Below are 56,152 nucleotides of genomic sequence, written 5' to 3'. Positions count from 1 at the left end.
TCGCGCCGCCCTGGCCCGGGCCGGCCGTCGCGGCGACCAGCTCGGGTATGTCGAGGCCCACGGCACCGGCACGCTGCTGGGCGATCCGGTGGAAGTGGCGGCGCTGCAGCAGGCCCTGGGGCCGGTCGCGGCCAACAGCTGCGCCCTGAGTTCGGTAAAGAGCCAGCTCGGTCACCTGGGCGCCGCGGCGGGCGCGGTGGGGCTGATTCGCGCCGCGCTGGCGGTGTATCACGGCGTGGTGCCGGCGAACCTGGGGTTCAGGCGGATCAATCCGCAGATCGACCTGGCTGCCACGCCGTTTTATATCCCCGGCAGCGCGCACCCCTGGCCCCACGGGCAACCTCGTGTCGCGGGGGTCAGCAGCTTTGGCATCGGTGGCACCAATGCCCATGTGGTGGTCGCCGAACCGCCCGAGCAGATGGCCGCGGCGGTCGAGCCGGGTGCTACTCGCGCCTGCCTGCTGCTCTCGGCCCACAGCCGCAGCGCGCTGGAACGGGACCTGGAGGCCACGGCCGCTTACCTGGAGCGGCATCCGCAGCGCTACGCCGAGGTCCTGGCGCACCTGCAGCGCGCGCGCCGGCCGCTGCCCTGGCGGTTTGCCGCGCAGTGCCCAAGCGCCGCGGCGGCGCCGGCACTGCTGCGCGACGCCTCGTTAAGGCCGGACCAGGCCAGCCCGGCGCACGGCCAGCGTCTGGCGGCCAGCGGTCTTGCCGACGTGGCCTTGCTCGAGGCCTGGCGCGCGGGGGTGTGCCTCGATTGGCCCGCTGAACCCGCCTGCGCACCCGCGCCCTGGGACTTTCCGCCCTCGGCCTTCGACCTGGAGCCCTTCGACTTTCAGCCGGCCGCGCCCCCTGTGGTCGAGCCGGCGCAGGGCGAACGCCAGCCGCCGGCCGACTGGTTGTATCAGCGCCAGTGGAGTCGCTACCGTCGGCTAGACGAGGAACCCAGCGGCCAGCGGCGCGATACCCTGGTGGTCTGCGGCGACGAAGAACTGCAAGCCGACTGCCTGGCCAACCTGAGCCTGGTCTACCGGCGGGTGGTGCAACTGCGGGTCGGTGCGGCCTACCGTTGCCTGAACCCGCACCACTACGAATTCGACCCCCTGGATCGCCAGGGCCTGCAACGTCTGCTCGAACTGCTCGAACCCTCGGCGCAGCAGGGCCTGGACTGGTTGCATAGCCTGCCGCTGTCGGTCCGCGGCGAGGTCAGCCCGGCGAGCATGGCGCATGCCCAATGGGCCTGCCTGGATAGCCTGAGCACCTTGCTGCAGGCCTGGGGGCAGCAATCGCGGCAGGCGCCACTGCGCCTGTGGCTGTTGTCGTACCAGGCCTGCCCGGTGGACGGCGAGGTGCAACGGCCGGAACTGGGCGCCTTGGCCGGCGTCAACGAGGTGGTGCCCCAGGAGTACCGGGTGCGATGTCATTGGCTGGATTTGCCGAGCCCCGCGTGGCAGCCCCAGGCCGCACGCCTGGCCGCCGTGTTCGGCGCCCCGGAGAACACGCCGCGGCGCCTGGCGTTGCGTGGCGACTACCTCTGGCAGCCGCAGTTGCTGCCCTATCGCGCGCCGCCCCCTTCCAGTGCCACGGCACTGCTGCCGGCACAGGGGGTGTTCCTGGTGCTGGGCGGCAGCGGCGGCATTGGCGCCAGTCTCTGTTTGGCCCTGTTGCAAGCCCCGGGGCGGCGGGTACTGCTGTTGTCGCGGCGCGCTGAGCTGCCCGCCAGCTTGCAGCCGTACCGGGAACGGGTCGAGGTGATCGCCGCCGACCTGGCCGACCTGCAAGGCTGGCCCGAGGTGTTGGCGGGATTGTCGCGCCAGTACCCGCGTCTGGAGGGGGTCATTCATGCCGCGGGCGTCGGCGCCGGCGGCCTGATCCAGGGCCGCGACGGGCCCGCATTGGCCCGGGCCATGGGCGCGAAGACCCTTGGCATGCTGGCCCTGGAAAGCCTGATCGCGCGCTTGCAGCCGCGCTTCGTGTTCTATTGCTCGTCGATGGCTTCGATCTTCGGAGGCGCCGGGCAGCTGGACTATGCGGCCGCCAATGGCGTACTGGACGGCTTCGCCCATTACCGCGCCGCGGACGCGCCCGGTTGCATCCGCATGGGCGTCAATTGGGATATCTGGCGCGACGTCGGCATGGCCACCACGGCCCTGGCCACGGACGCCGCGCATCAGGCGCACCTGGCCCTGGGCTTGTCGGTCGAGGAGGGCGTGCAGATCTTCCGGCAGGCGCTGCAGGTCCAGCTGCCGCAACTGCTGGTATCGACCACCCCGATCGAGACGGCCCGGCAGTTCTACCCGAGCCGGCAGGGACGGCTGGCCAGTCCGCTGGCAACCGATACCGCGTTGCGCGAGCAGCTGCAGGACTGCCTGTGCCAATGGTTGGGCCTGGAGCGGCTCGATCCGGCGGCGTCCCTGTACGCGCTGGGCGCGGACTCCCTGACCCTGCTGGACCTGATCGACGAACTGGCGGGGCGCCACGGCATCAGCCTGCAACTGTCGCAGTTCAGCCACAAGGTCAGCCTGGAAGAAGTCCTCGTCCTGGCCGAACAAGCCACGGCGGTACCCCCTGTCGAAGCCGAGCCGGAATGGGACAGCAGCGTGCGGCTGGACCTGTGGACCCCGGGCCGCGGACCGGCCCTGGTGTGCCTGCTCCATCCGGTCGGCGGCGACGTCCAGGCCTACCGCGCGCTGGCCAGCGCCTTGCCGCCCCACGTACGGCTCTGCGTGATCGCCGACCCGGGGTTGGCCAACCCCGGCTTGCCGCCGATCGGCCTGGCCGAGCGCGCGGCGCTCTACCTGCGCGCGCTGGAGCGCGCCTATCCGCGTCAGGCTCATGACTGGCACCTGGTCGGCTGGTCGTTCGGCGCCTGGGTGGCACAGGCCATGGGTGGCGTGGTGCAGGCCGGCGGCCAGGTGCCGCCGCCGCTGTACCTGATCGACCCGCCCGCACCGGACGCCGGGGTGGCACTGGCGCGGTTCGCCGACCGCGATATCGAGGAGGTGTTCTTGCGTGAACTGACCCAGCACTGGCCGGATGCGGCGAGTCCCGGCGCGCGCAATCGCATACCGGCGGAACTGCAGGATTACGTGCGTCGCCTGCTGCAGTGTTGCCGACGCAATATCGCCAGCATGGCGGATTTCCAGCTGACACCGCTGGAGCAGGGCAGCAGCCATGTGTTTGTCGCAACGCACGCGCTGCGCGACCGCGCGGAAGCGGATCTGCGCCAGCACTGGCAGGCGCTGTTGCCACCAAGGATGGGTTGGCAACGCCTGGAGACCGATCACTACGGCATAGTCGAGGGCCCCTGGGCCGAGTCGATCGCCCGGGTGATCGCCGATGGCGCCGGCCGCACCGGGCAAGGAGCCGTCCATGAGCGTTAATGCCAGCAACCCTGTGCAGGCGCTCGCGCTTTACGCCCAGGCCCTGGCGGCCGGTCGCCTGATCCAGGGCCACTGGCAGGCCCGCGACGGGGCGGGAGCGCCGCTGAGCTGCCTGCTCGGGGTGCTTGGCCCGCAGGTCGAGCGGCCAGCCGCCTGCCCTCCAGGCGTCATGCCGCTGTGGCTGGCGCAGCTGAGTAGCCTGCTGTTCGATGCGCTGCCAGCGGAGGAGGCCGGGGCCTGGGGCCTGCAGCTGTATGGCCAGCTCAAGTGTCTGGATGCCCAGCTGCCGTTTGCCGTGATCGACCATTGGCAAGCGCACACGGTGGCGCCCTTGTTGCTCGAGGCCAGCGCCCGTCGCGGCGGCGATCCGCAGCGCCACCGCCGCGTGCAGGCCCTGCACCGGCGCGCCTTGCTCGGGCTGCGGCCGGGTCGCGCGGAGTGGCGGGCGGCCCTGGGCGCGGCCTTGCCGGAGGTCTACGACCTGGCCTTCGCCCGCTCGCAGGCGTATGCGCGGGCCCATGCCAGCGCGCTGGCGTATGCCAACGCGGCAGCCAACGGAGCGATGATCGCCGAGCATTTCGGTACGGCCCAGGCCTATGCCGACTATTACGCCGAGCTGGCAAGCACGGCCAGCGCCGCCAGCAGTACCTCGGCCAACGCCCGGGCGAACGCCGAGCTGGCGGCCGAGGCCTACGCCCGTGGCGACGCGCAGTGTTATGCCGAGACCTACGCCCATGCCGGGGCCCGCGCGGTGGCCCTGGCCTTTGCCCAGGGCGGCGAAGGCCAGGACAAGCGGCTGCACAGGGCCTACCAGCGCCTGGCCAGTGGACTGCTGGACAGCCTTGGGCGGGTCGACGGCGGCGTTTTCAACAGTGCCCATCAGGGAGAGTCAGCAAGATGACGGATATGACGGATGCAACGGAGTATTTCGAGGTGGTGCTCAACGAGGAGGCACAGTACTCGCTGTGGCCCGCCCGCAAGGCATTGCCGCCCGGCTGGGCAACGGTGGGCAAGCGGGGCGACCAGGCCAGCTGCCTGGCGTATATCCAGCGCCAGTGGACCGATATGCGCCCGCGCTCGTTGCGCGAGCAGGACGCGCCCGGCGCTGGCGAGCCACGTCAGTGAACGTTTGGCTTACTGGTCGGGTTCAGCCCCGCGATGAATAAAGGCGATCGGTACATGGTCGGTCAACCACACGCCATTGTCGGCCTGGTAAAAGGCCAATCCGGCCTGCTGCATGGCCAACGCATCGATTTTCAGCAGCACCACCTGACCATAGCGTCGCCCAACCGCAATGGCCGTCGCGGCATCCTCGGACAGGTGGACATGGTGGCGAGAGCCCGGGACCAGGCCCTGTTGTTCGATCGACGGCAGAAAGCGGGTCGCGGTGCCATGGTAGAGGCACGCCGGCGGCGTTTTCGGTACGTACTGCAGGCTGACGGTGGCAGTGGAATGCCCCTGCACCGCACGGATCTGCAGTCCGTCGTCGGACAGGCTGAAGCGTTTTTTATCGTTGCCTTGGACCACTGCCTCGATCTGCCGCCGGTCCAGTACCCGGCCGACACCAGCGGCTCCGGCGATCAGCGCATCGATCGACCCCCAGCCTTCGCTGTCGAGCGTCAGACCAATGCTGTGCGGCTCGTGACGCAGTATGTAGCTGAGGAATTTGCTGGTTTCAGTCAAGCCTTTGTCGCTCATACGGGACCTGTGGGAGCTGAAGCGGGAAAAAAGGGCGCGCCTGCGCGCACGCGGCGTCGAGGCGCGGGAGTATCGCGCGCCGCCGCGGCCACTGTCGATCTGAACAGGCCGCCTTGGGCCAGGGCGCAGCAGCGAAATCGAAAGGCGGTCGTAGACCGTCACCTCTGGACTATCAACTAGGAAAAGTCACGCCATGGACCACTTTGCCCTCGACGCCATCGAACGGATCGCGGCGGCGCCCCGAGCGCCCTATGAAACGATCGAGGTGGCCCGCCTGACGCCGGTGATCGGCGCCGAGATCAGCGGCCTCGACCTCGCCCAACCGCTGTTGGGCCAGCAGCTGGCGGAGGTGCGTCGGGCCTTTCTGGAAAACCATGTGCTGGTGTTTCGCGACCAGGTGCTGGACGTCGATCAGCACAAGGCATTCGCCCGGCTGTTTGGCCCTTTGCGGGCCTTGCCGCTGGAAGACATCGACGGCGACGACCCGGAGCTGGTGGTGATCAAGGCGAACCGCCATTCGAAGTTCGTCGCCGGCGAAACCTGGCATACCGACGGCACGGCCGATGTCGCACCGTCGTTGGGCTCGATGCTCTACCTCAAGCAGACCCCGGAAATCGGCTGCGGCGGCGACACCCTGTTCGCCAATATGCACCTGGCCTATGAAATGCTCTCGCCGCCCATGCGGGGCTTTCTGGAGGAACTCAGCGCCATCCATGACGGGGCGATTCCCTGGCAAGGCTACGAGGCACCGCCCGGGCTGCCCAAGACCGAGCACCCGCTGGTGATCCGCCATCCGCAAACGGGGCGCAAGGCGCTGTTCGTCAACTCGGGATTCACCGCGTTTATTCCGCAGTTGTCGCGCAGCGAAAGCCAGGCGCTGCTCGACCTGCTGTTCGACCAGGTGGCGCGCGAACCCATACTAAGTTGCAGGGTTCGCTGGACGCCCAACTGCCTGGTGTTCTGGGATAACCGCTGTACCCAGCACCATGCCATCTGGGACTATTTCCCCTATTCCCGTTATGGCGAGCGGGTGACCATCCTTGGCGATCGACCGCTGGCAGCCAACGAGGGCCTGCGTTTGGGCTGACCACCGGCACCGAACCCGTAGATACCGTCTTGTTCATCACCTGTACGGAGCTAGGTGGATAAGAAAATCGTTATCCACCTTACGGGGCTATGGGGCTGCGGGCCAAGCACGGTGGGCTGTCGCTGGACCGCGCGCCGAGACCAGCCTACGTCTACGCCACACCACAGCTTTTCATTGGTCGCTACCCTCAGGCCAGTCAGGTTTTTTCAGGGTTCAGAGCCCGTGTTCAACCAGCGCCTGCAGCAGCAATTGGCCAAAGGCCAGGTTGCCGTGCAGGGGGTCGTCCGCCTCGCAGAATTCAGGGCGTTGCAGGCCGGCGGCGTCGGTGGTGGCGGCCCGTATATCGATGACCTCCACCCCCAACGCGGTCAGGCGGCGCAGCAGGCATTCCTGGGCAGCCATAAACACCTGAGCATCCGACAGGCTGGGCACCCGTTGTGGCGGCAACACCACCCAGACCCGCAGGCCCAGGGCCAGCAGCCGCTCGTAGAACGCCAAGGCCTCCTGGGCCATGGCCGCGATCAGCCCATCGAACAGTCGGCTGCCAAGGAAGTCCGGGTCGAACTGCCCGCCGCGCACCCGGTAGCATTCCCAGTTTTCCGTGGTGGCGTAAAAGTGCAGGCTCAAGCCGAGGGTGGATACCAGGGGGATCTGCAACTGGGCCAGTCGGTTGACTCCCAGCTCATGGAGAAAGCCGCTCAGCAGCCCATTCATCTCGCCATCGCGCAACACCAGGCCGCCCTCGGTCAGGTCGAAGAAGGGGCCACTAAAGTCCCGCCCGGCGCCGAGCGGACCGCCGCTGAACGGCAAGCCCTGGGTCCGGGCCGCCGCCCCGATCGGGCCGGCGTGGGAGTCGCCGAGTAACAGGAATCTAGGGCTTGGCGTAGTAGTCGAGTACGGCGTCTTCACAAATCAGCTCCTCGCTGGAGAGGGCGTGGCGGCCCTGGGCCCTGGTGTGGGTTGGCGCAGCCTGGCTGGCCGGCTGCAGCGCCGCGAAAAAATGCCGCATAACCAAGGCCACGCCCGCCGGCAGTACCTCGCGCTGGTTGTCGGCGAAAAAGGCGCCCTTAAAGGGCGGCGCGCTGATGATCTCGTAGGACGGGAAATAGTCGACCTGCTCGTGTTCATCGCACAACTGGCCGGCCACGGCGCGCAACACTGACTTCGAATAGGTGGTTGCGCTCAGTACATGCTGGCCGCTGGCGGTGGCCGTCAGGGGCACGGGCGACACCGTCAGCAGCAGCCGCAGGCGTGGATTGACCTCCCGCAGCAAGGCGATGACCGCGCTCAGCTCGCCGTGTGTTTCAGCAAAGGTGAAGTTGCGAAAACGATGCGCCTGGGGGTCGAAGCGGCCCTTGAGGGTGCCGGGGCAGACCGGGTAGAGCAGTGCGGTCGCGCGGTTTTCCCAGGCCTCGGTCAGGCCCAGGGTGAAGACCAACAGCTTGGCCTCGGCCACCGCGCCGCGAATGGCCGCCAGCGTGACCTGGCGTGCCTGCAGCAGGTGCTCGGCGCTGGCATAGCCCTCGGGTTCCACGGTCGGCCGCCAGGGGTCGAAGAAGCGCCCGTCCTGGTGCCAGAGCTCGTCCGGCAGCGGGCTTCGTCCGAAGGCCCAGCACAACCATTGATGCAACATCGCCGGGGTGTAGATATTGCCCGTGCGAAAGGAGAAGACCCCGTAATGGTGCGCCTGGTGCTGCTCCGGCGGCAGCGTCGCGGGAGCCGGTTCCGCGTCCAGCCAGTGCATGCCGCGCGCCACCAGCGCGCGACTCATATGCTGGGCGAAGCAGGAGCCGGCGGTGATGATCGCGTCGGTGCGGCCGATCGCGAATTTTGGCAACCACAATTCGTCGATGCCCTGGACATCGCGGTCGGCGATTGCCGAGCGCCAGAACGAACGCGGCGCCAGCCACTGGTAGGGGTGCATAGTCGATCCTTGAGACTGCCGATCCAAGCCGCTCATCCTAGACCGGGAGTGGGCCCTGCGCTACCGCGCCTCGCGCGCGCAGAGGGTGAAGATCAGGTGTTGCCACTGGCCATAGAGCACCTGCAGGCGTTGCCCATTGGGGAACAGGTCATTCAGGCCAGGGCCAGTTTGGAAGTGCAATTGGTTGTAGGTGGCACCGACGCACTGCACCTCGTCGAAGTCGATAAAACGCTGCGCCTCAGGGTACAGGGCCTTGTAAATCGCCTCCTTGGCGGAAAACAGCAGGGTAAAGGCCAGCGGGTCGCCGCGCTGGCGGCCCAGGCAGGCGAGTTCGGCGTCGCTGGCGATCTGCCGCGCCAGGGCACCCAGGTCGTCGCCCGGCGTCAGGGTCTCGACGTCGATGCCCAGGCCGATAAAGTCCGTACGCTTGGCCACCGCGCACAGGGCATAACCCTGGACATGGGAAATGCTGCCGACCCGTCCGACTGGCCACTGGGGCGCGCGACCGGGCCCTATCGTGATGCTCGGCTGGGTGCCATCCAGCGCCCGGCAGGCCAACGCCGCGCAATAGCGACCGGCGAGGAACTCCGCCTGGCGCTTGGGCACGGCCTGGCGCAAGGCGTCGGGCAGCAGCAGGGGGTCCAGGCCGTCGGCTGCGAACTGCTGGAGCGGCTGCTCGCCGTGCTCGAACCGGCAGGCCTGAATGCGGATACCGGGCCGTGCCAGGACAGCCGGGTAGGGGGCGACGCGACAGGACAGGCTCATGCTTTTGGCTGGCAGGCGTGCAGGACGCGGTAGCCGAGCAGGCCGATGGGCAGGCAGGCGGCGGCCATCAGGGCGAACAGCAGCGCGCCGCCGAAACGCTCGATCGCCAGGGCGCCGAGCAAGGGGGCCAAGGCGGCACCGAGGCCCGAGAGCATGGAGATGCCGATAAAGCTGCCGCGCATGCCGGCCGGGGCGAGTTGGTCGCTGAGGGTGGCGAACAGCGGCATGACGATGATCTCGGCCAGGGTGGAAAAACCGATCGCCAGCAACCACAACCCCCACCAGGCGGCGAAGTTGCTGGCGATGATGCCATGGCCCACCATCAGGCAGGCGAGCGCCAGGCCATAGGCGAGCTTTTCGTCGAGGGCGATCAGCCAGCGCATCAGGAACAGGTGCACCACCAGCACCACCGCGGTATTGGTGAAGCTGATCAGGGCGATGATGCGGTTGATGTCTTCCACCTGGAGGCTCAACAGGTAGAAGGTCAGTGGCTCGTCGTTCTGGGCATAGATAAACACCAGGAAAAAATTGGCCACCAGGATCGCCAGAAACAGCTTGCTGGCCAGGATCGCCCGCAGGATCTGGCGCAGGGGCGGCTTGCCGCCGGCCGCTGACTCGGCGGCGGAATGCGGGCGAGGGACCGGAGCCGCCGCGATGCTGGCCGCCAGCAGCAGGTAGCCACAGGCCGCGAGCGGGAACACCAGGTCGCTTTCGCGGTTGGCGAACCACATGCCCGCCAGCGGTCCCAGGGCCACGGCCAGGTTCACCAGGTAATAACGCACATGGAAGAGGAAACTGCGTTCCTCGGCGGTTGTCGCCCCGTCGCCGAGGGCCACGCGCACCAGCGGTTCAAGGATACTGTGGGCGACCGACACGCCGATAATGGCGATAAAATAACTCCGTTGCCCCGGGAACAGCCCCATCAGCAGGAAACAGCCGATGGCCAGGGCGCAGCCACCGAGCATCAGGTGTTTGCCGTTGAATCTGTCACCCAGTACACCGCACAACGGCGCCAGGGCGATGGCGATCAGGGCGCCCAACGCCAGCTGCGCGCCGATCTCGCTGATCGGGGTGCCGAACCGGCGGTTCATCGCCACCGCGACGAAGGGCCAGACCATCGACGCCGCCATCCGCGAGAGGCAGATGCCCAACAACAGGTAACGGGTGCTGCCGGGCAGCGCCAGCACCAGGGACCAGGTGCTGGGGGTGGCGCGCAGTTCCATCGGGTTCATGCAGTCGTCCTTGAGGTGAACACCGGCCCTAAGGTACCGGTACCCGGCAGTGCATGCCAGCGTCGGCCGTCCGCAGGTGCCCGAGCTGACCTGGGTCAAGGTGCGTTAGCGCCAATGCGTCATCCTTGGGTAGCCGACACGTCCTGCTCCGGCCAAGGGGTATTCCACCATGCAGATCCTCGACAAGCGCAAGGCGCTGGGCATCACGCCTTTGCTGCGCCTGAGTTTCCGGCCGTTCTTTTTACTGGGCGCCTTGCTGGCCGCGCTGGCCATTCCCCTGTGGGTACTGGCGCTGCAGGGCGACGCCGGGTTCCGCGCGCCGCTGGGTGGCTGGCTGGCCTGGCATCGGCATGAGCTGGTGTTTGGCTTTGCCGGTGCGATCATCGCCGGCTTTCTGCTGACCGCGGTGCAGACCTGGACCGGCCGGCCGGGCATTTCCGGTACGCCCCTGGCGCTGCTGGTACTGGTCTGGCTGGTCGCCCGGCTGGCCTGGTGGCTGGACGCGAACCTGTTGCTGCTGGCCAACCTGGGGTTTCTGCTGGGGATGACCGGGGTCATGGCGCGTTCGCTGTGGGCGGTGCGCCAGCGGCGCAATTATCCGATCCTGCTGGCCCTGCTGCTGATCCTCGCCGCCGACCTGCTGACCCTGCTCGGCGTGCGCCAGGACGACGGTAACTGGCAGCGCCAGGGCGTCTGGGCCGGGGTCTGGATGGTGGCGGCGATGATGGGCCTGATCGGTGGCCGAGTGATTCCCTTTTTCACCCAGCGTGGCCTTGGCCGCGAGGCGGCGGTGCAACCCTGGGCCTGGCTGGACTGGGCGATCCTGCTGTGCACGGCACTGCTGGCACTGCTACACGGCCTGGGAATCGCCCTGCAACCCCAGGTCTGGCTGGCCCTGCCATTCGCCGCCCTGGGCCTGGCCCATGGCGTGCGCCTGTGGCGTTGGTTCGACCGCGCTTTGTTGCGGGTACCGCTGCTCTGGTCCCTGCACCTGGCCTATGCCTGGCTGATCCTGGCCTGCGGTGGCATGGCGTTCTGGCACCTCGGTTTGTTGGACAGCCCCAGCCAGGCCCTGCATGCGCTGACGGTGGGCGCCATGGGCGGGCTGATCCTGGCCATGCTGGCGCGCGTGTCCCTGGGGCATACCGGGCGGCCGCTGCAGCTGCCCGCGGGGTTTGCCCTGGCCTTTGTGCTGCTCAACCTGGGCGGGCTGTCGCGGGTGCTGCTGGTCAGCTTCAGCTACCAGCCGGCCTTGTGGCTGGCCGCGGCCTGCTGGCTGGGCGCCTTCGCCCAGTTCCTGTATTGCTATGCGCCGATGCTGTGCCGCACCCGTGTCGACGGCCATCCGGGTTAAGGAAGCAGATCATGAGTCATTTTTTGCTGAAGTTTATCCACCTGGCGGCGGCCGCCTGTTTTATCGGCGGGGTGTTTTTCGAAGTGATGATCCTTAGCCATGCGGCGCGCCAGTTGCCGCCGGCACCCCGCGAGCAGCTGTCCAAAGCCCTGGGGCAACGGGCGCGGCGGGTCATGCACTGGGTGGTGCTCAGCCTGTATGGCGCGGGCCTGGGGCTGGCCTGGCAGTACCGCGAGGTGCTGCGCGATCCGTTCGCCAGCAGCTTTGGCACTCTGCTAGCGCTGAAGATCGGCCTGGCCCTGAGCATTCTCGGGCATTTTATCGGCGTGGTGTATCTGATGCGCAGCGGCCGCATGACCCCGGCGCGCTCGCGCTGGATTCACCTCAGCGTACTGGCGCAAATGCTCGCCATCCTGTTCTTGGCCAAGGCGATGTTCTACCTGTCCTGGTAGGGGCGCCCTCAGTCGTGTCCCACTCCGGAGCGCTTGAGCATCTGCTTGCAGCGCTCGGACAGGTGCAGGACCCGCAGGTGCTTGCCGGCCTTGGTGTAGCGCTCACGCAGGGTTTTCAGCGCGGCGATGGCCGAATAATCGACGAAACGCAGATGGCGACAATCGAGGGTAACCTGGGCGGGGTCGTTGGCCGGTTCGAACAAGCGCAAAAACGGCGTGGTCGAGGCGAAGAACAGCGTGCCATGCAGGCGATAGAGCTTGCTGCCGTCGGCCTCCAGGTAATCGTCGGCGTACAGCTCGCGGGCCTGCTGCCAGGCGAAGTTGAGCGCCGCGATCACGATGCCGCAGAGCACGGCGGTGGCCAGGTCGGTGAAAACCGTAATGCTGGTCACGGCGACGATCACCAGCACATCGTTCAGCGGCACCTTGTGCAGCACCCGCAACGACGCCCAGGCGAACGTCTGCTGGGCCACCACGAACATCACCCCGACCAGCGCGGCCAGAGGAATGCGCTCGATCAGCGGAGCCAGAAACAGCACAAAGAGCAGGATCATCACCCCGGCGACCACCCCGGACAGCCGGCCACGGCCGCCGGAGCTGAGGTTGATCACGGTCTGGCCGATCATCGCGCAACCGCCCATGCCGCCAAACACCCCGGAGACCATATTGGCCGCGCCCAGGGTCAGGCATTCGCGATCCGGGTAACCGCGGCTCTCGGTGATCTCGTCGGTCAGGTTCAGCGTCAGCAGGGTTTCCAGCAGGCCGACCAGGCCCATCAAGAGTGCGTAGGGCGCCACGATGCGCAGGGTGTCCAGGGTCCAGGGCACCTGCGGCAGGGCAAACGCCGGCAAGCCGCCAGCGATATGCGCCATATCGCCCAAGGTGCGGGTCGGCAGGCCAAGCAGGTAGACGCCCAGGCCCACGCTCAGGATCGCCACCAGGGCCGGTGGCACGCTGCGGGTCAGGCGTGGCAGCCCGTAGACGATGGCCATGGTCAGCGCCACCAGGGCCAGCATCAGGTACAGCGCCGCGCCGCCCAACCAGGCAGCGCCCTCCTTGAAGTGTTCCAACTGGGCCAGGGCGATGATGATCGCCAGGCCGTTGACAAAGCCGAGCATCACCGGGTGCGGCACCATGCGCACCAGCTTGCCCAGGCGCAACAGGCCAAACAGCAGCATCAACAGGCCACCCAGCAGCACGGTGGCCAGCAGGTACTGCACGCCGTGCTGCACCACCAGCGCGACTATCACCACCGCCATCGAGCCGGCGGCGCCGGACACCATGCCCGGGCGACCGCCGAACAGCGCGGTCAGGGTGCAGATGATAAAGGCGCCGTACAGCCCCATCAGCGGGTTGAGGTGCGCGACCAGGGCGAAGGCGATGCATTCGGGCGCCAGGGCAAAGGCAGTGGTGAGGCCGGCCAGGGCGTCGCTGCGCAGACGTTTTGCTTTCATCGATGACCCAGGGAGATTGACCGTCGCCGGCCAGTGCGGCGGCTGGAAAAAAGCTGGGGATGGTACGCAATTGCGCAGGAACCGGCCAGCGACAAAGGCGCCGCCGCTGCACCGGCCGGCGCCTGCACAGGGTAGGTGCGGGAGCATTTGGGCCTCCATCCACCGCCGGTAAGCCGCGTGCCCGGCTTACCGGCGGTGGGGCGGCGCCTAGCGGCGGGCGTGTTTGGCGGTCAGCGGCTGCTCCGCTGCGGGGTGCGCTTTACGGCCGCCAAACAACACGCCGCTGATCACTTGCCAGGCCATCGCCAAGGCGCCGACGATAAACACCAGGTCACCCAGGGTGCGGATCCAGCGCAGGGTCTGCAGCAGGTCCTGCTGCATAAAGGCCTCGCTGCGGGCGTACCACAGGCCCTGGCTGGCACTGGCGTGGAACTGCAGTACGGCGATCGGCAGCAGGCTGGTGGCGATCATCAACACCAGGCCGCCATTGAGCCAGTAGAAGGCCGTTTTCATCAGCCGCTCGTTGAACTGCAACGCTGGGCGGATATAGCGCAACACCAGCAGGGTGAACCCCAGGGCCAGAAAGCCATAGACCCCGAACAGCGCCGCATGGGCGTGCACCGGCGTGGTGTTGAGCCCCTGTACGTAATACAGGGAGATCGGTGGATTGATCATAAAGCCGAACACCCCGGCGCCGAGCATGTTCCAGAAGGCCACGGCAATAAAGCACAGCAGTGGCCACTTGACCCGTTCCATCCAGGCCGCCCGGGACTTCAGCCGCCAGTGTTCCCAGGCCTCGTAGCCGAGCACGATCAGCGGCACCACTTCCAGGGCGCTAAAGGTGGCGCCGACCGCCATCACCGGCGTGGTGGTGCCGGCGAAGTACAGGTGATGGAAGGTGCCGGGCACGCCGCCGAGCATAAACAGCGACGCGGAGGCCAGGCTGGCGGTGGTGGCCATGCGACGCGATACCAGGCCGATGCTGGAAAAGATAAAGGCCAGGGCGGTGGTGGCGAATACCTCGAAGAACCCCTCCACCCACAGGTGCACCACCCACCAACGCCAGTACTCCATCACCGACAGGTGGGTGCGTTCGCCATAGGCGAAACCGGCGCCGTAGAACAGGCCGATGGCGATCACCGAGGCGGAGAACAGGGCCAGCAGGTTCTTGTCGCCCGCCTGGCGAAAAGCCGGCAGGATGCCGCGCAGCATCAACAGCAGCCAGAACGCCACGCCGCTGAACTTGCCGATCTGCCACAGGCGCCCGAGGTCGACGTACTCGTACCCCTGGTGGCCGAGCCAGAAATTCCATTCCGCCGGCATCAGTTGGGCGATGGCCAGGTAGTTGCCGGCAAAGGAGCCGACGACGACCACCACCAGGGCCCAGAACAGCAGGTCGACCCCCAGTTTCTGGAACTTCGGGTCCTTGCCGCCGTTGATCAACGGCGCCAGAAACAGTCCGGCGGCGAGGAAACCGGTGGCGATCCAGAACAGCGCGCTCTGGATATGCCAGGTCCTCATCAACGAGTAGGGAAACCACCGGGACAACGGGATGCCATAGAAATCCTGGCCTTCGACGGTGTAGTGCGCGGTGACGCCGCCCACCAGCACCTGGAAGCCGAAGAGCGCAACGACCAGCAGCAGGTACTTGCCCAACGCCTGCTGCGAAGGGGTCAATGCCACCAGGCTAAGCGGATCGCGGGCGGGCGCCATTGGCGGATCTTCCTCCTTGTCGCGCAGGAAGGCCCAGGCCCAGACCAGAAACCCGACACCAGCCATCAGTACCACCACGCTGACGATCGACCAGATCAGGTTTTCCGCGGTGGGACGGTTATCGATCAGCGGTTCGTGCGGCCAGTTGTTGGTGTAGGTGGCGGTTTCCCCGGGACGTTCGGTGGCGGCCACCCAGGCTGTCCAGAAGAAGAACCGGGTCAGCTGTTCGCGCCGCTCGGCAGTCGGCAGGGTGCCTTCCTTCATGGCGAAGTGTTTGCGGCTGGCCTGTAGGGCCGGGTCGTCACCGAAGAGTGCGGTGTAGTAGGCCGCGGTCTGCTGCACGGCGGCCACACGCCGTGGGCTCAACACCAGTACCCCAGCAACGACCTGGTTGCCCCGGTACTCGCGCTTGAGCTGCTGGCGCAGCAGGGCCTGCTGGTCCTCGTCCACCTCGGCGTAGGGCTTGTGCAAGCGCTCTTGCGCCGCCAGATCGAGCCAGGCCAGCAGTTCGCGGTGCAGCCAGTCGGCACTCCAGTCCGGTGCCTGGTAGGCACCGTGGCCCCAGATGGAGCCCAGCTGCATGCCGCCGACACTCTGCCAGGCGGTCTGGCCATCGAGGATGTCCTGGTCGCTGAACAGGCGGCTGCCATCGATGCTTTGTACCAGGGCGGGAATGGGCGGTGCCTGGCGATAGACTTCGCGGCCGAACCAGCCGAGCAGGCAGAAGGTCACGCCCAGCACGGCGATCAGCAGCCACCAGAGTTTACGGTACTCACCCATTGTGGGCCTCCTCGCCGAGCGCACGGGGGAACAACACATGGTTTTCCAAATGGATGTGCTGCATCAGGTCGCGGTGCAGCTCGTCGAGCCCGCGGTAGAGGGCACGCCAGGTGGTGCAGGCGTCGTCCGGCGGCTGCAGGTCGTGGGCCAGTTCGAGTAGCTGCGCCAGTGCCGCGCCGTGCTGGTCGTGTTCGTAGCACATCACCGAGATCGGCCCACCGGCCAGGGGGCCAGCACCGCGGACGATCATGGGAAAGAGCACCTGCTCCTCCTTCTGCATATGGCTGTCCAACTCCTGCTGCAGGCTGAGCAAAAACTCGGTCAGCCCCTGCGGCGCATCCGCGCGCCAGCCGTGGACCTGCTCGACCCGCGCGGCCAGGCGTATCAGCTCCGGCAACTGCTGACGATGCACCTCGTGGTAGCGCTGCAGCAGGTGAGCGATCAGGCTGTCCAGCGGAGCATCGCGCCAATCGGCGCTTTCGTGGTCGGCGGGGGGCAGGGCGAGCAGGCGCGCCTGCACGTCGAGGGCGTCCAGGCCACGCTCCAGGGCGGCCTGGCGCAAGGATTTCTGGCCTGCGCAGCAGAAGTCCAGGCGCAGCGCGTGGAACACCCGGGTGGCTCCGGGAATCTGGCACGCCAGATGGCCCAGGCTGTGATCGAGCAGTTGAGTGACCATTGGGGTCTCCGTAGCGGGCTAAGTCTCGAGTGCTTCATCGCAAAGCCCGTGCCGTTCCTCAACCTGACCAGGATCAAGGGTTTAGGCCCCCATCAGGTTTAATCTACCCGGACATTTCCCGGTGCCAGGTACCCGATATGGTGGATTTGACCTCGTTACAGCAGGCCTTGCTGGCGGACCTGGTCGGCGAGCTGCCCAGTGCGGTGCGCCTGCAGCGGCTGGTGGTCAGCCTGCGCCAAGCCTTCGCCTGCAATGCCGTGGTGCTGTTGCGCCTGGATGGCGACAGCCTGCGCCCCCTGGCCGCGGTCGGCCTGGCCCATGAAGTGCTGGGCCGCCGTTTCGTCCTGGCCCGCCACCCGCGCCTGGCGCGGATCCTGGCCCAGCGCGAACCGCTGCAGTTCGCCGCCGACTCCGACCTGCCTGACCCCTACGACGGCCTGCTGGCGGAAAATCCGGACCAGCCCCTGCCGGTGCATGACTGCCTGGGCATGAGCCTCTACCTGGACGGGGTGCTCTGGGGCGCGGTGACCTTCGACGCCTTCAGCCCTGGCCACTTCGATCGCCACGCGAGCCAGCACCTGCAAGCCTACGCCTTGCTGATCGAGGCCGGTCTGCGGGTCAGCCGGTTGGAGGGCGAAGTGCGCAGCCTGCGCCTGGCCCGGCGCGAATTGGTCGAGGACGGCGATCCCCCGCAGTCGATGATCCTGGGCAGCAGCCCGCTGTTGCGTGCGTTGCTCGAGGAGCTCGCGGTGGTGGCGGACTCCGACCTGCCGGTACTGTTGCAGGGCGAAACCGGGGTCGGCAAGGAACTGTTCGCCCGCTGGCTGCACCAGCGTTCGCCGCGCGCGCGTAAGCCGCTGGTCTACGTCAACTGCGCGGCGCTGCCCGAAACCCTGGCCGAGAGCGAGCTGTTCGGCCATACCAAGGGCGCGTTCTCCGGTGCCGGGCAGGACCGTCCCGGGCGGTTCGAGGCGGCCAATGGCGGTACCCTGTTTCTCGATGAAATTGGTGAGCTGCCGCTGTCGATCCAGGCCAAGCTGCTGCGCGCCCTGCAGAACGGCGAGATCCAGCGCCTGGGCGCCGACCAGCCACGGCATGTCGATGTTCGGCTGATCACCGCGACCAACCGACGTCTGTGGGAAGAGGTGCGCGAGGGCCGTTTTCGCGCCGACCTCTACCACCGGCTGTCGGTCTACCCGGTGCATATTCCGCCACTGCGCGAGCGTGGCCGGGATGTGCTGGTGCTGGCCGGGCACTTTCTCGAGCTCAACCGCGTACGCCTGGGGTTGCGCTGCCTGCGCCTGTCCGGCGACGCCGAGCGGGCCCTGTTGGCCTACGCCTGGCCCGGCAATGTGCGCGAGCTGGAGCATGTCATCAGCCGCGCGGCGCTCAAGGTGCTCAGCCAGGCGCAATCGCGCACCGCCTTGCTCAGCATCGAGGCGCCCTGGCTGGGCCTGGAGGGGCTGCCAATGCCGCTCGAACCCGTCGCCACCGCGCGGCCAGCGGCGATCGTCGAGCCGCTGCAGACGGCCGTGGAGCGTTGCCAGCGTGAGCTGATCGAAAGCGCGCTCAGGGCGCGCCAGGGCGCGCCAGGGCCGTTGGGCCGCCGCCGCCCGCGACCTGCAGATGGACCCAAGCAACCTGCGCAAGCTGGCGCGGCGGCTGAACCTGATTTAAACCCGACGCCGGGCCTCAGTCCTGGCGCTGCGCAGGGATCAAACGGGGCGCGTTATCCACTTTTTCCGGCTTGGCCGGTGGCTCGAACCCATAGTCCAGGTACCAGTCCTCCCCCAGGGTCTCGCAAGGGTGCATGGTGCGGGTGGAGCCGTTGCCGCAGTCCATCGAGGTGGACGAACAGTAGCGATCGCAGCCCCAACAGATGCGCTCGGGGTGTGTGGGGTGCACGGGAAATGGCTTGCTCATGGCATCACCGGGTGTTGAGCGTCGACGCCAGGTTAGTCCGCGGCAGGGCGAGCGACCTTGATCGAGATCAAGGCCGTGCCTGGAATGATTGATTCAGGTCAAGGGCGCCGCAGTGCGGCGGGGTGATACCTCCTTTGGGGAATGGGCGTCGCTGCCTGCGGGGTGCAGGCTGCGCGCAACTCCTTTTGCCGAGGTTCGCCCCATGGGCCACTTGTCCAGCACCGAATTCCAGTCACTGCGCATTGCCGTGCTTACTGTCAGCGACACCCGCAGCCTGGCCACCGACACCTCGGGCCAGACTCTGATCGAGGCGCTGGAGGCGGCCGGGCATGCCTTGTATGAACGCGCCCTGGTGCGCGACGACATCTGGTCGATCCGCGCCCGCCTCTGTGCCTGGGTCGCCGACCCGCTGGTACAGGCGGTGCTGATCACCGGCGGCACCGGTTTTACCGACCGGGACAATACCCCGCAGGCGGTGGCGCCTTTGCTGGACAAGCAGGTGGAGGGTTTCGGCGAGCTGTTCCGCCAGGTGTCGCTGGAGGAAATCGGTACCTCGACTGTGCAGTCCCGCGCCCTGGCCGGTATCAGCAACGGCACCCTGGTGTGCTGCCTGCCGGGCTCCCCGGGGGCCTGTCGCACCGCCTGGCGTCGGATCCTGATGGAACAATTGGACAGCCGCACACGCCCCTGCAATTTCGTGCCGCACCTCAAACAGCTGCCAGCACGGCCGCTGCCCGCCTGCGGTACACGCTCATGAGCGGTGGTAGTTGTGACGGTCAGGGCCTGCGCCCGGTCGACGAGGCGATTGCCCAGCTGCTGTCACGGGTTCCGGCCACGCCCCAGGTCGAATGGCTGCCGCTGAGCGACGCCCTGGACCGGGTGCTGGCCGAACCGGCCGAGGCACCGGCGCCGATGCCGGCCTGGGACAACAGCGCCATGGACGGTTATGCATTGCGTGCCGCGGACCTGCCCGCCACGGGTGGCTGGCTCAGCCTGGGTGGCCGTATCGCCGCCGGTGACGGGGCGGGCGAGCGTCTGGGCAGTGGCCAGGCGGTGCGTATCTTCACCGGCGCGCCGCTGCCGCCCGGCGCCGACAGCGTGGTGGCCCAGGAGCAGGTCCAGGTGGAGGGCGGACGGATCCGGCTGGGACCGGTGGTGCGCGGCGCTCACGTGCGCCGCCGCGGCGAGGAGTTCGAGGCGGGCGATTGCCTGCTCGCCGCCGGCCAGCGCCTGCAGCCCCAGGCCCTGGGCTTGCTGGCCAGCCTGGGCGTCGCCAGCGTGGCGGTGTACCGGCGCCTGCGGGTCGGCCTGCTGAGCAGCGGTAACGAACTGCGCATCCCGGGTGAGCCGCTGCTGCCGGGGCAGATCTACAACGCCAACCGTTACAGCATCGGGGCGGTGCTGCGTCGCCTGGGCTGCGAAGTCGAGGACCACGACATCCTCGCCGACGACCTGACAACGAGTCGCGAGGCCTTGAGCCTGGCGGCCGCACAAGCCGATGTGCTGATCACCACCGGTGGGGTGTCGGTCGGCGAAGAGGATCACCTGAAACAGGCCGTGCGCGAACTGGGCGAGCTGCACCTGTGGCGGCTGGCGATCCAGCCGGGCAAGCCCCTGGCATTCGGCAGTGTCGAGGGCGTGCCCTGGATCGGCTTGCCGGGTAACCCGGCGGCGGCCCTGGTGACCGCGCTGGTGGTGGCGCGTCCGTTCCTGCTGCGGGCCCAGGGGCGTTGCGACGTGCTGCCGCAGCCCGTGTTGCTCAGCGCCGGTTTCGACTGGTTGGCGGCCAACCCCCGCCGCCAGTACTTGCGCGCGCGGTTGGGCACCGGCGCCGACGGCAAAAGCGCGGTGCTGCTGCACCCCCAACAGGGCTCGGCCATGCTGGCGCCGGCCTGCGCGGCTCAGGGGCTGGCGGTGATCGACTGCGGGCAGACCTTGCGCCAGGGCGACCCGCTGTTGTTTCTGCCGTTTTCAGCCTTGCTGGACTGAGCTTGACCGGGGTCAAGCTGACCCCGCTGCGCCTGAGTAGACTTTTTTGCCATGGCCCCGGGACGCTCTCCCTGGGTGCCGCGCTGTACAACCGGAGGTATCCATCATGCAGCTGGTCTGCCCGGCAGGCAGTTTGCCTGCACTCAAGGCCGCCGTGCGCGAAGGCGCCGATGCGATCTATGTCGGCTTTCGCGACGACACCAACGCCCGGCACTTCGCCGGGCTGAACCTGGACGACAAACAGTTCGACAGCGCAGTGGCCCATGTGCGCGAGCATCGACGACAGCTCTATGTCGCGGTCAACACCTACGCCCCCTCCGAGGGCTGGGAGCGCTGGCGCCGGGCGGTGGACCGCGCGGCGGAGTATGGCGTCGATGCCTTGATCGCCGCCGATCCGGGGGTGCTGGCCTACGCCAGCCGTCGCCATCCACAGCTGCCCTTGCACCTGTCGGTACAGGGCTCGGCGACCAATGCCGCGGCACTGACCTTCTACCACCAGCGTTACGGCATCCGCCGGGCGGTTCTGCCCCGGGTGCTGTCCCTGGCCCAGGTGCGCCAGGTCGCGGCCAAGAGCCCGGTGCCGATCGAGGTCTTTGCCTTTGGCAGCCTGTGCATCATGGCCGAGGGCCGCTGTCACCTGTCGTCCTACCTGACGGGCGAGTCGCCGAACCTCTGCGGAGTCTGTTCGCCGGCCAAGGCGGTGGCCTGGCGGGAAGCGCCGGAAGGCCTTAGCGCTCACCTCAATGGCGTGCTGATCGACCGTTACGCCCCCGGTGAGGCCGCCGGTTACCCGACCCTGTGCAAGGGGCGGTTTCTGGTCGAGGGGCAGCGCTTCCACGCCCTGGAAGAGCCCACCAGCCTCAATACCCTGGACCTGATTCCGGAGCTGGCCAGCATCGGTGTGGTGGCGGTGAAAATCGAGGGGCGCCAGCGCAGTCCGGCCTATGTCGAGCAGGTGACCCGGGTCTGGCGCACCGCCCTGGATGCGTATCGCGGCACGCCCACGACGTTCAGCGTGCAGCCCCAATGGCGCCAGGTGCTGGACAAACTCTCCGAAGGCAGCCAGACCACCCTGGGCGCCTATCATCGATCCTGGCAATGAGGTGCCTGCCATGAAACTCAGTCTGGGCCCGGTGTTGTTCTACTGGGACAAAAAACAGCTGCTGGATTTTTACGCCGAAATGGCCGCGGCGCCCTTGGACATGATCTACCTGGGGGAGACGGTCTGTTCCAAGCGTCGCAGCCTGTCCCTCGATCAATGGTTGGGCCTGGCCCGTGAACTGCGCGAATGCAGCCGGGCCGAGCTGGTGGTGTCCGGCCTGGCCCTGGTCGAGGCCGCCTCCGAATTGTCCAGTCTGCGGCGCCTGTGCGAGAACGGCGAATTGCGGGTGGAAGCCAACGACATGGCGGCGGTGCAGTTCCTCGCCGACGCCGGCGTGCCCTTTGTCGCCGGTCCTTCGCTGAACCTGTACAACGGCCATGCCCTGGCCGAACTGCTGGCCTGCGGCATGTACCGCTGGGTGCCCCCGGTGGAGTGCTCCGGCGCCCTGATCCGCAGTGCCCTGACCCAGCTGCGGGAGTTGCAGCTGGAGCCGCCCGAGCTCGAACTCTTCGCCTACGGCCATCTGCCGCTGGCCTATTCGGCGCGCTGTTTCACCGCGCGGGCGCAGAATCGGCCGAAAGACGACTGTCAGTACTGCTGTCTGGATTACCCCGAGGGCATCGCCTTGCTCAGCCAGGCGGGCGAGGCCCTGTTTACCCTCAACGGCATCCAGACCCTGTCCGCCGAGGTCAGCAACCTGCTGGCCGACTACCCCGACTTGCAGGCCAGTGGCGCCCAGTTGTTGCGCCTGAGCCCGCGCGCCAAGCATATGAACGAGGTGATCGACTCCTTCGACCGGGTGCGTCGGGGCGCGCTGCCGCCGCTGCTGGTGGAAGGCTGCAACGGCTACTGGCATGGGCGTCCGGGCATGCTCAGGGCCGAGCAGGCCAGCCTATGCTGAAGCCCGCCCCCTGGTTACTGATACTGGCCGACCAGGCGCTGCCGCTGGTGGCACGGGTACCCTTTGTGGTGCAGCGATTGAGCCTGCAACATGGGCTGAACCGCTGGCTGGCCGAGCCCCTGGCCGCCGGCGAGTTCGAGCTGTTGCGCGGCCGCTGGCTGTGCCTGCAGGTGCGCGACCTGGGGCTGGTCTGGTACCTCGGCCTGGGTCCCCGGGGCCTGTGCATTGCCCGTAGCGCGCCGGCCCAGGTGACTATCCGTGGCAACTGGCGTGAGTTTCTGCTGTTGGCCAGCCGCCAGGAGGACCCCGATACGCTGTTCTTTCGTCGACGCCTGGTGATAGAGGGCGACACCGAGCTGGGCCTGGGGATCAAGAACCTGCTCGACAGCCTCGACCCGGAGCTGCTGCCTCCCTGGCTGTGGCGTAATCTGGAACGGGCAGGCAAGGGCGTGGCCGCCGCCGGGGGCTAGCGCTCATTTTCAGCAATGCAGGCCCTAAGCCTGGCAGTTGTATCGGCGCAAACAGGTATCCGCAACGTCGGCGCTCCTGGGTTGCCGCCTTCGCGGGACGACGGGGAATCAGTTGATACCCAAGTCGCCGTCCTCACCGCCCAGGCAAATCTCCAGCGGCCTCTGCGCTCCGCGGGATCGATAATGGAATAAACCGACCTCCATACCCCGTCATACCCGCGCAGGCGGGTATCCAGGGACTTCCGCGCGCCAGGGTTCGGGAATCACGGTGAAGCAGTGTTTGTTTCCCAAGCTCAGGCGCTGTCTCCGAGCGGTCGGTCGAGCGCTGGGATCAGCCGCTGCAGCTGGCCGTACAGGCTGTCGGCGTCCTCCTGGCTGCAGTCCTCGCCGTAGCGTTTACGCACGCCGTACTGGTTCAGCACCAGGTGCAGGTCGGCCTGGATGCCGTGCTGGTCCAGGCAGCCTTTGACGCAGGCCAGTGGGCAGCCGTCCAGGGCCAGGATCGGTCGCCCGGAGCGGGCCTTGTTCACCAAGGCGGCGACATGGCCGCCGACGCCGGTGATGCAGGACATTTCCGCCAGGCCACTGCGGTCCAGGCGTACGGCGAGGGTATTGGCCAGTTGGGCGACGTTGGAGCAGCCCGAACAGGCGTAGACCAGGGGCAGGGCAGGAGTGGGCATGGACGGCCTCCGGGGAATGGGCAGGGCGGTGCTTTCACTGGTGATAATCGGCGAGGCGGACTTCGTCGAGGATGCGGATATTGCGCCGCTCCATGCTGATCAAACCGCTATCGACCAGGCGGTGCAGGATGCGCGAGAAGGTCTCCGGCTGGATGCCCAGCCTCGAGGCGACCAGGCGCTTGGGCACCTGCAGGTGGATCAGGTCGCTGCGCGGATCGCGCTCCTGAAACAGGTAGCCCACCACCCGGCGACTGGCATTGGCCTGGGTCAGCAGGTCGATCTCGCGCAGCCGGCGGTGCAGGTGAATGCTCATTCCGGCCAGGATATCCAGGCAGATCTTCGGTTGTTCCTCGAGCAAGTGGCGGTAATGCGCGCCGTCGATGCTGACCAGCACACTGTCCTTCAAGGCCGTGGCGCTTACCGGGTAGCGTTTCATTTCGGTGAACAACAGGGCCTCGGCAAAGGACTGGCCGTGCTGGATGACCTCCACCAGTTTTTCCTGACCCTCGCTGGTGACCCGGTGCAGCTTGACCTGCCCACTGATCAGCAGGAAAAAGCGCTCGGCGCTATCGCCCTGGTGCATCAGCGGCTCGTTGCAGGCGAGGCGTTTCAGGTTGGCCAGGGCGCACACCTCGTGCAGGGTCTTTTCCGGCAAGCGGCTAAACAGGTGGTGGCGCTGCATCAGCTGGATGATGGACGGATTGGTCAACATGGGAGCACCTCGTGTGCCTCCATCATAGGGACATCCCGGTATGCCCCCCATTCCTCCGCCGGCCTACCTCCTTGGAGGCAGACGGCGCGAACCGACCTCGGAGGCTGACCAGGGCCGGTTTTATTGATCCGTGACAACGCGGCGCCGATCGCGGCGTGACTATCCTGGGGCACCGCTGCATCGCTTCTCGGGAGGCCTGATGGAAATTGAACAATTACTGGCCAATAACCGCTTCTGGTCCGAGTCTCTCAGGGCGCGGGATCCGGATTTTTTCGCTCGCCTGGCCCGTCAGCAGCGTCCCGAGTTTCTCTGGATCGGCTGCTCGGACAGCCGGGTGCCCGCCAACGAGGTGGTCGGGCTGATGCCCGGCGAGCTGTTCGTGCACCGCAATGTGGCCAATATGGTGGTGGCCACCGATATGAATTTTCTCTCGGTGTTGCAGTACGCGGTGGACGTGCTGCGGGTCAGGCAGATCATCGTCTGCGGCCACTACGGCTGCGGCGGGGTGCGTGCCGCCTTGGGTCACGAGGAGCTGGGGCTGATCGATAACTGGCTGCGCGCGCTCAAGGCGCTCTACCACCAGAACCTGGAGCGTTTCAGCGGGCTGGCCCCCGAGGCCCAGGTCAACCTGCTGTGCGAGCTGAACGTGCAGCGCCAGGTGCGCAACGTCTGCCACACCACCATCGTGCAGAACGCCTGGAAACGCGGCCAACCGTTGGTGGTGCACGGCTGGATCTATGGCCTGCAGGACGGCCTGGTCAAGGACCTGGGTGCCACCATCGAGGCCCCGGCGCAGCTGGACGGCAGCTTTCTCTATGAGTAACGGTGCTCTGGGGCTCGTGGTGTGCCTCTTCTCCCGCCAAAGCATGCGGGTTGCACCCGCCCTACCAAGGTGCCGCTGACCCGCCCTACGAAAAGCGGATGTGCTTGCTCGGGTTGGGGATAAACCCCAGAAATCAGCCCTTAGCGCATATGTTCCATGGCCCAGACCGCCGCCTCGACCCGCGAGCGCAGGCCGAGCTTGTGCAACAGGTTCTTGACGTGGACCTTGACCGTACCCTCGGTGATGCCGAGCTTATGGCCGATAACCTTGTTGGCGTTGCCGCCGGCGATCATTTTCAGGACTTGCCGTTCGCGCTCGGTCAAGTCGATCGGCGAGCTGCCCACGGGGGCACGCAAGGCCTGGGCCAGCACCCGGGTCAGGGCCGGGCTGATGACCAGGGTGCCGTGCAGCGCGTCGCGGATCAGCTGGATCAATAGCTCCGGTTCCATATCCTTGAGCAGGTAACCGTCGGCATCCAGGCGCAAGGCGTCACGGATGTCATCCTGCGCATCGGAGACGGTGAACAGCAACACTTTCCCCTTGAACTGCAGCTCCCGCAGACGGCGCAAGGTCTCCAGACCATTCATCTGCGGCATATTGTTGTCCAGCAGGACCAATTCCGGCTGCAACGCGGCGACCTGCTCCAGGGCCTGCACCCCGTGACTGGCTTCGCCGACGACTTCCATGTCCTCTTCCAGGTCGAGCAGCTGGCGCATGCCGCGGCGCATCAGCGGGTGATCGTCGACCAACAGGATACGGTGTCGGGCGGGGCTGTTCATGCCGGCTTTCCTTCTTCGAGGGGACCGAGAAACTCGGGGCGAAACTGCAGGTGGACACGGGTGCCGCAGGGACTGCGAGGTTCGACGCGCAGCGCGCCGTGCAGGCTGCGCGCGCGTTCCTGCATGATGGTCAGGCCATGGTGCTGGCGCGGATCGAAGCCCGCGGCGAAGCCGCAGCCATCGTCCTCGATCGACAGCTGTACCTGTTCACCCACCTGACGCAGCTGCAGCCATGCGGTCCCTGGATGGGCATGGCGGGCGCAGTTGGACAGCGCTTCGCGGGCGATCTGCAGCAGATGAATCTGCTCGCTGGCCGAGAGCTGGTAGACCAAAGGCTCGAGCTGCAACTGCACCACGAAGTCGCCCCGCTGGGCAAATTCCTCGGCGGTATCCTGCAGCTCCTTGACCAGGCTGCCGTCCTCGATCTGCAGGCGGAAGGTGGTCAGCAACTCGCGCAGCTGGCGGTAGGCATTGTTCAAGCCTTCGCGCAGTTCGCCGCTGACCGTTTCCAGGGTTTCTGGCGATTCACCCCGGCGAATCAGCGTCTGCAGGCGGCTGACCTGCAGCTTCATATAGGACAGCGCCTGGGCCAGCGAGTCGTGCAGCTCCCGGGCAATGGTGGTGCGCTCGTCCAGCAGCAGCAGGCGATGGTCCTGCTCGCGCTGACGTTTGAGCGACAGCGTGGTGCCGATCAGGTTGGCCAGGGCCTGGATCAGCTGGCTCTCCCAGGCTTCGGCGGGCCGAGCGTCGACGAAATGCGCCTTGAGTTCGCCCAGTTCGTGGCCCTGGTTGCTGATGTTAAAGACTGCCTGCTGGGCAATGTTATGCCGCTCGCAGCTGGCGCAGTCGCTGGGTGCGCAGATGTCCCGCGCCTGGCTGCCGTGCAGGGCCAGCAATTGCTGGGCGGGCGCCTGCCGCTCGCCCTGCAGGCACAGGGTCAGCCGCAGGCCCGGCAAGCGCTGCTGGAAATGTCCAATCAGTTCGTCCAGGCGCTCGGCATTGGCCTGGCGGGTGGCCAGGCTGCTGCTGCTTTGGTAGAGCAACTCCAGGGCCGCATTGGCCTGCATTAGTTTCAGGGTCTTCTGCGCCACCTGGCTTTCCAGGGTGCGGTGGGACGTCTCGATGGCTTCGGCCATGTCGTTGAAGTTCAGCGCGAACCGGCCAAGCTCATCTTCCGAACGGTGGTGGACCCGTACCGACAACTCACCGGCGCGGAACCGTTCCGTGGCCTCGACCAGCTCCTGCAACGGGCCAACGACGCTGCTTTGCAGCTCGAACATGCCCACCAGCAGGATGATCAGGGTGGTGAACAGCGCCACACCCTGGATACCTTGCTGCCAGCTCTGCTTACGTTCGCTCTGGCGCTGCAGCAGGGTGACGAAGTGATTGAGCTGCCCGACGAAGTCGTCCGCCGCCGCCTGAAAACCGGGGTAGTCGCCGCGGTCCAGGGCCGGGCGCAAAGTGTCGAGCCAGCGCCGCTGCAGGTCGAGGAATGCCAGGCGCAGGGGGGTAGTCGGGCCGTTTTCCAGCACGGCCTGCAGGTCACGGCTGCCCAGGCGCTCCTGCAGCCGGTTCGCCAGGGTCTGCACCGTGTCGCGGTCGCTGCCCGATTGCAGTTTCCAGCACAGATGATAGGTGGACATGCGCAGGGAACCGGCGCTGTTGATCGCCGCCGCGTCGTCCTCGCTGAACCAGGCGATCAACCCGGCGCTCAGCGAACTGGCCAGGGCCAGGATGGCGATCAGGATCACCGCCACCCCCGCCCGCGCCGGCAGCGAGCTGCGCAGCCAGCGAAACATGTTCAGTTGCCTCCATGCGTGCAGGTCTTCGCTGCGCAACGACCTGCGTGTAGCTCGCCCCGGCTGTTAAGTGGGTGTGAGCTAGGCGAGGAGGGCGGACTACCTCCAAAGAGTTTGCACTGACAGCGGAACACGGCGAACTCCATAAATAACCTATAAGACGCTGATAAATAACGATATTTAATCCGTAAACAAACTACTCCCTAAGAGGTAGTGAGGCACAGCATAGGGCTGCAGGCCCGGCTGGGGTGTTGATCTGGGTCAAGTTTCATCGGGCCCCGCTCTTTAGTGTGCCGCCATGGCAAGCGCAAATAGGGCTGGCGAGACTGAGGAGTGCACCATGATTACTCTGCGCGTCCAACGGGGACTGGTGCTGGGGATGAGTACCCTGGCATTCACCGTTTGTTTCATGATCTGGATGATGTTCGCCGTGCTCGGCGTGCCGATCAAGGAACTGCTGCAGCTCAACGAAACCCAGTTCGGCCTGCTGGCCGCCACCCCGGTGCTGACCGGCTCGCTGGTACGCCTGCCACTGGGGATGCTCACCGACAGGTTCGGCGGGCGCATCGTGTTTTTCCTGCTGATGCTGGTGTGTGTCCTGCCGATTTACCTGATCAGCCAGGCCACTGCCTACTGGCATTTTCTGCTGCTGGGCCTGTTCGTCGGACTGGCCGGTGGCTCCTTCTCGGTGGGCATCGCCTATGTCGCCAAGTGGTTCGACAAGCAGAACCAGGGCTTTGCCATGGGCATCTTCGGTGCCGGTAACGCCGGCGCCGCCCTGACCAAATTCTTCGCCCCGGCGATCATCGCCGCCGCCAGTTGGCAGATGGTGCCCAAGGTCTTCTCGGCGATCATGTTTATCACCGCGCTGCTGTTCTGGTTCTGCACCGCGGAGAACAAGGCGCACCGGGTGACGAGTTCGGTCTCCCTGGCCGAACAGTTGCGCACCCTCAAGGACCCGGCGATCTGGCGCTACTGCCAGTACTACTCGATCGTCTTTGGCGGCTACGTGGCCCTGGCCCTGTGGATGACCAAGTACTACGTCCAGGAATACGGTTTCAACCTGCAGAGCGCCGCGCTGCTGGCGGCCTGCTTCTCGCTGCCCGGCGGCGTGCTGCGTGCCGTGGGCGGCTGGATGTCGGACCGTTGGGGCGCCCAGAGCGTGACCTGGTGGGTGCTGTGGGTCAGCTGGGTGTGCCTGTTCCTGCTGTCCTACCCGCAGACCGAACTGAGCATACAAACCGTCAGTGGACCCAAGCAGTTCAGCATTGGCCTCAATGCCTACGCCTTTACCGCGCTGCTGTTTGTCATGGGCATCGCCTTCGCCTTCGGCAAGGCCTCGGTCTTCAAGTACATCGCCAATGACTACCCGCAGAACATGGGGGCGGTCTCCGGCATCGTCGGCCTGGCCGGCGGCCTCGGCGGCTTTGTCCTGCCGATCCTGTTCGGTGCCCTGGTCGACCTGACGGGCGTGCGCAGTTCCTGCTTCATGCTCATGTATGGCGTGGTCTGGGTCTCCCTGATCTGGATGTACCTCAGCGAAATTCGCAAGACCCCGGTCATGGGGGCCCCGCCGGTGGCAACCCGCGCCGGCCTTATCCCCGTTTCCAAAGGAGTCTGACCATGTCCATCCTGCACCAGCCCGAAAAGGGACCGGTCATCCACGACTGGCGCCCGGAAGATCCGAGTTTCTGGGGCGCCAGCGGCAAGAAAACCGCCATGCGCAACCTGTGGATGTCGATTCCCGCCCTGTTGCTGGCCTTCGCCGTGTGGATGGTCTGGAGCACGGTGATCGTGCGCCTGAACGCCATTGGCTTCACCTTCAGCACCGACCAGTTGTTCTGGCTGGCGGCCCTGCCGGGGTTATCCGGCGCGACGCTGCGGATCTTCTACTCCTTTATGGTGCCGATCTTCGGTGGGCGGCGCTGGACGGCCCTGAGCACCGCCTCGCTGCTGCTGCCCTCGATCTGGATGGGTTTCGCGGTGCAGGACCTGAGCACCCCCTACAGCATTTTCGTGATCATCGCCTTGCTGTGCGGCTTTGGCGGCGGCAACTTCGCCTCGAGCATGTCCAATATCAGCTTCTTCTACCCCAAGGCGCAGCAGGGCACGGCGCTGGGCCTGAACGCGGGCCTGGGTAACCTCGGGGTCTCGGTGATGCAGTTCTGCGTGCCCCTGGTGATCGGTGCCGGGCTGTTCGGCGCCGCGGGGGGAGATGCCCAGGCGCTGGCCGACGGCGGTCAGTTGTGGCTGCAGAATGCCGGGTTTATCTGGGTGCCCTTTATCCTGCTGGTGACCCTGGCGGCCTGGTTCGGCATGAACGACCTGTCCAGCGCCAAGGCGTCCTTTAGCGAGCAGGCGGTGATCTTCACCCGCCAGCACAACTGGTTGATGTGCTGGCTGTACCTGGCGACCTTCGGCTCCTTTATCGGCTTCGCCGCAGCCTTCCCATTGCTGATCAAGACCGCCTTTCCGGCCGTCACGGCACTGAAATTCGCCTTTCTCGGGCCCCTGGTCGGCGCCTTGGCGCGGCCCCTGGGCGGCTGGGTGGCCGACAAGCTGGGCGGTGCGCGCGTCACCCTGTGGAACTTCGTGGCGATGATAGTCGCGGTCTTCGGTGTGCTGCATTTCCTGCCCGAGGCCGGGGAGGCCGGCAACTTCTACGGCTTCCTGGCGATGTTTATGCTGCTGTTCGTCACCACCGGCATCGGCAACGGTTCCACCTTTCGCATGATCCCGGTGATCTTCCGCACCTTTCACGAGCGTGCCAGCGCCGGCCAGGGCGCGCCTGCCCGTGAGCAGGCGCTGCGCGAAGCCGGCAAGGAGTCGGCGGCCGTGCTCGGCTTCAGTTCGGCGATCGGGGCCTTTGGCGCCTTCTTTATTCCCAAGTCCTTTGGCACCTCCATCGCCCTGACCGGCGGGCCGGCCATGGCCCTGTACATCTTCGTCGCCTACTACGTCAGCTGCATCGCGGTGACCTGGTGGTGGTACTCGCGCAAGGGGGCCGCCATCCCCTGCTGAGGCCCCTTATCCGGCGCGACGCGCGCCCTTGTCCCGGCGGGACAAGGGGAAATCGCAGTCGCCGCCAGTACGCATCGAATCATTGCCTGTGCGGGACGCAGATCCCGCCGCACGCCTGAGAGGAAAGCACCATGAGTCACTTGCTCGATCAACTGCGATTCTTCACCCGTAAACAGGGTGAGTTCGCCGATGGCCATGGCGAAACCCGCCAGGAATCCCGCGATTGGGAGAACGTCTACCGCTCGCGCTGGCAGTACGACAAGATCGTGCGCTCCACCCACGGGGTGAACTGCACCGGTTCCTGCTCGTGGAAAATCTATGTGAAAAATGGCCTGATCACCTGGGAAACCCAGCAGACCGACTACCCGCGCACCCGCAACGACCTGCCCAACCACGAGCCGCGCGGCTGCCCACGCGGCGCCAGCTACAGCTGGTACATCTACAGCGCCAACCGCCTTAAATACCCCAAGGTGCGCAAGCCCCTGCTGAAACTCTGGCGTGAGGCGCGCCTGAGCCTGGCGCCGGTGGAAGCCTGGGCCAGCATCGTCTCCGACCCGGTCAAGGCCCAGAGTTACAAGAGCAAGCGCGGCATGGGCGGCTTTATCCGTTCCACCTGGGCGGAAGTCAACGAGATCATCGCCGCCGCCAACGTCTACACCGTCAAAGAGCATGGCCCGGACCGGGTGGTCGGTTTCTCGCCGATCCCGGCCATGTCGATGGTCAGTTATGCCGCGGGCAGCCGTTACCTGTCGCTGATCGGCGGGGTGTGCCTGAGCTTCTACGACTGGTATTGCGACCTGCCACCGTCCTCGCCCCAGGTGTGGGGCGAGCAGACCGACGTGCCGGAATCGGCCGACTGGTACAACTCCAACTACATCATCGCCTGGGGTTCGAACGTGCCGCAGACGCGCACCCCGGACGCGCACTTTTTCACCGAGGTGCGTTACAAGGGCACCAAGACCGTGGCCATCACCCCGGATTACTCCGAGGTGGCCAAGCTCACCGACCTCTGGCTCAACCCCAAACAAGGCACCGACGCCGCCCTGGCCCAGGCCTTCAACCATGTGATCTTCAAAGAATTTCACCTGGACAAGCCGAGCGCCTATTTCACCGACTATGTGCGTCGTTACACCGACTTCCCGGTGCTGGTGCTGCTCAAGGAGCATGTCGGCGCCACGCCCGCGCTCAACGGCTACCAGCCGGACCGCTTCCTGCGCGCCGCGGACCTGGCCGGCCATCTCGGCCAGGACAACAATCCCGAGTGGAAAACCATCGCCCTGGACAGCGAGACCGACCAGTTGGTCTCGCCGCTGGGTTCGATCGGCTACCGCTGGGGCGAGAAGGGCAAGTGGAACATCGAAGCCCGCGAGGGTGGCGAGGGCCGTGAGGTCAAGCTGCAACTGAGCCTGATCGGCGAAGAAGTGGCCGAGGTGGCGTTCCCCTACTTCGGCGGCCAGACCCACGAGCACTTCCAGCACGTGGCCGGCGAAGCGGTGCAACTGCGCCGGGTGCCGGTGCGCAGCATCACCCTGGCCGACGGCAGCCAGGCCAAGGTCGCCACGGTGTTCGACCTGTCGGCGGCCAACCTGGCCATCGACCGTGGCCTGGGCGGCGGCAACGTCGCCAAGGACTACAACGACGCCAGCGTCCCCGGCACCCCGGCCTGGCAGGAACTGATCACCGGCGTCAGCCGTGAGAAGGCGATCCAGATCGCCCGCGAGTTCGCCGACAACGCCGACAAGACCAAGGGCCGCTCCATGATCATCGTCGGTGCGGCGATGAACCACTGGTACCACATGGACATGAACTACCGCGGCCTGATCAACATGCTGATGATGTGCGGTTGCGTCGGTCAGACCGGGGGCGGCTGGGCGCACTACGTGGGCCAGGAAAAACTCCGTCCCCAGTGCGGCTGGCTGCCCCTGGCGTTCGGCCTGGACTGGAGCCGCGCGCCGCGGCAGATGAACGGCACCAGCTTCTTCTACAACCACAGCTCCCAGTGGCGCCACGAGAAGATGAGCATGCACGAAGTGCTCTCGCCCCTGGCCGACAAGTCGCAGTTTCCCGAGCACGCCCTGGACTACAACATCCGCGCCGAACGCGCCGGCTGGCTGCCCAGCGCGCCGCAACTGAACCGCAACCCGCTGCAGATCACCCGTGACGCCGCGGCGGCCGGCCTGTCGCCGGTGGACTATGTGACCCAGTCGCTGCAGAACGGCAGCCTGCGCTTCGCCTGCGAACAGCCGGACAGCCCGGAAAACTTCCCGCGCAACATGTTTATCTGGCGCTCCAATTTGCTCGGTTCTTCGGGCAAAGGTCATGAGTACATGCTCAAGTACCTGCTGGGCACCAAGAACGGCGTGATGAACGAAGACCTCGGCAAACGCGGCGGCTTCAAGCCGAACGATGTCGAGTGGGTGGACGAGGGCGCCATCGGCAAGCTCGACCTGGTCACCACCCTGGACTTCCGTATGTCCAGCACCTGCGTCTACTCGGACATCGTTTTGCCGACCGCGACCTGGTACGAGAAGGACGACATGAACACGTCCGACATGCACCCCTTTATCCACCCGCTGTCGGCGGCCATCGATCCGGCCTGGGAGTCCCGGTCCGACTGGGAAATCTACAAGGGCATCGCCAAGCGTTTCTCGGAGATGGCGGTCGGCCACCTGGGCGTCGAGCAGGACCTGGTCACCACGCCGCTGCTGCATGACAGCCCGGGCGAGCTGGCCCAACCCTTCGGTGGCACCGATTGGAAGACCGCCGGCGTGGTTCCGGTGCCGGGCAAGAACTGCCCGAACATGACGGTGATCGAGCGCGACTACCCCAACGTCTACAAGAAGTTCAGCTCCCTCGGCCCGTTGCTGGAGAAGAACGGCAACGGCGGCAAGGGCATCAACTGGAACACCGACGAGGAAGTGAAATTCCTTGGCGAGCTCAACCACCGCGTGCGCGCCGAGGGCGTCAGCCAGGGCCGGCCGCAGATCGAATCGGCCATCGACGCCTGCGAGGTGATCCTCAGCCTGGCGCCGGAAACCAACGGCCACGTGGCGGTCAAGGCCTGGGCGGCCTTGTCGGAATTCACCGGCCTGGACCACAGCCACCTGGCGCTGCCCAAGGAACACGAAGCCATTCGCTTTCGCGACATCCAGGCGCAGCCGCGCAAGATCATCTCCAGCCCGACCTGGTCCGGCCTGGAAGACGAGCATGTCAGCTACAACGCCGGCTACACCAACGTCCACGAGTTCATCCCATGGCGCACCATCACCGGTCGCCAGCAGTTCTACCAGGATCACCCCTGGATGCAGGCCTTCGGCGAACAGATGATGAGTTACCGGCCGCCGATCAACACCCGCACCATCGACTATGTGAAGGGCAAGCGGCCCAACGGCAACACCGAGATCGTCCTGAACTGGATCACCCCACACCAGAAGTGGGGTATCCACAGCACCTATTCGGACAACCTGATCATGCTCACCCTGAGCCGCGGCGGGCCGATCATCTGGCTCTCGGAGACCGACGCCAAGCGCGCCGGCATCGAGGACAACGACTGGGTCGAGTGCTTCAACGCCAACGGCGCGCTGACCGCCCGGGCGGTGGTCAGCCAGCGGGTGAAAGACGGCATGGTGATGATGTACCACGCCCAGGAACGCATCGTGAACGTGCCCGGCAGCGAAACCACCAAGACCCGCGGTGGCCACCACAACTCGGTGACCCGGGTGGTGCTCAAGCCCACCCATATGATCGGTGGCTACGCCCAGCAGGCCTATGGCTTCAACTACTACGGCACCGTGGGCTGCAACCGCGACGAGTTCGTCGTGGTGCGCAAGATGGACAAGGTCGACTGGCTCGACGGTTCCGACGGCGACGCGCTGCCACAACCCCTGCCACGCGACCTTTGAGGAACACGCCATGAAAACTCGCTCACCAATGGCAATAGCGCAGGGTGCCCGCACCCTGCCATCTCACAAGGTTCAGCTTGAGGGGCCGACAAAATGAAAATTCGTTCGCAAGTGGGCATGGTCCTCAATCTGGACAAGTGCATCGGCTGCCACACCTGTTCGATCACCTGCAAGAACGTCTGGACCAGCCGTGAAGGCATGGAATACGCCTGGTTCAACAACGTCGAGAGCAAACCCGGGATCGGCTACCCCAAGGAGTGGGAAAACCAGGACAAATGGAACGGCGGCTGGATCCGCAACAAGGACGGCTCGATCAACCCGCGTATCGGCGGCAAGTTCCGCGTGCTGGCGAATATCTTCGCCAACCCGGACCTGCCGACCATCGACGACTATTACGAGCCCTTCGACTTCGACTATCAGCACCTGCATACCGCGCCCCTGGGCGAGCACCAGCCCACCGCGCGGCCGCGCTCGATCATCTCCGGCAAACGCATGCAGAAGATCGAATGGGGCCCGAACTGGGAGGAGATTCTCGGTACCGAGTTTGCCAAGCGGCGCAAGGACAAGAACTTCGACAACATCCAGGCCGACATCTACGGGGAGTACGAGAACACCTTCATGATGTACCTGCCGCGCCTGTGCGAGCACTGCCTGAACCCCACCTGCGCGGCGGCCTGTCCGAGCGGGGCGATCTACAAGCGCGAAGAGGACGGCATCGTCCTGATCGACCAGGAGAAATGCCGGGGCTGGCGCATGTGCATCAGCGGCTGCCCGTACAAGAAGATCTATTTCAACTGGAAGAGCGGCAAATCGGAAAAATGCATCTTCTGCTACCCGCGTATCGAAGCCGGCATGCCCACGGTGTGCGCCGAAACCTGCGTGGGCCGTATCCGCTACCTGGGCGTGCTGCTGTATGACGCCGACCGTATCCATGAAGTGGCCAGCACACCGAACGAACAGGACCTGTACGAGCAGCAACTGAGCCTGTTCCTCGACCCCAATGACCCGGCCGTGATCCAGCAGGCCCTGGCCGACGGTGTGCCGCAGTCGGTGATCGACGCCGCGCAGAAATCCCCGGTATACAAGATGGCGGTGGACTGGAAGCTGGCGCTGCCGCTGCACCCGGAATACCGCACCCTGCCGATGGTCTGGTACGTGCCGCCACTGTCGCCGATCCAGAATGCCGCCCAGGCCGGCACCGTCGGCATGAGCGGGGTGATCCCGGATGTCGACAGCCTGCGCATCCCGCTGCGGTACCTGGCCAACCTGCTCACCGCCGGCGACGAAAAGCCGGTCAAGCGCGCCCTCAAGCGCCTGCTGGCGATGCGCGCCTACAAACGCGCCGAGCAGGTCGAGGGCGTGCAGGACCTGCAGGTACTGGCCGATGTCGGCCTGAGCGTGGCCCAGGTCGAGGACATGTACCGCTACCTGGCAATCGCCAACTACGAGGACCGCTACGTGATCCCCAGTGCCCATCGCGAGGAGGCCATGAGCGATGCCTTTGCCGAACGCTCGGGTTGTGGGTTCAGCTTTGGTAGCGGCTGCAGCGGCAGCTCCGACACCAATATGTTCGGCGGCAAGAAAGCCAATCGTCGCGACATCCTGAAAACCGTGCAGCTCTGGGAGGATTGAAGATGCTTATTCTCAAGGCGATATCCGTGCTGCTGGATTACCCCACCGAGCAACTGGTGGCGGCCCGCGATGAGCTCGACCAGGCCATCGCCAGCGCCCGGGAGATCAGTCCGGCGCAACGCGGCGCGCTGCACGCGCTGCTTGTGTTGATCTGCGACCAGGACCTGATGGATGGCCAGGAACACTACGGCGCGCTGTTCGGCCGCGGCCGCTCGTTGTCCCTGCTGCTGTTCGAGCACGTGCACGGGGAATCCCGCGACCGTGGCCAGGCCATGGTCGACATGCTGGCGCAGTACGAGGAGGCCGGGTTCGCCATCGGCATCAAGGAGTTGCCGGACTATATCCCGCTGTACCTGGAGTTTCTCTCCACCCGCGACGCCATGGAGGCCCGCGAGGGCCTGGCCGATGTGGCGCATTTGCTGGCGCTGCTGGCCAGCCGCCTGGAGGAGCGCGAGAGCGCCTATGCCGGCTGTTTCCGCGCCTTGCTGCAGATTGCCGGCGCCGAACCGCAGCGCGCGGTGGAAGCGGTACGCGCCCAGGTCGCGGCGGAGGTACGCGACGACTCCCTGGAAGCCCTGGACAAACTCTGGGAAGAGGAGGCCGTGGATTTTCTCAAGGCTGAACAGCAGGACCGTTGCCCGAGCATGGCCAGCGGGCCTGGCAAGGCCCGTGAAGAGTCGGCCATCCCGCTGCACTGGGTGGATTTCAAACAGGAAGGGGCGGCCGTCGAGGCGGTCCAGGAGGCACGTCATGTCTAAGCTCGATCTGCTGTTGTTCGGGGTGTACCCCTATGTCGCCCTGGCCATCTGCCTGCTGGGCAGCTGGGCGCGTTTCGACCTGGCCCAGTACAGCTGGAAGGCCGGCTCCAGCCAGATGCTCAGCAACAAGGGCATGCGCGTGGCCAGCAACCTGTTCCATGTCGGGGTGTTGTTCGTCCTGGCCGGCCATTTCGTCGGCCTGCTGATGCCCGAGTCGCTCTACCACCATGTGATCAGCACCGAGCACAAACAACTGCTGGCCATGGTCTCCGGTGGTTTCTTCGGCACCCTGTGCCTGATCGGCCTGTTGATGCTGCTCTACCGGCGCCTGGGCAACCCTCGGGTGCGGGCCAGTTCCAGCCCCTCGGACATCCTGATCCTGCTGGTGCTGCTGGCACAGCTGCTGCTCGGCCTGCTGACCATCTTCGCCTCGACCGCCCATATGGACGGTTCGGTGATGGTGATGCTGGCCAACTGGGCGCAGTACACCGTGACCCTGCAGCCGGTGGCGGCCGCAGCGGCCATCGCGCCGGTCGGCCTGGTCTACAAGCTGCACGTGGTCCTGGGCCTGACCCTGTTCGTGCTGTTCCCCTTTACCCGCCTGGTGCACATCGTCAGCGCCCCGGTCTGGTACCTGGGCCGGCGCTACCAGATCGTCCGGCAGAAGGGCTGACACAAGCTATCAACTGGCGTAGGGCGGACTCAAGAGCGAAGCGAACAGTCCGCCGCTTGCCCGGTAGGCGGTAGGCGCTAAGCGGTGTACTGCTTCGCGAGTACACCCTACTCGCGAGCACAGCCTACCGAGGCTCCAGCCGACCAGGCGGTTGGCCCAATCAACGAATTGTAGAGGTGGTTATGGGATGTGGATGCGGTGGTGGTAATGCAGGGCAGGGCGGCTGTGGCGGGCAAAAAGCCGCGGTCGATACCGCTGTGGTGCAGCAGGTGACGCCCGCGCCTTTGGCGGAGCAGCCCGACGCGCGGGGCGTCCAGCAACCGGGGGACGACGCGACGCTGATCGCCAGCAGCGAGCAGGAATGGCCGCGCATCAGCGTCAACGGCCTGCCGATCGCGCCGGAGGCGATCGCCCAGGAGTTGCAGTATCACCCGGCCGAGAGCCGCGAGGAGGCGGTGTTTCTCGCGGCGCGGGCGCTGGTGATTCGCAGCCTGTTGCAGCAACGGATCCTCGGGCTGGGCCTTGCGGTGCAGACCGGACCGGGCGAGAGCGAGGAGGAGGCGGCCACGCGCCTGCTGATCGAGCAGGAAGTGGCGCTGCCGGACTGCGACGAGGACAGTTGCCGGCGCTATTACGAAAGCAACCGGCCGCGTTTTTTCACCGCGCCGCTGCTGGCGGCGCGACACATCCTGCTGGAATGCGCACCCGAGGACGGCGAGGCCCGTAGCCTGGCCCGCGAGAAGGCCGAGCAGTTGCTGGGGTTATTGCAGCAGGACGGCGGCTGTTTCGCCGAGCTGGCGGCGGCGCATTCCGCCTGTTCCTCGAAGAACCAAGGCGGCACGTTGGGGCAGATCAGCAAGGGCCAGACCGTGCCCGAGTTCGAACGGCAATTGTTCAAGCTGCCGGCCGGGCTGGCCGGCCAGCCCCTCGAAAGCCGCTACGGCTGGCATGTGGTGAGCGTCGACCAGCGCCTGGAAGGCCAGGCCTTGCCTTACGATGTGGTGGCCGGGTCGATCCGTCAGCAGCTGCAGCAGGGCGTCTGGCAGAAAGCCGTGGCTCAGTATCTGCAAACCCTGATTGGCGCCGCGGAAATCGTCGGCATCCAGCTGCAGGGCGCCGATTCGCCATTGCTGCAATAGGAACAGCCGCAAGCGTTTTCGTAGGCTGGGTGAGTCGCGCAGCAGCCGGCCTGAAAAACCACGCGCAGCCGCTGCGCGGCGTAACCCACGCGGACGGGCGTCCGGATGCAGAAGACTTTTTCTGAGAGCGGGCGTTAGCGGTAGCCCGGCTGCAATCCGGGACATGATTTTATTCAGGCCAGGAGTACGTGATGAGCACTGCACTGCGGGATGGCTTTGGCCGGCAGATCGATTACCTGCGCATGTCGGTGACCGACCGTTGCGATTTTCGCTGCGTGTATTGCATGGCCGAGGACATGACCTTTCTGCCGCGCCAGCAGGTGCTGGGGCTGGAGGAGTTGTACCGGGTGGCCGCGTTGTTCGTCGCGCAGGGGGTGAAAAAGATCCGCCTGACCGGCGGCGAGCCGCTGATACGCCAAGGCATCGTCGGGCTCTGCGAACGCATCGCCGGTTTGCCCGGGCTGCATGAGCTGGTAATGACCACCAACGGCTCGCAGCTGGTCAAGCTGGCACGCCCGCTGGCCGACGCCGGGCTCAAGCGCCTGAATATCAGCCTGGACAGCCTTAACCCGGCGCGGTTTCGCGGCATCACCCGCACCGGCAGCCTGCGCCAGGTGCTGGATGGCATCGAGGCGGCGCGAAGCGCGGGCTTCCAGCGGATCAAGCTCAATACGGTGGTGATGAAGGGGCGTAACTTCGATGAAGTGCCGGCCCTGGTGCAGTACGCCATCGACCATCACCTGGATATCAGCTTTATCGAGGAGATGCCCCTGGGCGAGGTGGGTCGCCACCGCGGCGAATCCTTCTGCGCCAGCGAAGAGGTGCGCCAGGTGATCACCCGCCAGCACCGGCTGCTCGACAGCACCGAAGAGAGCGGCGGGCCGGCGCGTTATATGCGTCTGCAGGAGCATCCGCAGACGCGCATCGGCTTTATCTCGCCCAATTCCCATAATTTCTGCGCCACCTGCAACCGCGTACGACTGACCGCCGAGGGCCGCCTGCTGCTCTGCCTGGGCCATGAAAACAGCATCGACCTGCGCGGCCTGCTGCGCCGCCACCCCCTGGACGACGGCCCGGTGCTCGAAGCCATCGGCCGCTCCCTGCAACGCAAACCCTGGCGCCACGAGTTCTCCGCCGACGGCGAGGTCAAGGTGCTGCGGTTTATGAATGTCAGTGGCGGTTAACCCGTTAACTCCCTTTTGGCCGCCTTAGGGCGGTTTTTTTTTGCTTGCTGGCGTTTACCTCGAACGCCTGACTGCAGCCCATGCCATTCAGCGGCCGTCAGTTGCTATTGCAATCCGTCGCGGATAGATTGGTTATCAATATTTTGTGATATCCGATATCGCAATTTTGGGAGGCAAGCATGAGCCTGATCGCTGAACACCTCGACATCCGCTCTACCCTGACGGGCGACCTGAAAACGCTGTCCGCTGAGCTGCGTGCTGAAAAAGCCGAACACGCCGTGGTGATCACGGTGGACCATGCCTCGCGTGAAACGCTGGCGGCGTTGGGTAAGTCCCTGGACGCCGCGGCTCGCCTGATCACGGACACCATGCTCAAGACCCAGCAAGCCACCATCGAGCAAATCATCATGCTGCTGGTGCCCAAAGTGCCAATACGGCCGGCGGTCTTCAAGGAAGCCCAGATGCTGGCCCACGCCAAGAAGGCCGTATTGGAGAGCGGTGATTGGCTGTCCGCGGGCGACGTTGCGAACCTGGCCGGATTCACTTCCAAAAATCCCAGCTCGCAGCCCAATAAATGGAAGCAAGAAGGACGGATCTTCGCGCTTCGCCACAACGGCAGCGACTACTTTCCGATCTATGCCCTGGACCCGGAAACAGGGTATCGCCCGCGCCCGGCCATGGCCGACGTATTGAACGTGTTCGACGGGCGCAAGGATGGCTGGGGGTTAGCCTACTGGCTTGCCTCTGTGAACAGCTACTTGGGGGGCAAACGGCCCCAGGACCTGCTTGACGACGCTCCGGCCCGCGTAGTGGCTGCAGCCGAGGATGAGGTTGCCGGCATTACCCATGGCTGAGCGATCGCCCCCGCCCGTGCCGGATACCGCCTTGCATATCTCGTATCTCAGGGTGCCAGCTGGCTCGGTGATGCACCGTATCCATCACAGCAACTACCGGGCAACGCAGTTCAACCCCACGTCTGCGGGAAACGCTCGCTTCAGTCCCATCCATGACTCCGCTGGCGCGGTGATTCCGACCTTGTATGCGGGCAGCACCTTCGAGTGCGCCGCGATGGAGACCGTCTTTCATGACGTCCCGTTCGCGCCAGGCCTGAAGACCTACCCAAAGAACAAGCTCGATGGCTACCGGCACTCCAGGGTTGAGTTCCTCGCTGAACTCAGATTGGTCGACCTGACCAATAAGGCATTGAGGCTGCTGGGGGTGACCAGGGCTCAGCTGATCGACACGGAGAAGGATCAGTACCCCATCTGCCGCCACTGGGCCGAAACCATCCACGCCCACGCGACGGATATCCATGGCCTCTACTGGGTGTCGCGGCAGGATGACACCGCTGTGGCCATCGTATTGTTCGGCGACAGGGTTCCCCCGGGGGCGGTCATCCAGCACAGTGACGAGCGTGACCTGCTGGACGATGAAGCGGCCTACAGCGAGATCATTTCCCTGGCGGAAAAGATCGGCGTGCTGATTGTCCCTGGCCCGTAAGCGGGCGTTTCGCTTGAAACGACCGAGGCGGGCTCGGGTGACAGGGTTTAACGGACGATGGGTATCGCTGCGCTCAACCCATCCTACGAATACGGTGTACCCATAAACCCCGTCATACCCGCGCAGGCGGGTATCCAGGGCGGGTGACAGGGTTTATCTGGAAACAGCATGCAGACCCAGGGTGCGGACCAGCCGATGGGTATCGCTGTGCTCAACCCATCCTACGAATACGGTGAACCCACAAACCCTGTCATACCCGCGCAGGCGGGTATCCAGGGCGGGTGACAGGGTTTATCTGGGAGCTGCATGCAGATCTAGGGCGCGGATCGACCGATGGGTATCGCTGCGCTCAACCCATCCTACGATTCGGTGAACCCACAAACCCCGTCATACCCGCGCAGGCGGGTATCCAGGGCGGGTGACAGGGTTTATCTGGAAACAGCATGCAGACGTCGGGCGCGGACCAGCCGATGGGTATCGCTGCGCTCAACGCATCCTAGGAATACGGTGACTCACTCGGCTCCCACAGCCCCTGTCATACCCGTCCGGCACCCCATGCCATGACCACGGGCAAGGCATTTACCCGTTCTTGATCAAAATCAATTCAGTCGCGCCAGCACCTCGTACATTACCCATCATATTGTGCTTTTAAGCGAACACACCCACTACATGATGTGTCTGGAGGTAATCGGTGCTTCCCCTTAAACAAACCTATCGGCCAAGCATTCTGGGTAAACGCGACGGCAGTGACAGCGCCTTCGACCTAGGCAAGATTCAACGGGCCATCGCGGCGGCCGGTCAGGCGAGCGGTGAGTTGGCGCCGGATGACAGCCTCGCCCTGGCGGAGGCCGTACTGGCTCGCCTGCTGGGGATCGTGCGGGTGGAGGTCGAGCAGGTCCAGGACCGGGTCGAGCAGGTGCTGATGGAGGCCGGGTATTACGCCACCGCACGCGCCTATATCCTTTACCGCGAGCGCCATGGGCGTCTGCGTCGCGACTGTCATAGCAGGGTGAACGTGGCCGCCTCGATGAACGAGTACCTGAACCGCGAAGACTGGCGAGTCCAGGCCAATGCCAACCAGGGTTACTCCCTGGGCGGTCTGATCCTCAACGTTTCTGGCAAGGTTACCGCCAACTACTGGCTGGACGAGGTGTACAGCGCCGAGGTCGGCCGTGCCCACCGCGAGGCCGATCTGCATATCCATGACCTGGACATGCTGGCCGGTTACTGCGCCGGCTGGTCGCTGCGCACGCTGCTCAACGAAGGGCTTAACGGCGTTCCGGGGCGGGTAGAGGCCGGACCACCCAAGCACCTGTCCAGCGCCTTGGGGCAAATGGTCAATTTTCTCGGCACCCTGCAGAACGAATGGGCCGGGGCGCAGGCGTTCAGCTCCTTCGACACCTACCTGGCCCCCTATGTACGCCAGGATCGGCTGGGGTTCGAAGACGTACGTCAGGCGCTGCAGGAATTCATCTACAACCTCAATGTGCCGTCGCGCTGGGGCACCCAGACCCCCTTTACCAACCTGACCTTCGACTGGGTCTGCCCGGAGGACCTGCGCGAACAGGTGCCGAGGATCGGCGGGGTGGACATGCCGTTCTGCTACGGCGAGCTGCAGGCCGAAATGGACCTGATCAACCGCGCCTATATTGAAGTGATGATGGCCGGAGACGCCAAGGGCAGGGTGTTCACCTTCCCGATCCCGACCTACAACATCACCCATGACTTCCCCTGGGACAGCGACAACGCCACGCGGCTGTTCGACATGACCGCGCGCTACGGCCTGCCGTACTTTCAGAACTTCCTCAACTCCGACCTGCAGCCCAACCAGGTGCGCTCGATGTGCTGCCGGCTGCAACTGGACGTGCGCGAACTGCTCAAGCGCGGCGGTGGCCTGTTCGGTTCGGCCGAGCAGACCGGCTCCCTGGGAGTGGTGACGCTCAACTGCGCGCGCCTGGGCTATCTGTTCCGCGGCCGCGACGGCGCCAAGGGCGACACCAGTGGCTTGCTGCAATGCCTGGACCGCCTGATGGAACTGGCCATGGAAAGCCTGGAACTCAAGCGCAAGGTGATCCAGCAGCATATGGACGCTGGCCTGTACCCCTATACCAAGCGCTACCTGGGCACCTTGCGCAACCACTTCTCCACCATCGGGCTCAACGGCCTGCACGAGATGCTGCGCAATTTCAGCGGCGATCGCGACGGCATGCACACCGAGGACGGGCGCGCCTTCGTGTTGCTGTTGCTGGACCATGTGCGGGCCACCCTGGTGCGTTTCCAGGAACAGACCGGCCACCTCTATAACCTCGAGGCGACACCCGCCGAGGGCACCACTTACCGCTTCGCCAAGGAGGACCGCAAGCGTTACCCCGATATCCTCCAGGCCGGCACGCCGCAGGCGCCGTATTACACCAACTCCTCGCAATTGCCGGTGGGTTTCACCGACGACCCCTTCGAAGCGCTGGAACTGCAGGATGCCCTGCAGTGCAAGTACACCGGCGGCACGGTGCTGCACCTGTACATGGCCGAGCGCATTTCCTCGGCCGAGGCCTGCAAAAAACTGCTGCGCACCGCCCTCGGCCGCTTCCGCCTGCCGTACCTGACCATCACCCCGACCTTTTCGATCTGCCCGAAACACGGCTACCTGGCCGGTGAGCATGAGTTCTGCCCGAAATGCGACGAGGTGCTGTTGCAGCAACAGCGCTGAGCCCGCGTCCCTTTTATCCCACCCCAGGAGTTACACCATGAACCACCCCCTAACCGCCACAGCGCACCTGCCCGAAGCCCAACGCCAGCGTTGCGAAGTCTGGACCCGGGTCATGGGCTACCACCGTCCGGTGGCGGCCTTCAATCCCGGCAAGCAGGCCGAGCACCGTGAGCGTCGGCACTTCTGCGAACCAAAGTAGACCGCCGTCGTTGCCACCCCGCCAGTCTGATGATCGGCGGGGTTTTCCTTCCTGGGAGACCCACCGATGCCCCGTCCCTGTCACAGGCCAGGCCCCACCGATACGCAGGCTGCCTCGCTGCGCATCGGTGGGCTGCTGCCGCTTACCACCCTCGACTTTCCCGACCACCTGGCCTGTGTAGTGTTCTGCCAGGGCTGCGCCTGGCGGTGCCGCTACTGCCACAACCCCGAGCTGATCCGGGCCCAGTCAGCCAGTCCTGTCGATTGGGTGCAGGTGCTCGACTTTCTGCAGTCGCGCCGCGGCCTGCTGGAAGCGGTGGTTTTCAGTGGCGGTGAGGCGACCCTGCAAAAAGCCCTGCCTTATGCCATGCGCCAGGTGCGCGAGCTGGGTTTCAAGGTGGGCCTGCACAGCGCCGGGATCAAACCCAGCTCGTTCCGTCGGGTGCTGCCGCTGTGCGACTGGGTCGGATTCGACGTCAAGGCATTGGAGGAGGAGGTGGCGCTGATCACCGGAGTCAGCAGCAGTGGCCTGGCCAACTGGCGCAGCCTCGAGTGGCTGCTGGACAGCCCGGTGGACTACGAATGCCGCACCACCGTGCACTGGCAGCTGTTCGATTGCCGGCGCCTGCAGCGCCTGGGCGAACGCCTGGCCGGCCTCGGCGTCAAACGGTTGGTGATCCAGCTGGCACGCCCGACACGCATGCTCGACCCGAGCCTGGGTGCCGTGGTGGCGCCTGCCGATGCGCCCCAGCTATGGACCTATCTCGGCCAGTTGTTTCCCAGTTTCGAGCTGCGTGACGCCTGAACGGCCGGTCAGGGCATGCATGCCCGGCGGGCTTACCAGCCCCAGAACAGCAACCACCAGGCATAGGCCACCACGCTGTTGCCCAGCACCAGGGCGGCCAGCGGCGCCGCCCTGCGGGCGACGGGCAGGCCGGCGCAAACCTGCCAGCCGAGCCCTAGGCTCCAGAGCAGGGCGACAGCCAACAGCAGGGTGCGGCAGGGGGACACCCAGAGCAGGGCCAGCCCTTCATAGCGCAGCAACTTGACGGTGGTGGCCGACAGCCCGAGAAACAAGCCGGCGGCGCCCGTGGGCAGCAAGCACAGGCTCAGCTGCCGGGCGAACGCCACCCCGCGTCCTGCCAGCCGTGCCCCCAGGCTCAGCAGGCCCTGGAGCGTGCCCCCCAGCAGCAGGCTGCTGGCACCCAGGTACAGGCAGATCGACAGGCCATCCAACCAGGTAAAGGCATCGTTCAGCGCCGGGTAATGGGTCAGCAACCACCAGGGGGCATCGGCTTGCAACGGCCAGAGTACGCCGCGCCCCGCGAGCGCCTCGGCCAGTGTCTGCTTGAGGGCAATAAACCAGGGACTCGATGTCCACTGAAAGGCGCCTAGCGCCAGACCGATCACCCCGTACAGTAACAGGCGCGTTTCCCAGGGGCTGTCGCCGTCAGCGCCGTAGCGGACGATTTCCTCATTGCCAGAGCGGGCGATCAGCCGGACCGCATCGCGCTGGCCGCTGCAGCGCCCGCAGGCGTGACAGTCCGAGGCGCCGCGCATGCGACGGATATCCACCAGCGGCGCGCAGTTGGGCGGCGGCAGGTGCGGCGGGGCATTCTCGCGCCAGCGCTGTTCATCGACCTGGAAGTGCAGGGGCGCGAGTTTGGCCAACAGGGCGAACACCCCGCTGACCGGACACAGGTAGCGGCACCAGACCCGTTTGCCGCGGCCGTAGCCATAACCAACGGCCATGGCCGCCACTGTCGAGCCACCTAGGATCAACAGCGCCGCCTGGGCATAGTCGTAAACGCTGATCAGTTGCCCGTACAGGGTGGTCAGCATAAAGCCCAGGGTCGGCCAGCCGCCCCAACGCATCCAGCGTGGAATGCCGCGGCCCAGGCCATGCTGGCTGGCCCACTCGCTGAGGGCGCCCTCGGGACAGAGCACGCCACACCACACCCGCCCCAACAGCAGCACCGACAGTACGACAAAGGGCCACCACAGGCCCCAGAACACGAACTGGGCCAGCAGCGTCAGGTTATCGAACAGCCGCGCCTGGTCGGGTGGAAGCGGCAGCAGGGCGGGAATCACCAACAGGCCGGCGTAGATGACTATCACCGCCCCTTGCAGGCGACGGATCCCGCGCCCGTGGCGGCGCAGGGCATGCCCCAGGCGGGTCAGCAGCCCATTGCGCCCAGTGCTCATGGCAACGGGCTTAAACGCGGCGGCCGCGCCGGCCGGATCAGGAACCAGGCCAGCAGCCAGTACAGGCCCAGCAGCCCCAGGTGCACCGCCGAGGGCATGGCCCGATAACCACTCAGGCCCGCCAGCAGGGCCCCGGGCCGGCTGCCGTCGTCGAGCAGCGCCGAGCTGTCCCACACCGGCTCGCCCAGCAGGCGATACAGGTGCTCGGGCAACTCCCAGGCCATCCATTGACCGCTCGCACGGTCGACCGCACTCATCAGCAAGGCTCCACCGAGCAGGACCAACCAGACTTCACTGGCGAGGAAAAACTGCCGCCAGCCGATCAGCCGGCCGCCGGCCTGCAGCAGGGCCACGCACAGCAGCCCGAGCAACAGGCCCAGCCCAGCGCCCAGTGCCAACGGAACCGGGTTGGCGGTGCCACCGATGCCATAGAGGAATATCGCCGTCTCGCTGCCTTCGCGCGCCACGGCCAGGGTGACCAGCAACGTCAGGCTGCCCAGTCGACGGCCCTGCAGCGCGCTGGCCGCGCGCTGTTCCAACTGACGGCGCAGTTGCCAGGCGTTGTGCGCCATCCAGTGCAGCATCTGCAGGATCAACCCGGCCGCCAGCAGGCTGAGGGCGGTCTGGAACCACTCGCCCGCGGGGCCGTTGATCCAGCCGCCGGCCAGCACCATCAGCGTGCCGAGCAGGCCGGCCAGCAGCAGGCCCAGCCCGACACCGGCCCACAGATGTCGCATGGCGCGCGTGTGTTCGGGTTGGTGGCGCAGCCAGGCATACAGGATGCCAATCACCAGCAGCGCCTCGACGCTTTCGCGCCAGACGATCAACAGGGCTTGTTCCATGGAGTAAACCTCGTGGAGAAGGGCGTCAGCGCGCTTCGATCACGCCCTGGGGCAGCTCGGGGTGAAATTCGTCGAAGAACAGGTAACGCCCGGGTTTGAGCGGGTGGATCACCACAAAGGAGCTGATGCCCGGGCCCAGTACCTTCTCGATTCGCAGCGGCGTACTTTCGAACTCGACCGGTCCCTGGCCCAGGTTGTGCACGATGATCTTGAACCGCTGGCCGGCGACCACCTGCACGCTGGACGGCTCGAAATGGCCGTCGCGGATCCGCAGTTCATGGGTCGGCAGGGGGGCGGCCAGGGCACCGCAGGGCAGGCTGGCGAACAGCAGGCAGAACAGGGAAGGGCGCATGGCGTGGAACTCCGGAGTCGCGGGCGAATACGCCTCAATAACCGCCTTTTTTGCCGATGCCCGCGTAGGTGAAGCGGTAGTGCAGTTCGCAGGGAGCGAACCAGGGCGCCACACCGGTTTCCTTGTCGGTGTGGCGGCCGAAGGCGTGATGGCTTGCGCCGGGGGCGCTGACCTTGAAGGTCAACTGGTATTGCCCGGGGCCCAGCAGCCTGAGGTTATCGCCGTAGTGCGGACCGTCATTGGCCACCATGGCGTGGAAATCGCCCTGCAGCACCTGGTTGTCACCGACCTTGGTCAGGCGGTAGCTGACCCCCAGGTAGGGTACGAAGCTGCCTTCCTGAAAGCCCTGCAGGTTGTTTTCCAGGGCGCTGATATCGGCCTCCAGGTGCACGTCGGAGTCGCTGGCGGGGCGCATCATGCCGGGCGGATCCATTTCGATCGGTTGCAGGTAGACCGCTCCCACCTCCATGCCGGCGCACTGCTGGGGCGCGCCGATCGGGTACTCCCGGGCATGAGCGGCATCGGTGGCCAGCAGGCTGAGCAAAACGAGCGATGGAAGGGGTTTCATGGCGGGTTTCCTAAAGCGATAAACACTGGCGCCAGCCTAAGGCGGCTAAATCGAATCAATAATGATTCTTGTCAATTTCCAGCCCGGAAAAGGCGGCCCTGAAGAGGTACCTAGCAGGAGGTATGGCCAGCCCGAAGCCGAACAGGGATGCTGAGAGGAAACGACTGACGAGCCTGGGCGCCTATGAAAAACGCACACAGCATTGGCGTGACCCTGGCGTTGTTGCACCAGAACCAGGTGGCCCTGAGTGAATCGGTGCAGTTCATTTCGGCCTGGTTGCAGCGCCAGGGCCTGGTCGAAGTGGCGGAAGCCGTGCAGCCGCATATACGGATGGTGGTTGCCAACTGTGTACAGATCGATGCCCGGCTGACGAGCCTGCTCAGCGCCTGCGAGGAACCGGAACCGGGGTAGGAGGGCGCCGACGCCAACAGCCAGGCGGGTATCAGCTCCCGCCATGCTGCAGGCCAGGGTACCGGGTAGGGCTGGGCCCGATCAAGCAGCGCTATCTACGCGGCCCGGCCTGCGCAAAGCACGGCAGGCGCACGAGCACGCGCAGCCGTAGCTTGGGTTGAGCGAAGCGATACCCAGGAATCAGGCCTGAATACCAGCGCACTATTGCCGGTGCGAGAGCAGGGCACGGCAGCCGTTCTGGCCAGGTAAGAAGGGGATTAGTCGGTCCATCACCCACCTGTTACAATTAACTCAACTAAATCACTTTTTAGTTGAGTTAATTATCAACCCGGCCACACTGGCCTGCGTCCCGGCCGCACCGGCGGGCGCTCCACAGGACAACCGCAGCATGGATGATCAGCTTCCCCGGCGTGCCCCGACGCCTGCCAGCACGTTGCCGAGGGGAGGGCAGTCCGACCCGTTTAACCAGTACCTGTCCCGGCTGGCGCCCAGCAGCCGCCTGACCATGCGCTACGTGCTGCAGGAAACGGCCAATCGCCTGGGGTTCGATGATCTGGCGCTGCACGAGGTGCCCTGGCAGCAGCTGCAACCCGGACATGTCACCGCGCTGGTGGCGGCCTTGCGCGAGGACGGTTACACGCCCAATACTTCGTCCTTGTACGTCAATGCGCTGCGCGGCGTCTTCAACGAAGCCTGGCGCATGAGCCTGATCAGCCAGGAGCAGTTGCTGAAGCTGCGTTCGGTCAAGGCCATGGCCGGCACGCGCCTGAGCCAGGGGCGTAACCTGAAGCGCTCGCTGATTCGCGACTTGCTCGACGCCTGCGCGGCGGACCCCAGGCCCCAGGGGCTGCGCGACGCGGCCATTATCGCGTTGCTGTACGGCACGGGCATGCGTAAATCCGAATCGGTGAACCTCGACCTGGCCCAGGTCGATTTCAGCGAACGCAGCCTGCAGGTGCTGGGCAAAGGCAACAAACAACTGATCAAATACGCCCCCGCCTGGGCGTTTGAACGCCTGCAGGCCTGGTTGAATTGCCGTCGCGAGCAGTTGCCCGACGGCCTGGGGGACGATGTTTTTCTGTTCAACCGGATTCGCCGCGGCGATCACATCACCCGCGAGCGCATCAGCAAGCACGCCATCTATTACATCGCGCGGCAACGGGGCCTGCAGGTCGGCGTGCGGATCATGCCCCATGATTTCCGCCGGTCCTTTATTACCCGGGTGATCGAGGACCACGACCTGTCGATCGCGCAAAAACTGGCGCACCACAGCAATATCCAGACCACCGCCCAGTACGACGTGCGCGACGACAACGAACGCCGCCGCGCGGTGGACCGTTTCGATCTATAGAAAAACCGGTCGACTGCAAGGCTGCAGCCGCTTGGCCAGCTCCCACGCCTGCTGATTGGCGCTGTGTCGGGCGGTGCGATCGAGCGCGTCGCCCAGGAGGGTTTTTTCGACCACCAGCCCATGCAGGTCAGTGACGCCGACAAGGCGCAACCAGGCTTCCATATAGGGTCTTTGAAAGTCGAACAGCGCCGCGGGGGTGGCCGATTGCGCGGAGAAATCCAGGCCGCGGGCATAAGCGAGCACCGCGGTTTTGTCCTGCAGCAGGCCCTCGATTCCGCGTTCGGCGCTAAAGCTGAAGAGGATGTCCTTCTGCGACACCAAATCGATAAAGTGCTTGAGCTTGTAGGGAATGCCATAGTTCCACAGCGGCACCGAGAACAGCAGCAGGTCGGCGTCGTGCAGCGGCTGGGCCAGGGACTGCAGCAGGCCCCATGCGCTGTCCTCGGCTGCTGAGCGGCGGTTGCCGTTGAGCCCGGCGTATTTGGCGTCCATGGCCACCTGATCGAATTCCGGCAGCGCCATGGCCCAGAGGTCCAGGGTCACGACCTCGGTGTCCGGGCGCTGTTGTTGATACGCTGCGATAAAACTGCGGGCCACTTCCAGGGAGGCGGAGCGCTGTTTGCGGGGAGAGCATTGGATGTGCAGGAGCCGGGTCATGGCTGGCCTCGGGGGCGATAAGTGAGGCCGGGATTGCAACATAGCTATATCTGAAATATAAATCGTAAATAAATTATGTATTAATCAGGTATCGAAATATGTTCGACACCCTGTTGCTCAGGACATTTGTTGCAGTTGTCGACGCCGACGGCTTTAGCCGCGCCGCTGAACGCCTGCACCTGACCCAGTCGGCAGTCAGCGGCCACTTGCGTCGGCTGGAAGAGCAGGTGGGCAAACCACTGCTCAAACGCACCACCCGTTCCCAGCACCTCAGCGCCGATGGCGAGCGTCTGCTGAGCTACGCCCGGGCGATTTTGGCGCTGAACCGCGATGCCTTGGCCGAGCTGACCCGGGCGCCGTTTCACGGGCAGGTGCGTGTGGGGCTGTCCGAGGATTTTGCCGAGCCGCGCCTGTTGCGGGTCCTGCAGGACTTCGTGGCGCAGTACCCGGGCATGGAGCTCAAGGTACAGGTCAATATTCCCGGCACCTTGCTGAACGCGCTCCACCAAGGGGAACTTGACCTGGTGTTGGGCTCGTTGTGCGAAACGGGCCACGCCGGGCAATTGCTCTGGCAGGAGCCGCTGGTGTGGATGGGCGCCGAGCAGCCGTGCCAAGCCTGGCCGACGCCGCTGCCATTGGCCTTGTTTCCAGAGCCTTGTCCTTACCGGGCGGCGGCACTGACGGGTCTGGCCCAGGCGGGTATCGCCCAGCACACGGCCATGCTGTGCAGCAGCAACGCGGCCTTGAAAGCTGCCGTGTTGTCCGGGTTTGCCGTGGCGCCCATGCCGTTGAGCCAGTGGCAGCCGGGACTGGCGGTGATAGCCGCCGAGCACGGCTTGCCGAAGTTACCCGATGCGCAATTTCGCTTGTTTACCGCCGCCGAGTCCGACCCGCAGTTGATCGCCAGTTTGTCGCAGCTTATCGTCGAACAGGCGTTGCCACAGCGACGCTGAGCTCTCATGGCCCGTGGGTGAGGCTGAAGAAGCCAGCTGCGGTGGTGCCGAACCTCCGTTCCAGCAGGAAGAACGGCCGCCCCAAAGCAGTAACAACACTTCGTATAATGTATATTATGTTAAATTGAATAGACGTCGCATGTCCCCCCAATGGCTAACCCGAGCAACGTTTCTGATGCTTGCTCCTTGCCTGGCATGTTTCAGATCACTGACTACGATCAGTCGATGCCTTGTCTCAGACTACGATTCTCCCCATACGCCCAAAGCGCTTGGCGGCTGGGTTCTAACGGATGCCTTAGGAATGCCGAGATATTGGTCCACCGTGTGGGCTGAGGTTCTTCGCGCAGGACTTGAGAACAGCACGCGTTGCCGCCATTTTTTTACACGCGATAGATCGCTTGTATCTGCATTCCGAGCGTCAGTACGGATCTGATCTGCTTGATGACCTACTGACTGATCGTCAATTTGACGAAACCGAGTCGGGTCTTACTGGGTTTCTCTCGTCCCTTGGCGGGCCTGACAGAGCAGATAACCGGGCAACGTTGGAGTGCGACAGCTCTGCGACACCGTGCCGCTCAACGACTTGTCGACTCCGGTGTATCCCACATTTCCTTGTCCGAATTTATGGGGCATGCAACGACATTGACCGCCAACGTCTACTTTGATGCCTCCCCTACTCAGGCGCAGCGGCCAACCAGGTGCTGGCCCTTTCCAACATCGACTCCAATGTAGCGCAGGTTGCTAGGACCAGGACGATAGACAAGACAACCCTTCGCGACAGGCACGAATCGGCCGATGCTGTTGGAAAACCCGATTATCTCGATTGAACAAACCGTGCCGAGAAAAATGGATTTCACAAGTTTCAGAAACGGGTTGGAGGCACTTTTTCAACAGAACCGGCCAGGAACGGACACTGGAATGTGCTCACGAAATCGGGGGGAATTCAGTTGCGCCCACACCAATAGTCGTGATCACGAACATGGTTGTTCCCTGCAAAACCGCCTACGCTAGCTGCATGAGTACCAGGCCGTTGCTGAGGCACTAGTAGCGGGCTGGAGCGATCTGATTGGATTTGACCGCCCGTTCATTGCCAATCCGGACCTGCCCGCGCGTATCGCCAACAACCGGCCCCTCAATCTGGTCGACCCGACCAGCAGTACGGCGCAACGGGTAAAGGCTACACGGACTATCCCACCTATCGTCCCTAAGCGACCGATGCGGCGCCTCTAGAAATGGGTGCGCGGTTCACGTTCTTCCATTGAGGAAGATGAGTATGTATCGACCAAGCACGGTTCCTTATCAGGAACATCGAGGGTTCAGGCGAACCTTCACTCCGGATCATTTGAGCCTGGGATTGTTCTTTCCCTTGGAGGCCTTCGATGGGGACACTCCGAGCATGCTCAACCAGGTCGCATTGGCCAAACGAGCAGAGGCGCTGGGCTTTTCCGCGCTCTGGTTTCGCGACGTGCCTCTTCGGGACCCTAATTTCGGCGATGTCGGCCAAGTCTTCGATCCCTGGGTTTACCTGGGCTATATGGCCGCTCATACATCAGAGATAGCGCTTGGCACCGCATCCATTGCCATCCCTTTACACCATCCTTTACACACGGCCAAGGCATCAGCCAGCGTCGATCAGTTGAGCGCAGGTCGCTTGATTCTGGGGGTCGCTTCCGGCGATCGCCCAGTGGAGTTTTCAGCCTTTGACGTCGATCCCGAAAGGCGCGGAGAAATCTTTCGAGAGCACTACGAGGTGATTCGCCGCGCCCACAGCAGCAGCTTTGAACCCATCTGCTGGAGCGGTGGTGAGCTGCGGGACGCAGACCTCATTCCGAAACCCACAACCCAAGTGATTCCAATGCTCGTGACCGGGAATAGCCGCCAGTCACTGGATTGGATCGCGCGCGAAAGCATCGGATGGATCAACTATCCACGCCCGCCGAAAATGCAGCGACTGATCGTGGAAGATTGGCGGATGGAGGTCATGACGCAATGCGGTTCCGTCTATAAGCCCTTCACTCAGTCGCTTTACATCGACCTCAGCGAGAACCCGTCCACGCCGCCCACTCGCATTCATTTGGGGTTCAGGCTTGGACGCGACCACCTCCGGGCCTTGCTGGAGTCGCTTCAGGAAATCGGGGTGGACCACGTAATCCTCAATCTCAAGTACGCAAAGCGCCCTGCTGCGCACGTCATTGAGGAGCTGGGCACTCACATCGTTCCGCAATTCGGAGTACAGGCGCGTCCTGGAGCGAATTGATACGCCGGCCGCGCCCACGCCCACGCCCACGCCCGGCCGACGTGGTGCGGTTCAGCAGGTTGAATGATCAGGCCGATACCTGCTCAAGGAATATCAGTTGCAACGGTTCTTTCAGCAGGTCATCTGCCGTGGCGGCAAAGCTCTGAAAGTAAGGCATCGAAAAATGCGCATCCAGCGCCGCCTGATCCCTGAAAGCCTCGCGCATGTAGAACGTGCCCTGCTCGTCACGCTGCTCGAACAACACATAATCGAGATTGCCCGGCTCTGCGCGGGTCGGCTCTACCAGCGCCAGCAATTCTTGTTTCAATGCCCGTGCTTTGCCTGCCTTGGCCTTGAGCACGGCGATCGATACCAACAGGTTACTGGACGTATTCATCGTCAATTCTCCGAGATAAAAAAATGGCAAGTGATGCCGCAGGCAGTTCAGCGGGCGCGCAAGCGCGCCCGCCTGATCAGTGGCATCAGAAACCTTCGAGGACGATCTTGCCCCGGGCCTTGCCGCTCTCGACCAGCGCATGGGCACGACGCATGTTTGCCGCATTGATCGCACCGAAGTGCTCGCCCACGGTGGTCTGCAGAACACCTTGATCAATCAGCGCGCTGACCCGATTGAGCAGGTGATGCTGGTTGATCATGTCCGGGGTTTCGTACAGCGCACGGGTGAACATCAGTTCCCAATGCAACGACAGCGACTTGCGCTTGAGCGGCATCACGTCGAGGCTCTCGGGATCGTCAATCACACCCAGACGCCCTTGCGGCTTGAGCACCTCGATCAGTTGTGCAAAGTGCTGTTCGGTGTGGGTCAGGCTGGCGACATAGTCGATCTCCGGCACGCCGAGCGCTTGCAACTGTGCGAGCAGTGGCTGGCTGTGATCGATCACGTAATGCGCGCCTAACTGCAGCACCCAATCAGCGGTTTCCTGGCGTGAGGCGGTACCGATGACGGTAAGGTGGGTCAACTGTCGGGCCAGTTGCACCAGCATCGAACCGACGCCGCCAGCCGCTCCCGTGATCAACAGGCACTTGCCCTCCCCCGAGCCCTCGACGATACCGAGCCGGTCAAACAGCAATTCCCAGGCAGTGATCGAGGTCAACGGTAACGCTGCCGCATCGGCTGCACTCAATGAACGAGGCTTGTGCCCGACGATCCGCTCATCGACCAAATGGAATTCGCTGTAGCTGCCGGTGCGGGCAATCGAGCCGGCATAGAACACTTCATCGCCCGGCTGATACAGCGTCACTTCAGAACCGACCTCGCGGACCATGCCTGTGGCATCCCAACCGAGGATTTTTGGTTCTTTTGTGAAAGTTCCGGCGCGCACCTTGGTATCGACCGGGTTCACTGAGACCGCGCGAACTTCGACCAGCAGATCCCGCGGGCCAGGCGTGGGCACCGGGAGACTGATGTCGATTAATGCTTGTGGATTGTCGATGGGCAAGGCGTGCTGGGTAAAGGTGATGGCTTTCATGGAAACTCGCGGTCTGAAGGGTTGATGCATTCACGTGCAGCCATCTTCGACTTCCTATGTACAAAGAAAAACAAGCAGAATGCGCCAACACTTTCACTGCAGGAGTGAAAATGATCCGCATCGATGATCTTGCTTTATTCCTCCGCAGCGCTGCGCTGGGCAGTTTCACCGCCGCGGCGCTGGAGGCTGAGCTACTGCCGGGTCAGGTCGCCGCCGCCATCAAACGTCTGGAGCGCGAGCTGGACGTACGCCTGTTCGCCCGCACCACTCGTAGCCTGCGATTGACTGCCGAAGGCGAGCAATATCTGCCCACCGCCCACTCAGTGCTTGAGACCCTGCAGCAAGGCAAGGAAAATTTGCGTGGTAAGAACGCCACGCTGCGGGGCGTCCTGCAGGTGACAGCACCCTCCGATCTGGGGCGCAACATACTGCTGCCGTGGCTGACGCTGTTCCGCCGTCAGCATCCAGAATTGACGTTGCGTTTTTTCCTGTCAGACCAGATGGCCAATCTGTTTCGCGACCCTGTGGACGTGGCGATTCGATATGGCCCGAATGAAGACGCCAACTACGTGGCACTGCCGCTTGCACCGTGGAACCAGCGGGTTCTGGTTGCCTCGCCGGAGTATGTGAAACGCTGCGGTTCTCCCCAAACGCCGGATGACTTGAGCAAGCATCACT

The 56,152-nt window shown here is 65.0% G+C and carries 50 protein-coding genes and 2 pseudogenes (1 of these 52 cut by a window edge); 32 read left to right on the top strand and 20 right to left on the bottom strand.

Features of this window, described 5'->3' with window-relative positions; translation table 11 throughout:
• The 3 genes in view from ABWY06_RS06495 to ABWY06_RS06485 are tightly spaced (at most 5 nt apart) and all read left to right on the top strand, a layout consistent with a single transcriptional unit that may run on beyond the window.
• Nucleotides 1-3,382, top strand: the end of a protein-coding gene (locus ABWY06_RS06495) for a hybrid non-ribosomal peptide synthetase/type I polyketide synthase (protein WP_353924743.1). The gene continues 5,834 nt to the left of window position 1, outside the view; only the last 3,382 of its 9,216 coding nucleotides appear in the window; its start codon lies off the left edge, out of view; it ends in the stop codon at nt 3,380-3,382.
• On the top strand, nt 3,372-4,283 hold the full coding sequence (locus ABWY06_RS06490; protein WP_353924742.1) for a hypothetical protein: 912 nt from the start codon (nt 3,372-3,374) through the stop codon (nt 4,281-4,283). Before ABWY06_RS06495 ends, ABWY06_RS06490 begins: the two co-directional genes overlap by 11 nt.
• Nucleotides 4,284-4,288: 5 nt before the next feature.
• Complete coding sequence (locus ABWY06_RS06485) at nt 4,289-4,507, top strand: MbtH family protein (RefSeq protein WP_502948157.1); 219 nt, start codon at nt 4,289-4,291, stop codon at nt 4,505-4,507.
• A gap of 9 nt (nt 4,508-4,516) precedes the next feature.
• Here ABWY06_RS06485 and ABWY06_RS06480 read toward each other — a convergent pair whose 3' ends face one another.
• Nucleotides 4,517-5,080, bottom strand: coding sequence for an RNA 2'-phosphotransferase (locus ABWY06_RS06480; RefSeq protein WP_353924740.1), 564 nt, complete (start codon nt 5,078-5,080; stop codon nt 4,517-4,519).
• 193 nt (nt 5,081-5,273) lie between these two features.
• Between ABWY06_RS06480 and ABWY06_RS06475 the strand changes: the two genes are divergently transcribed.
• Entirely contained in the window at nt 5,274-6,167 is an 894-nt protein-coding gene (locus ABWY06_RS06475) for a TauD/TfdA dioxygenase family protein (RefSeq protein WP_353924739.1), read from the top strand.
• Nucleotides 6,168-6,380: 213 nt separating this feature from the next.
• Here the strand turns inward: ABWY06_RS06475 and ABWY06_RS06470 are convergent, their stop codons facing one another.
• The 4 genes from ABWY06_RS06470 to ABWY06_RS06455 are packed head-to-tail and all read right to left on the bottom strand — an operon-like array spanning nt 6,381 to nt 10,088.
• A complete protein-coding gene (locus ABWY06_RS06470; RefSeq protein WP_353924738.1) occupies nt 6,381-7,076 on the bottom strand; it encodes a hypothetical protein in 696 nt (231 codons plus the stop codon).
• Nucleotides 7,039-8,091: a GSCFA domain-containing protein gene (locus tag ABWY06_RS06465; protein ID WP_353924737.1), complete on the bottom strand. Its 1,053-nt coding sequence runs from the start codon at nt 8,089-8,091 to the stop codon at nt 7,039-7,041. The genes ABWY06_RS06470 and ABWY06_RS06465 overlap by 38 nt, the downstream gene beginning before the upstream one ends.
• Before the next feature lie 60 nt (nt 8,092-8,151).
• A complete protein-coding gene (locus tag ABWY06_RS06460; protein ID WP_353924736.1) occupies nt 8,152-8,856 on the bottom strand; it encodes a 4'-phosphopantetheinyl transferase family protein in 705 nt (234 codons plus the stop codon).
• Nucleotides 8,853-10,088 (bottom strand): MFS transporter, encoded by a 1,236-nt coding sequence (locus ABWY06_RS06455; RefSeq protein WP_353924735.1) that lies wholly within the window; start codon nt 10,086-10,088, stop codon nt 8,853-8,855. The genes ABWY06_RS06460 and ABWY06_RS06455 overlap by 4 nt, the downstream gene beginning before the upstream one ends.
• Nucleotides 10,089-10,257: 169 nt before the next feature.
• Between ABWY06_RS06455 and ABWY06_RS06450 the strand changes: the two genes are divergently transcribed.
• Together ABWY06_RS06450 and ABWY06_RS06445 are read left to right on the top strand one after the other, a co-directional pair.
• Nucleotides 10,258-11,442 carry an NnrS family protein gene (locus ABWY06_RS06450; RefSeq protein ID WP_353924734.1) on the top strand — a complete coding sequence of 395 codons (1,185 nt, stop codon included), beginning with the start codon at nt 10,258-10,260 and terminating at the stop codon, nt 11,440-11,442.
• Between the two features lie 11 nt (nt 11,443-11,453).
• A complete protein-coding gene (locus tag ABWY06_RS06445; protein WP_353924733.1) occupies nt 11,454-11,894 on the top strand; it encodes a CopD family copper resistance protein in 441 nt (146 codons plus the stop codon).
• 8 nt (nt 11,895-11,902) lie between these two features.
• On the opposite strand, the gene ABWY06_RS06440 is transcribed toward ABWY06_RS06445, so the two are convergent.
• The 3 genes from ABWY06_RS06440 to ytfE form a co-directional block, all read right to left on the bottom strand.
• Nucleotides 11,903-13,348 carry a SulP family inorganic anion transporter gene (locus tag ABWY06_RS06440; protein ID WP_353924732.1) on the bottom strand — a complete coding sequence of 482 codons (1,446 nt, stop codon included), beginning with the start codon at nt 13,346-13,348 and terminating at the stop codon, nt 11,903-11,905.
• A gap of 207 nt (nt 13,349-13,555) precedes the next feature.
• Nucleotides 13,556-15,841, bottom strand: coding sequence for a nitric-oxide reductase large subunit (locus ABWY06_RS06435; RefSeq protein WP_353924731.1), 2,286 nt, complete (start codon nt 15,839-15,841; stop codon nt 13,556-13,558).
• The gene (gene ytfE, locus ABWY06_RS06430; protein WP_353924730.1) at nt 15,834-16,517 is read right to left on the bottom strand and encodes an iron-sulfur cluster repair protein YtfE; all 684 of its coding nucleotides are present in this window, start codon (nt 16,515-16,517) and stop codon (nt 15,834-15,836) included. The genes ABWY06_RS06435 and ytfE overlap by 8 nt, the downstream gene beginning before the upstream one ends.
• A gap of 137 nt (nt 16,518-16,654) precedes the next feature.
• Between ytfE and norR the strand changes: the two are divergent.
• Nucleotides 16,655-18,194: pseudogene (gene norR / locus ABWY06_RS06425) on the top strand (nitric oxide reductase transcriptional regulator NorR).
• Between the two features lie 15 nt (nt 18,195-18,209).
• Here norR and ABWY06_RS06420 read toward each other — a convergent pair.
• A complete protein-coding gene (locus ABWY06_RS06420) occupies nt 18,210-18,440 on the bottom strand; it encodes a DUF3079 domain-containing protein (RefSeq protein ID WP_353924729.1) in 231 nt (76 codons plus the stop codon).
• Between the two features lie 202 nt (nt 18,441-18,642).
• Here ABWY06_RS06420 and moaB point away from each other — a divergent pair, with 202 nt between their 5' ends.
• From moaB to ubiT, 5 genes are all read left to right on the top strand, one after another.
• Entirely contained in the window at nt 18,643-19,197 is a 555-nt protein-coding gene (moaB, locus tag ABWY06_RS06415; RefSeq protein WP_353924728.1) for a molybdenum cofactor biosynthesis protein B, read from the top strand.
• Complete coding sequence (locus ABWY06_RS06410; protein WP_353924727.1) at nt 19,194-20,429, top strand: molybdopterin molybdotransferase MoeA; 1,236 nt, start codon at nt 19,194-19,196, stop codon at nt 20,427-20,429. Before moaB ends, ABWY06_RS06410 begins: the two co-directional genes overlap by 4 nt.
• A 106-nt stretch (nt 20,430-20,535) precedes the next feature.
• Nucleotides 20,536-21,531 carry a ubiquinone anaerobic biosynthesis protein UbiU gene (gene ubiU, locus ABWY06_RS06405; protein ID WP_353924726.1) on the top strand — a complete coding sequence of 332 codons (996 nt, stop codon included), beginning with the start codon at nt 20,536-20,538 and terminating at the stop codon, nt 21,529-21,531.
• Nucleotides 21,532-21,541: 10 nt separating this feature from the next.
• The gene (locus ABWY06_RS06400; protein WP_353924725.1) at nt 21,542-22,432 is read left to right on the top strand and encodes a U32 family peptidase; all 891 of its coding nucleotides are present in this window, start codon (nt 21,542-21,544) and stop codon (nt 22,430-22,432) included.
• A complete protein-coding gene (gene ubiT, locus ABWY06_RS06395) occupies nt 22,426-22,902 on the top strand; it encodes a ubiquinone anaerobic biosynthesis accessory factor UbiT (protein ID WP_353924724.1) in 477 nt (158 codons plus the stop codon). Before ABWY06_RS06400 ends, ubiT begins: the two co-directional genes overlap by 7 nt.
• Before the next feature lie 293 nt (nt 22,903-23,195).
• On the opposite strand, the gene ABWY06_RS06390 is transcribed toward ubiT, so the two are convergent.
• Nucleotides 23,196-23,582: a putative zinc-binding protein gene (locus ABWY06_RS06390; RefSeq protein ID WP_353924723.1), complete on the bottom strand. Its 387-nt coding sequence runs from the start codon at nt 23,580-23,582 to the stop codon at nt 23,196-23,198.
• A gap of 34 nt (nt 23,583-23,616) precedes the next feature.
• Entirely contained in the window at nt 23,617-24,294 is a 678-nt protein-coding gene (locus ABWY06_RS06385; RefSeq protein WP_353924722.1) for a Crp/Fnr family transcriptional regulator, read from the bottom strand.
• 196 nt (nt 24,295-24,490) lie between these two features.
• Here ABWY06_RS06385 and can point away from each other — a divergent pair, with 196 nt between their 5' ends.
• A complete protein-coding gene (can, locus tag ABWY06_RS06380) occupies nt 24,491-25,117 on the top strand; it encodes a carbonate dehydratase (RefSeq protein WP_353924877.1) in 627 nt (208 codons plus the stop codon).
• Nucleotides 25,118-25,257: 140 nt separating this feature from the next.
• Here the strand turns inward: can and narL are convergent, their stop codons facing one another.
• The gene (narL, locus tag ABWY06_RS06375) at nt 25,258-25,896 is read right to left on the bottom strand and encodes a two-component system response regulator NarL (protein WP_353924721.1); all 639 of its coding nucleotides are present in this window, start codon (nt 25,894-25,896) and stop codon (nt 25,258-25,260) included.
• Nucleotides 25,893-27,695 carry a histidine kinase gene (locus tag ABWY06_RS06370; RefSeq protein WP_353924720.1) on the bottom strand — a complete coding sequence of 601 codons (1,803 nt, stop codon included), beginning with the start codon at nt 27,693-27,695 and terminating at the stop codon, nt 25,893-25,895. Before ABWY06_RS06370 ends, narL begins: the two co-directional genes overlap by 4 nt.
• A gap of 340 nt (nt 27,696-28,035) precedes the next feature.
• Between ABWY06_RS06370 and ABWY06_RS06365 the strand changes: the two genes are divergently transcribed.
• The 13 genes from ABWY06_RS06365 (at nt 28,036) to ABWY06_RS06305 (ending at nt 45,214) form a co-directional block, all read left to right on the top strand.
• Entirely contained in the window at nt 28,036-29,316 is a 1,281-nt protein-coding gene (locus ABWY06_RS06365) for an MFS transporter (RefSeq protein ID WP_353924719.1), read from the top strand.
• Nucleotides 29,317-29,318: 2 nt separating this feature from the next.
• Nucleotides 29,319-30,716 (top strand): NarK family nitrate/nitrite MFS transporter, encoded by a 1,398-nt coding sequence (locus tag ABWY06_RS06360; protein ID WP_353924718.1) that lies wholly within the window; start codon nt 29,319-29,321, stop codon nt 30,714-30,716.
• Nucleotides 30,717-30,847: 131 nt separating this feature from the next.
• Complete coding sequence (locus ABWY06_RS06355) at nt 30,848-34,618, top strand: nitrate reductase subunit alpha (RefSeq protein WP_353924717.1); 3,771 nt, start codon at nt 30,848-30,850, stop codon at nt 34,616-34,618.
• A 93-nt stretch (nt 34,619-34,711) separates the two neighbouring features.
• Nucleotides 34,712-36,250 carry a nitrate reductase subunit beta gene (gene narH, locus ABWY06_RS06350; protein ID WP_353924716.1) on the top strand — a complete coding sequence of 513 codons (1,539 nt, stop codon included), beginning with the start codon at nt 34,712-34,714 and terminating at the stop codon, nt 36,248-36,250.
• 2 nt (nt 36,251-36,252) lie between these two features.
• The gene (gene narJ / locus ABWY06_RS06345; RefSeq protein ID WP_353924715.1) at nt 36,253-37,008 is read left to right on the top strand and encodes a nitrate reductase molybdenum cofactor assembly chaperone; all 756 of its coding nucleotides are present in this window, start codon (nt 36,253-36,255) and stop codon (nt 37,006-37,008) included.
• The gene (gene narI / locus ABWY06_RS06340) at nt 37,001-37,681 is read left to right on the top strand and encodes a respiratory nitrate reductase subunit gamma (protein WP_353924714.1); all 681 of its coding nucleotides are present in this window, start codon (nt 37,001-37,003) and stop codon (nt 37,679-37,681) included. The genes narJ and narI overlap by 8 nt, the downstream gene beginning before the upstream one ends.
• Before the next feature lie 182 nt (nt 37,682-37,863).
• Nucleotides 37,864-38,820: a peptidylprolyl isomerase gene (locus tag ABWY06_RS06335; protein ID WP_502948156.1), complete on the top strand. Its 957-nt coding sequence runs from the start codon at nt 37,864-37,866 to the stop codon at nt 38,818-38,820.
• Between the two features lie 191 nt (nt 38,821-39,011).
• Nucleotides 39,012-40,004 carry a GTP 3',8-cyclase MoaA gene (moaA, locus tag ABWY06_RS06330; RefSeq protein ID WP_353924712.1) on the top strand — a complete coding sequence of 331 codons (993 nt, stop codon included), beginning with the start codon at nt 39,012-39,014 and terminating at the stop codon, nt 40,002-40,004.
• Between the two features lie 179 nt (nt 40,005-40,183).
• Nucleotides 40,184-40,858, top strand: a complete 675-nt coding sequence (locus tag ABWY06_RS06325; RefSeq protein ID WP_353924711.1) for a hypothetical protein — start codon at nt 40,184-40,186, stop codon at nt 40,856-40,858.
• Complete coding sequence (locus ABWY06_RS06320; protein WP_353924710.1) at nt 40,851-41,504, top strand: RES family NAD+ phosphorylase; 654 nt, start codon at nt 40,851-40,853, stop codon at nt 41,502-41,504. Before ABWY06_RS06325 ends, ABWY06_RS06320 begins: the two co-directional genes overlap by 8 nt.
• 691 nt (nt 41,505-42,195) lie before the next feature.
• Nucleotides 42,196-44,211: a ribonucleoside triphosphate reductase gene (locus ABWY06_RS06315; protein ID WP_353924709.1), complete on the top strand. Its 2,016-nt coding sequence runs from the start codon at nt 42,196-42,198 to the stop codon at nt 44,209-44,211.
• A 37-nt stretch (nt 44,212-44,248) separates the two neighbouring features.
• Nucleotides 44,249-44,410, top strand: a complete 162-nt coding sequence (gene nrdD / locus ABWY06_RS06310; RefSeq protein WP_353924708.1) for an anaerobic ribonucleoside-triphosphate reductase — start codon at nt 44,249-44,251, stop codon at nt 44,408-44,410.
• 66 nt (nt 44,411-44,476) lie between these two features.
• Nucleotides 44,477-45,214 carry an anaerobic ribonucleoside-triphosphate reductase activating protein gene (locus ABWY06_RS06305; RefSeq protein ID WP_353924707.1) on the top strand — a complete coding sequence of 246 codons (738 nt, stop codon included), beginning with the start codon at nt 44,477-44,479 and terminating at the stop codon, nt 45,212-45,214.
• A gap of 32 nt (nt 45,215-45,246) precedes the next feature.
• On the opposite strand, the gene ABWY06_RS06300 is transcribed toward ABWY06_RS06305, so the two are convergent.
• The 4 genes from ABWY06_RS06300 to ABWY06_RS06285 are packed head-to-tail and all read right to left on the bottom strand — an operon-like array spanning nt 45,247 to nt 48,376.
• A complete protein-coding gene (locus tag ABWY06_RS06300) occupies nt 45,247-46,614 on the bottom strand; it encodes a 4Fe-4S binding protein (protein ID WP_353924706.1) in 1,368 nt (455 codons plus the stop codon).
• A complete protein-coding gene (locus ABWY06_RS06295; protein WP_353924705.1) occupies nt 46,611-47,456 on the bottom strand; it encodes an FTR1 family iron permease in 846 nt (281 codons plus the stop codon). The genes ABWY06_RS06300 and ABWY06_RS06295 overlap by 4 nt, the downstream gene beginning before the upstream one ends.
• 25 nt (nt 47,457-47,481) lie before the next feature.
• Nucleotides 47,482-47,808, bottom strand: coding sequence for a cupredoxin domain-containing protein (locus ABWY06_RS06290; protein WP_353924704.1), 327 nt, complete (start codon nt 47,806-47,808; stop codon nt 47,482-47,484).
• A 34-nt stretch (nt 47,809-47,842) separates the two neighbouring features.
• Nucleotides 47,843-48,376 carry an iron transporter gene (locus tag ABWY06_RS06285; RefSeq protein WP_353924703.1) on the bottom strand — a complete coding sequence of 178 codons (534 nt, stop codon included), beginning with the start codon at nt 48,374-48,376 and terminating at the stop codon, nt 47,843-47,845.
• Nucleotides 48,377-48,559: 183 nt separating this feature from the next.
• Between ABWY06_RS06285 and ABWY06_RS06280 the strand changes: the two genes are divergently transcribed.
• Complete coding sequence (locus ABWY06_RS06280; RefSeq protein ID WP_353924702.1) at nt 48,560-48,787, top strand: LysR family transcriptional regulator; 228 nt, start codon at nt 48,560-48,562, stop codon at nt 48,785-48,787.
• Nucleotides 48,788-49,175: 388 nt separating this feature from the next.
• Nucleotides 49,176-50,138, top strand: coding sequence for a site-specific integrase (locus ABWY06_RS06275; protein ID WP_502948155.1), 963 nt, complete (start codon nt 49,176-49,178; stop codon nt 50,136-50,138).
• On the opposite strand, the gene ABWY06_RS06270 is transcribed toward ABWY06_RS06275, so the two are convergent.
• Nucleotides 50,133-50,795 carry an FMN-dependent NADH-azoreductase gene (locus ABWY06_RS06270; protein ID WP_353924701.1) on the bottom strand — a complete coding sequence of 221 codons (663 nt, stop codon included), beginning with the start codon at nt 50,793-50,795 and terminating at the stop codon, nt 50,133-50,135. The genes ABWY06_RS06275 and ABWY06_RS06270 overlap by 6 nt on opposite strands.
• A gap of 98 nt (nt 50,796-50,893) precedes the next feature.
• On the opposite strand from ABWY06_RS06270, the gene ABWY06_RS06265 reads away from it, so the two are divergent.
• From ABWY06_RS06265 to ABWY06_RS06255, 3 genes and pseudogenes are all read left to right on the top strand, one after another.
• A complete protein-coding gene (locus ABWY06_RS06265) occupies nt 50,894-51,748 on the top strand; it encodes a LysR substrate-binding domain-containing protein (protein WP_353924700.1) in 855 nt (284 codons plus the stop codon).
• Nucleotides 51,749-52,783: 1,035 nt separating this feature from the next.
• Nucleotides 52,784-52,862 (top strand): annotated as a pseudogene (locus ABWY06_RS25860) (hypothetical protein); the annotation flags it as partial.
• A gap of 159 nt (nt 52,863-53,021) precedes the next feature.
• Nucleotides 53,022-54,005, top strand: a complete 984-nt coding sequence (locus tag ABWY06_RS06255) for an LLM class oxidoreductase (RefSeq protein ID WP_353924699.1) — start codon at nt 53,022-53,024, stop codon at nt 54,003-54,005.
• Between the two features lie 67 nt (nt 54,006-54,072).
• Here ABWY06_RS06255 and ABWY06_RS06250 read toward each other — a convergent pair whose 3' ends face one another.
• Nucleotides 54,073-54,381 carry a putative quinol monooxygenase gene (locus ABWY06_RS06250; protein ID WP_353924698.1) on the bottom strand — a complete coding sequence of 103 codons (309 nt, stop codon included), beginning with the start codon at nt 54,379-54,381 and terminating at the stop codon, nt 54,073-54,075.
• Between the two features lie 85 nt (nt 54,382-54,466).
• Nucleotides 54,467-55,474 carry a zinc-binding alcohol dehydrogenase family protein gene (locus ABWY06_RS06245; RefSeq protein WP_353924697.1) on the bottom strand — a complete coding sequence of 336 codons (1,008 nt, stop codon included), beginning with the start codon at nt 55,472-55,474 and terminating at the stop codon, nt 54,467-54,469.
• A 110-nt stretch (nt 55,475-55,584) separates the two neighbouring features.
• Here ABWY06_RS06245 and ABWY06_RS06240 point away from each other — a divergent pair.
• The coding region (locus tag ABWY06_RS06240; RefSeq protein WP_353924696.1) for a LysR family transcriptional regulator at nt 55,585-56,152 on the top strand (568 nt) is incomplete at its 3' end.

Source organism: Pseudomonas sp. (genome assembly GCF_040514055.1).
Classification (GTDB): domain Bacteria; phylum Pseudomonadota; class Gammaproteobacteria; order Pseudomonadales; family Pseudomonadaceae; genus Aquipseudomonas.
This window is presented reverse-complemented; position numbering and strand designations above follow the sequence as displayed.

Bases quoted from the DNA above. Each gene is read 5' to 3' on its own strand.
- ytfE (WP_353924730.1), bottom strand. From the start codon at position 16,517: ATGGTCACTCAACTGCTCGATCACAGCCTGGGCCATCTGGCGTGCCAG.
- ABWY06_RS06485 (WP_502948157.1), top strand. From the start codon at position 4,289: ATGACGGATGCAACGGAGTATTTCGAGGTGGTGCTCAACGAGGAGGCA.
- ubiU (WP_353924726.1), top strand. From the start codon at position 20,536: ATGCAGCTGGTCTGCCCGGCAGGCAGTTTGCCTGCACTCAAGGCCGCC.
- ABWY06_RS06275 (WP_502948155.1), top strand. From the start codon at position 49,176: ATGGATGATCAGCTTCCCCGGCGTGCCCCGACGCCTGCCAGCACGTTG.
- ABWY06_RS06265 (WP_353924700.1), top strand. From the start codon at position 50,894: ATGTTCGACACCCTGTTGCTCAGGACATTTGTTGCAGTTGTCGACGCC.
- narI (WP_353924714.1), top strand. From the start codon at position 37,001: ATGTCTAAGCTCGATCTGCTGTTGTTCGGGGTGTACCCCTATGTCGCC.
- ABWY06_RS06355 (WP_353924717.1), top strand. From the start codon at position 30,848: ATGAGTCACTTGCTCGATCAACTGCGATTCTTCACCCGTAAACAGGGT.
- ABWY06_RS06300 (WP_353924706.1), bottom strand. From the start codon at position 46,614: ATGAGCACTGGGCGCAATGGGCTGCTGACCCGCCTGGGGCATGCCCTG.
- nrdD (WP_353924708.1), top strand. From the start codon at position 44,249: ATGAACCACCCCCTAACCGCCACAGCGCACCTGCCCGAAGCCCAACGC.
- ABWY06_RS06410 (WP_353924727.1), top strand. From the start codon at position 19,194: ATGAGCGGTGGTAGTTGTGACGGTCAGGGCCTGCGCCCGGTCGACGAG.
- ABWY06_RS06290 (WP_353924704.1), bottom strand. From the start codon at position 47,808: ATGCGCCCTTCCCTGTTCTGCCTGCTGTTCGCCAGCCTGCCCTGCGGT.
- ABWY06_RS06385 (WP_353924722.1), bottom strand. From the start codon at position 24,294: ATGTTGACCAATCCGTCCATCATCCAGCTGATGCAGCGCCACCACCTG.
- ABWY06_RS06250 (WP_353924698.1), bottom strand. From the start codon at position 54,381: ATGAATACGTCCAGTAACCTGTTGGTATCGATCGCCGTGCTCAAGGCC.
- ABWY06_RS06455 (WP_353924735.1), bottom strand. From the start codon at position 10,088: ATGAACCCGATGGAACTGCGCGCCACCCCCAGCACCTGGTCCCTGGTG.
- ABWY06_RS06460 (WP_353924736.1), bottom strand. From the start codon at position 8,856: ATGAGCCTGTCCTGTCGCGTCGCCCCCTACCCGGCTGTCCTGGCACGG.
- ABWY06_RS06360 (WP_353924718.1), top strand. From the start codon at position 29,319: ATGTCCATCCTGCACCAGCCCGAAAAGGGACCGGTCATCCACGACTGG.
- ABWY06_RS06365 (WP_353924719.1), top strand. From the start codon at position 28,036: ATGATTACTCTGCGCGTCCAACGGGGACTGGTGCTGGGGATGAGTACC.
- ABWY06_RS06305 (WP_353924707.1), top strand. From the start codon at position 44,477: ATGCCCCGTCCCTGTCACAGGCCAGGCCCCACCGATACGCAGGCTGCC.
- ABWY06_RS06255 (WP_353924699.1), top strand. From the start codon at position 53,022: ATGTATCGACCAAGCACGGTTCCTTATCAGGAACATCGAGGGTTCAGG.
- ABWY06_RS06475 (WP_353924739.1), top strand. From the start codon at position 5,274: ATGGACCACTTTGCCCTCGACGCCATCGAACGGATCGCGGCGGCGCCC.
- ABWY06_RS06390 (WP_353924723.1), bottom strand. From the start codon at position 23,582: ATGCCCACTCCTGCCCTGCCCCTGGTCTACGCCTGTTCGGGCTGCTCC.
- ABWY06_RS06450 (WP_353924734.1), top strand. From the start codon at position 10,258: ATGCAGATCCTCGACAAGCGCAAGGCGCTGGGCATCACGCCTTTGCTG.
- ABWY06_RS06270 (WP_353924701.1), bottom strand. From the start codon at position 50,795: ATGACCCGGCTCCTGCACATCCAATGCTCTCCCCGCAAACAGCGCTCC.
- ABWY06_RS06280 (WP_353924702.1), top strand. From the start codon at position 48,560: ATGAAAAACGCACACAGCATTGGCGTGACCCTGGCGTTGTTGCACCAG.
- ABWY06_RS06445 (WP_353924733.1), top strand. From the start codon at position 11,454: ATGAGTCATTTTTTGCTGAAGTTTATCCACCTGGCGGCGGCCGCCTGT.
- ABWY06_RS06400 (WP_353924725.1), top strand. From the start codon at position 21,542: ATGAAACTCAGTCTGGGCCCGGTGTTGTTCTACTGGGACAAAAAACAG.
- ABWY06_RS06490 (WP_353924742.1), top strand. From the start codon at position 3,372: ATGAGCGTTAATGCCAGCAACCCTGTGCAGGCGCTCGCGCTTTACGCC.
- narL (WP_353924721.1), bottom strand. From the start codon at position 25,896: ATGAACAGCCCCGCCCGACACCGTATCCTGTTGGTCGACGATCACCCG.
- ABWY06_RS06335 (WP_502948156.1), top strand. From the start codon at position 37,864: ATGGGATGTGGATGCGGTGGTGGTAATGCAGGGCAGGGCGGCTGTGGC.
- ABWY06_RS06320 (WP_353924710.1), top strand. From the start codon at position 40,851: ATGGCTGAGCGATCGCCCCCGCCCGTGCCGGATACCGCCTTGCATATC.
- ABWY06_RS06245 (WP_353924697.1), bottom strand. From the start codon at position 55,474: ATGAAAGCCATCACCTTTACCCAGCACGCCTTGCCCATCGACAATCCA.
- ABWY06_RS06435 (WP_353924731.1), bottom strand. From the start codon at position 15,841: ATGGGTGAGTACCGTAAACTCTGGTGGCTGCTGATCGCCGTGCTGGGC.
- narH (WP_353924716.1), top strand. From the start codon at position 34,712: ATGAAAATTCGTTCGCAAGTGGGCATGGTCCTCAATCTGGACAAGTGC.
- ubiT (WP_353924724.1), top strand. From the start codon at position 22,426: ATGCTGAAGCCCGCCCCCTGGTTACTGATACTGGCCGACCAGGCGCTG.
- ABWY06_RS06440 (WP_353924732.1), bottom strand. From the start codon at position 13,348: ATGAAAGCAAAACGTCTGCGCAGCGACGCCCTGGCCGGCCTCACCACT.
- ABWY06_RS06465 (WP_353924737.1), bottom strand. From the start codon at position 8,091: ATGCACCCCTACCAGTGGCTGGCGCCGCGTTCGTTCTGGCGCTCGGCA.
- ABWY06_RS06370 (WP_353924720.1), bottom strand. From the start codon at position 27,695: ATGTTTCGCTGGCTGCGCAGCTCGCTGCCGGCGCGGGCGGGGGTGGCG.
- moaB (WP_353924728.1), top strand. From the start codon at position 18,643: ATGGGCCACTTGTCCAGCACCGAATTCCAGTCACTGCGCATTGCCGTG.
- ABWY06_RS06480 (WP_353924740.1), bottom strand. From the start codon at position 5,080: ATGAGCGACAAAGGCTTGACTGAAACCAGCAAATTCCTCAGCTACATA.
- ABWY06_RS06325 (WP_353924711.1), top strand. From the start codon at position 40,184: ATGAGCCTGATCGCTGAACACCTCGACATCCGCTCTACCCTGACGGGC.
- moaA (WP_353924712.1), top strand. From the start codon at position 39,012: ATGAGCACTGCACTGCGGGATGGCTTTGGCCGGCAGATCGATTACCTG.
- ABWY06_RS06285 (WP_353924703.1), bottom strand. From the start codon at position 48,376: ATGAAACCCCTTCCATCGCTCGTTTTGCTCAGCCTGCTGGCCACCGAT.
- ABWY06_RS06420 (WP_353924729.1), bottom strand. From the start codon at position 18,440: ATGAGCAAGCCATTTCCCGTGCACCCCACACACCCCGAGCGCATCTGT.
- ABWY06_RS06295 (WP_353924705.1), bottom strand. From the start codon at position 47,456: ATGGAACAAGCCCTGTTGATCGTCTGGCGCGAAAGCGTCGAGGCGCTG.
- narJ (WP_353924715.1), top strand. From the start codon at position 36,253: ATGCTTATTCTCAAGGCGATATCCGTGCTGCTGGATTACCCCACCGAG.